Origin of the sequence: Nocardiopsis kunsanensis DSM 44524, assembly GCF_000340965.1 — a bacterium.
In the GTDB taxonomy this organism is placed as follows: domain Bacteria; phylum Actinomycetota; class Actinomycetes; order Streptosporangiales; family Streptosporangiaceae; genus Nocardiopsis; species Nocardiopsis kunsanensis.
In genome coordinates, this window is the sequence record NZ_ANAY01000037.1 from 1 (window position 1) to 57,518 (window position 57,518).

Annotated in this window: 53 protein-coding genes and 1 pseudogene (1 of these 54 running past the window's edge); 30 read left to right on the forward strand and 24 right to left on the reverse strand. The window is 69.3% G+C overall.

Annotated features, from left to right (window positions below):
• The coding region (locus tag D456_RS0119675) for a helix-turn-helix domain-containing protein (protein WP_017577899.1) at positions 1 to 305 on the reverse strand (305 nt) is incomplete at its 3' end.
• A 344-nt stretch (positions 306 to 649) separates the two neighbouring features.
• Between D456_RS0119675 and D456_RS26685 the strand changes: the two genes are divergently transcribed.
• From D456_RS26685 to D456_RS0119705, 8 genes are all read left to right on the forward strand, one after another.
• On the forward strand, positions 650 to 1,186 hold the full coding sequence (locus D456_RS26685) for a hypothetical protein (RefSeq protein ID WP_152442625.1): 537 nt from the start codon (positions 650 to 652) through the stop codon (positions 1,184 to 1,186).
• A gap of 386 nt (positions 1,187 to 1,572) precedes the next feature.
• Entirely contained in the window at positions 1,573 to 1,713 is a 141-nt protein-coding gene (locus tag D456_RS26935) for a hypothetical protein (RefSeq protein WP_160166740.1), read from the forward strand.
• A 425-nt stretch (positions 1,714 to 2,138) separates the two neighbouring features.
• The gene (locus tag D456_RS27620; protein WP_239643889.1) at positions 2,139 to 2,540 is read left to right on the forward strand and encodes a hypothetical protein; all 402 of its coding nucleotides are present in this window, start codon (positions 2,139 to 2,141) and stop codon (positions 2,538 to 2,540) included.
• Between the two features lie 262 nt (positions 2,541 to 2,802).
• Entirely contained in the window at positions 2,803 to 3,426 is a 624-nt protein-coding gene (locus D456_RS0119685; protein WP_083904637.1) for a hypothetical protein, read from the forward strand.
• A gap of 5 nt (positions 3,427 to 3,431) precedes the next feature.
• Complete coding sequence (locus tag D456_RS24570; protein ID WP_017577901.1) at positions 3,432 to 3,758, forward strand: hypothetical protein; 327 nt, start codon at positions 3,432 to 3,434, stop codon at positions 3,756 to 3,758.
• 31 nt (positions 3,759 to 3,789) lie between these two features.
• Complete coding sequence (locus D456_RS0119695; protein WP_017577902.1) at positions 3,790 to 4,458, forward strand: hypothetical protein; 669 nt, start codon at positions 3,790 to 3,792, stop codon at positions 4,456 to 4,458.
• A 74-nt stretch (positions 4,459 to 4,532) separates the two neighbouring features.
• The gene (locus D456_RS0119700) at positions 4,533 to 4,826 is read left to right on the forward strand and encodes a WXG100 family type VII secretion target (protein WP_017577903.1); all 294 of its coding nucleotides are present in this window, start codon (positions 4,533 to 4,535) and stop codon (positions 4,824 to 4,826) included.
• Between the two features lie 112 nt (positions 4,827 to 4,938).
• Positions 4,939 to 9,333 (forward strand): FtsK/SpoIIIE domain-containing protein, encoded by a 4,395-nt coding sequence (locus D456_RS0119705; RefSeq protein ID WP_017577904.1) that lies wholly within the window; start codon positions 4,939 to 4,941, stop codon positions 9,331 to 9,333.
• Between the two features lie 152 nt (positions 9,334 to 9,485).
• On the opposite strand, the gene D456_RS24575 is transcribed toward D456_RS0119705, so the two are convergent.
• From D456_RS24575 to D456_RS0119720, 3 genes are all read right to left on the reverse strand, one after another.
• The gene (locus D456_RS24575; RefSeq protein WP_017577905.1) at positions 9,486 to 9,998 is read right to left on the reverse strand and encodes an ATP-binding protein; all 513 of its coding nucleotides are present in this window, start codon (positions 9,996 to 9,998) and stop codon (positions 9,486 to 9,488) included.
• Entirely contained in the window at positions 9,995 to 10,672 is a 678-nt protein-coding gene (locus tag D456_RS25200) for a hypothetical protein (RefSeq protein WP_051049504.1), read from the reverse strand. Before D456_RS25200 ends, D456_RS24575 begins: the two co-directional genes overlap by 4 nt.
• Before the next feature lie 492 nt (positions 10,673 to 11,164).
• Positions 11,165 to 11,854: a hypothetical protein gene (locus D456_RS0119720; protein WP_017577906.1), complete on the reverse strand. Its 690-nt coding sequence runs from the start codon at positions 11,852 to 11,854 to the stop codon at positions 11,165 to 11,167.
• Positions 11,855 to 13,571: 1,717 nt separating this feature from the next.
• Here D456_RS0119720 and D456_RS0119725 point away from each other — a divergent pair.
• The 6 genes from D456_RS0119725 to D456_RS0119750 all read left to right on the forward strand — a co-directional run bounded on the left by D456_RS0119725 (position 13,572) and on the right by D456_RS0119750 (position 22,628).
• Entirely contained in the window at positions 13,572 to 15,500 is a 1,929-nt protein-coding gene (locus D456_RS0119725) for a methylmalonyl-CoA mutase subunit beta (protein WP_017577907.1), read from the forward strand.
• Positions 15,497 to 17,701, forward strand: a complete 2,205-nt coding sequence (scpA, locus tag D456_RS0119730; protein WP_017577908.1) for a methylmalonyl-CoA mutase — start codon at positions 15,497 to 15,499, stop codon at positions 17,699 to 17,701. The genes D456_RS0119725 and scpA overlap by 4 nt, the downstream gene beginning before the upstream one ends.
• Before the next feature lie 52 nt (positions 17,702 to 17,753).
• Complete coding sequence (gene meaB, locus D456_RS0119735) at positions 17,754 to 18,794, forward strand: methylmalonyl Co-A mutase-associated GTPase MeaB (protein WP_017577909.1); 1,041 nt, start codon at positions 17,754 to 17,756, stop codon at positions 18,792 to 18,794.
• A 362-nt stretch (positions 18,795 to 19,156) separates the two neighbouring features.
• Complete coding sequence (locus tag D456_RS0119740) at positions 19,157 to 19,528, forward strand: STAS domain-containing protein (RefSeq protein ID WP_017577910.1); 372 nt, start codon at positions 19,157 to 19,159, stop codon at positions 19,526 to 19,528.
• Positions 19,529 to 19,653: 125 nt separating this feature from the next.
• Positions 19,654 to 20,079: a methyltransferase domain-containing protein gene (locus tag D456_RS24585; RefSeq protein WP_017577911.1), complete on the forward strand. Its 426-nt coding sequence runs from the start codon at positions 19,654 to 19,656 to the stop codon at positions 20,077 to 20,079.
• A gap of 77 nt (positions 20,080 to 20,156) precedes the next feature.
• Positions 20,157 to 22,628, forward strand: coding sequence for a PEP/pyruvate-binding domain-containing protein (locus D456_RS0119750; protein ID WP_017577912.1), 2,472 nt, complete (start codon positions 20,157 to 20,159; stop codon positions 22,626 to 22,628).
• Positions 22,629 to 22,754: 126 nt separating this feature from the next.
• Here D456_RS0119750 and xylA read toward each other — a convergent pair whose 3' ends face one another.
• Entirely contained in the window at positions 22,755 to 23,912 is a 1,158-nt protein-coding gene (gene xylA, locus D456_RS0119755; RefSeq protein ID WP_017577913.1) for a xylose isomerase, read from the reverse strand.
• A gap of 59 nt (positions 23,913 to 23,971) precedes the next feature.
• A complete protein-coding gene (locus tag D456_RS0119760) occupies positions 23,972 to 25,285 on the reverse strand; it encodes an ROK family transcriptional regulator (RefSeq protein WP_051049505.1) in 1,314 nt (437 codons plus the stop codon).
• A gap of 6 nt (positions 25,286 to 25,291) precedes the next feature.
• Here D456_RS0119760 and D456_RS0119765 point away from each other — a divergent pair, with 6 nt between their 5' ends.
• Positions 25,292 to 25,879, forward strand: a complete 588-nt coding sequence (locus D456_RS0119765; RefSeq protein ID WP_017577915.1) for a GNAT family N-acetyltransferase — start codon at positions 25,292 to 25,294, stop codon at positions 25,877 to 25,879.
• 184 nt (positions 25,880 to 26,063) lie between these two features.
• A complete protein-coding gene (locus D456_RS0119770) occupies positions 26,064 to 26,534 on the forward strand; it encodes an NUDIX hydrolase (RefSeq protein ID WP_017577916.1) in 471 nt (156 codons plus the stop codon).
• Between the two features lie 132 nt (positions 26,535 to 26,666).
• On the opposite strand, the gene D456_RS0119775 is transcribed toward D456_RS0119770, so the two are convergent.
• From D456_RS0119775 to D456_RS0119790, 4 genes are all read right to left on the reverse strand, one after another.
• A complete protein-coding gene (locus D456_RS0119775; RefSeq protein ID WP_017577917.1) occupies positions 26,667 to 26,927 on the reverse strand; it encodes a DUF6504 family protein in 261 nt (86 codons plus the stop codon).
• A 126-nt stretch (positions 26,928 to 27,053) separates the two neighbouring features.
• On the reverse strand, positions 27,054 to 28,004 hold the full coding sequence (locus D456_RS24590; protein WP_017577918.1) for a M48 family metallopeptidase: 951 nt from the start codon (positions 28,002 to 28,004) through the stop codon (positions 27,054 to 27,056).
• A gap of 123 nt (positions 28,005 to 28,127) precedes the next feature.
• A complete protein-coding gene (locus tag D456_RS0119785; protein WP_017577919.1) occupies positions 28,128 to 28,823 on the reverse strand; it encodes a DivIVA domain-containing protein in 696 nt (231 codons plus the stop codon).
• A gap of 226 nt (positions 28,824 to 29,049) precedes the next feature.
• Complete coding sequence (locus tag D456_RS0119790; RefSeq protein ID WP_026116038.1) at positions 29,050 to 29,937, reverse strand: N-acetylmuramoyl-L-alanine amidase; 888 nt, start codon at positions 29,935 to 29,937, stop codon at positions 29,050 to 29,052.
• Between the two features lie 468 nt (positions 29,938 to 30,405).
• On the opposite strand from D456_RS0119790, the gene D456_RS0119795 reads away from it, so the two are divergent.
• Positions 30,406 to 31,467, forward strand: coding sequence for a hypothetical protein (locus D456_RS0119795; protein ID WP_017577921.1), 1,062 nt, complete (start codon positions 30,406 to 30,408; stop codon positions 31,465 to 31,467).
• A 300-nt stretch (positions 31,468 to 31,767) separates the two neighbouring features.
• Entirely contained in the window at positions 31,768 to 33,093 is a 1,326-nt protein-coding gene (locus D456_RS0119800; protein ID WP_051049506.1) for a hypothetical protein, read from the forward strand.
• Between the two features lie 9 nt (positions 33,094 to 33,102).
• Here D456_RS0119800 and D456_RS0119805 read toward each other — a convergent pair whose 3' ends face one another.
• From D456_RS0119805 to D456_RS0119815, 3 genes are all read right to left on the reverse strand, one after another.
• Positions 33,103 to 33,504, reverse strand: a complete 402-nt coding sequence (locus tag D456_RS0119805) for a DoxX family protein (protein ID WP_017577922.1) — start codon at positions 33,502 to 33,504, stop codon at positions 33,103 to 33,105.
• Positions 33,505 to 33,643: 139 nt separating this feature from the next.
• Positions 33,644 to 33,847 (reverse strand): developmental transcriptional regulator BldC, encoded by a 204-nt coding sequence (gene bldC / locus D456_RS0119810; protein WP_013155387.1) that lies wholly within the window; start codon positions 33,845 to 33,847, stop codon positions 33,644 to 33,646.
• Between the two features lie 697 nt (positions 33,848 to 34,544).
• A complete protein-coding gene (locus D456_RS0119815) occupies positions 34,545 to 35,378 on the reverse strand; it encodes a hypothetical protein (protein WP_026116040.1) in 834 nt (277 codons plus the stop codon).
• 253 nt (positions 35,379 to 35,631) lie between these two features.
• Between D456_RS0119815 and D456_RS0119820 the strand changes: the two genes are divergently transcribed.
• Entirely contained in the window at positions 35,632 to 35,859 is a 228-nt protein-coding gene (locus D456_RS0119820) for a DUF3073 domain-containing protein (RefSeq protein ID WP_017577924.1), read from the forward strand.
• 161 nt (positions 35,860 to 36,020) lie between these two features.
• Here D456_RS0119820 and purM read toward each other — a convergent pair whose 3' ends face one another.
• From purM to D456_RS0119835, 3 genes are all read right to left on the reverse strand, one after another.
• A complete protein-coding gene (gene purM, locus D456_RS0119825) occupies positions 36,021 to 37,082 on the reverse strand; it encodes a phosphoribosylformylglycinamidine cyclo-ligase (protein WP_017577925.1) in 1,062 nt (353 codons plus the stop codon).
• A 102-nt stretch (positions 37,083 to 37,184) separates the two neighbouring features.
• Positions 37,185 to 38,678: an amidophosphoribosyltransferase gene (purF, locus tag D456_RS0119830; RefSeq protein ID WP_026116041.1), complete on the reverse strand. Its 1,494-nt coding sequence runs from the start codon at positions 38,676 to 38,678 to the stop codon at positions 37,185 to 37,187.
• A gap of 99 nt (positions 38,679 to 38,777) precedes the next feature.
• Positions 38,778 to 39,215, reverse strand: coding sequence for a sterol carrier family protein (locus D456_RS0119835; RefSeq protein WP_026116042.1), 438 nt, complete (start codon positions 39,213 to 39,215; stop codon positions 38,778 to 38,780).
• 338 nt (positions 39,216 to 39,553) lie between these two features.
• Here D456_RS0119835 and D456_RS0119840 point away from each other — a divergent pair, with 338 nt between their 5' ends.
• Positions 39,554 to 40,171 carry a DUF47 domain-containing protein gene (locus D456_RS0119840; protein ID WP_017577928.1) on the forward strand — a complete coding sequence of 206 codons (618 nt, stop codon included), beginning with the start codon at positions 39,554 to 39,556 and terminating at the stop codon, positions 40,169 to 40,171.
• 60 nt (positions 40,172 to 40,231) lie between these two features.
• On the opposite strand, the gene pstB is transcribed toward D456_RS0119840, so the two are convergent.
• From pstB to D456_RS0119870, 6 genes are all read right to left on the reverse strand, one after another.
• Entirely contained in the window at positions 40,232 to 41,011 is a 780-nt protein-coding gene (gene pstB, locus D456_RS0119845; RefSeq protein ID WP_017577929.1) for a phosphate ABC transporter ATP-binding protein PstB, read from the reverse strand.
• Between the two features lie 37 nt (positions 41,012 to 41,048).
• Positions 41,049 to 42,122, reverse strand: coding sequence for a phosphate ABC transporter permease PstA (gene pstA, locus D456_RS0119850; protein ID WP_017577930.1), 1,074 nt, complete (start codon positions 42,120 to 42,122; stop codon positions 41,049 to 41,051).
• Positions 42,122 to 43,084, reverse strand: coding sequence for a phosphate ABC transporter permease subunit PstC (gene pstC, locus D456_RS0119855; protein WP_017577931.1), 963 nt, complete (start codon positions 43,082 to 43,084; stop codon positions 42,122 to 42,124). The genes pstA and pstC overlap by 1 nt, the downstream gene beginning before the upstream one ends.
• Positions 43,085 to 43,305: 221 nt before the next feature.
• On the reverse strand, positions 43,306 to 44,301 hold the full coding sequence (mshD, locus tag D456_RS0119860) for a mycothiol synthase (protein ID WP_272980467.1): 996 nt from the start codon (positions 44,299 to 44,301) through the stop codon (positions 43,306 to 43,308).
• Between the two features lie 27 nt (positions 44,302 to 44,328).
• Positions 44,329 to 45,390, reverse strand: a complete 1,062-nt coding sequence (locus tag D456_RS25205; protein WP_026116043.1) for a hypothetical protein — start codon at positions 45,388 to 45,390, stop codon at positions 44,329 to 44,331.
• 234 nt (positions 45,391 to 45,624) lie between these two features.
• Entirely contained in the window at positions 45,625 to 46,404 is a 780-nt protein-coding gene (locus D456_RS0119870) for a winged helix-turn-helix transcriptional regulator (protein WP_017577933.1), read from the reverse strand.
• 110 nt (positions 46,405 to 46,514) lie between these two features.
• On the opposite strand from D456_RS0119870, the gene D456_RS0119875 reads away from it, so the two are divergent.
• The 8 genes from D456_RS0119875 (at position 46,515) to D456_RS0119910 (ending at position 54,214) form a co-directional block, all read left to right on the forward strand.
• The gene (locus D456_RS0119875; RefSeq protein ID WP_017577934.1) at positions 46,515 to 46,772 is read left to right on the forward strand and encodes a MoaD/ThiS family protein; all 258 of its coding nucleotides are present in this window, start codon (positions 46,515 to 46,517) and stop codon (positions 46,770 to 46,772) included.
• A 43-nt stretch (positions 46,773 to 46,815) separates the two neighbouring features.
• Positions 46,816 to 47,082, forward strand: a complete 267-nt coding sequence (locus D456_RS0119880; RefSeq protein ID WP_017577935.1) for a glutaredoxin family protein — start codon at positions 46,816 to 46,818, stop codon at positions 47,080 to 47,082.
• 222 nt (positions 47,083 to 47,304) lie between these two features.
• Positions 47,305 to 48,003 (forward strand): redox-sensing transcriptional repressor Rex, encoded by a 699-nt coding sequence (locus D456_RS0119885; RefSeq protein ID WP_026116044.1) that lies wholly within the window; start codon positions 47,305 to 47,307, stop codon positions 48,001 to 48,003.
• 153 nt (positions 48,004 to 48,156) lie between these two features.
• On the forward strand, positions 48,157 to 49,698 hold the full coding sequence (locus D456_RS0119890; protein ID WP_017577937.1) for a glutamyl-tRNA reductase: 1,542 nt from the start codon (positions 48,157 to 48,159) through the stop codon (positions 49,696 to 49,698).
• A complete protein-coding gene (gene hemC, locus D456_RS0119895) occupies positions 49,695 to 50,651 on the forward strand; it encodes a hydroxymethylbilane synthase (RefSeq protein ID WP_017577938.1) in 957 nt (318 codons plus the stop codon). The genes D456_RS0119890 and hemC overlap by 4 nt, the downstream gene beginning before the upstream one ends.
• An 86-nt stretch (positions 50,652 to 50,737) precedes the next feature.
• Positions 50,738 to 52,423, forward strand: coding sequence for a bifunctional uroporphyrinogen-III C-methyltransferase/uroporphyrinogen-III synthase (locus D456_RS0119900; RefSeq protein WP_017577939.1), 1,686 nt, complete (start codon positions 50,738 to 50,740; stop codon positions 52,421 to 52,423).
• Positions 52,424 to 52,472: 49 nt separating this feature from the next.
• Positions 52,473 to 53,471, forward strand: coding sequence for a porphobilinogen synthase (gene hemB / locus D456_RS0119905; RefSeq protein WP_026116045.1), 999 nt, complete (start codon positions 52,473 to 52,475; stop codon positions 53,469 to 53,471).
• 92 nt (positions 53,472 to 53,563) lie between these two features.
• Positions 53,564 to 54,214 carry a bifunctional DNA primase/polymerase gene (locus D456_RS0119910; RefSeq protein WP_239643890.1) on the forward strand — a complete coding sequence of 217 codons (651 nt, stop codon included), beginning with the start codon at positions 53,564 to 53,566 and terminating at the stop codon, positions 54,212 to 54,214.
• A 41-nt stretch (positions 54,215 to 54,255) separates the two neighbouring features.
• On the opposite strand, the pseudogene D456_RS27825 reads toward D456_RS0119910, so the two are convergent.
• Both D456_RS27825 and rraA read right to left on the reverse strand, forming a co-directional pair.
• Positions 54,256 to 54,420 (reverse strand): annotated as a pseudogene (locus D456_RS27825) (response regulator transcription factor); the annotation flags it as partial.
• A gap of 152 nt (positions 54,421 to 54,572) precedes the next feature.
• Positions 54,573 to 55,055 (reverse strand): ribonuclease E activity regulator RraA, encoded by a 483-nt coding sequence (gene rraA, locus D456_RS0119915; RefSeq protein ID WP_026116046.1) that lies wholly within the window; start codon positions 55,053 to 55,055, stop codon positions 54,573 to 54,575.
• 264 nt (positions 55,056 to 55,319) lie between these two features.
• On the opposite strand from rraA, the gene D456_RS0119920 reads away from it, so the two are divergent.
• Positions 55,320 to 55,985: a phosphatase PAP2 family protein gene (locus D456_RS0119920; protein WP_017577943.1), complete on the forward strand. Its 666-nt coding sequence runs from the start codon at positions 55,320 to 55,322 to the stop codon at positions 55,983 to 55,985.
• 322 nt (positions 55,986 to 56,307) lie between these two features.
• Positions 56,308 to 57,518, forward strand: partial view of a glutamate-1-semialdehyde 2,1-aminomutase gene (gene hemL, locus D456_RS0119925; RefSeq protein WP_017577944.1) — the 5' portion only. It continues 88 nt past the right edge of the window; 1,211 of the gene's 1,299 nt are visible here — the first part of the coding sequence; its start codon is at positions 56,308 to 56,310; its stop codon lies beyond the right edge, outside the window.

The window sequence follows — 57,518 nt, forward strand, 5'->3', positions numbered from 1 at the left end:
GCATATCCCCACCCTGTGCGGCGTGCGCGGCGTAGGCCCTGTTCGAGGGTGGGTGCCTGCTTCGCGAGCAGGGCCGCGGTCTCGCGCACGTAGCGCCAGGCGGTCGTGGTGCCCACCTCGAAACCGGCTGCGACCTGGGTGAACGTCTCACCTTTGTGGAGGTGGACCAGTACGAGCAGGGCCTGTTGTGCGGGGGCCAAGCGGCGCCATCGGGAGCCGGTGTTCTTGCGGTGGGCACGGATGGTGCGGGCGGCCAGGTTCAGGGTCCAGCGTGACAGGGGCAGCGCGGCACGGTAGAACAGCATATGGAGCCTCTGGTGTGTCAGGTTTTCTTGGTCGTTAACCCGTCTACCAGGGGCTTCTTGCTGTCATGGGAGGTTTCGCCAGACCGGTACGCGGCTGTGACCTGCACACTCAGGATGAAAAAGGCTCAGTGAGTTGTGGGAGGAGGAAGATTTTCTGGAAGAGGCTGAAAAAGAGGTGAAGTCAATTTCCATTGACCCTCTTCTCTTTGTTCGTAATCTGCTTCTCGACATAAACAACCGATTCAGGGGTATGCGTGACAAGTGCGAACCGTAGTTTGCTGCGTCCAGCGTGGCAGAGGTGGCCTTTGCAAGGAATTTTGTTTCTCGGCGCCATTGCAGGATGGATGGCCTCACTCTATGCACTCGATGAAAGCAATGATTTTGCGCTTCTTATGGAAGCGGTGCCAGACAAGGCAGGGTATCGATTTGCCGTTGTGTCTATTTTTATTTCTTGGTCTATCTTTGCGATTTGGGTTGTTGGGAAAATCCAAGATCCGAAAAGAAAGTATCTTCCTCACTCTGGATTCATGGTTCCTGCTGCGATAGAGCTCATTAATAATTACGAAGATTACCGCCGTGATGTCATATTGGCGCGCTACGACAAGGCAGGGGAGCTAGGATTCCTAGGGGGGTGGGGGGCTAAGAAGTTTGAGGTTTCTCGCTTCTCCGTATTAAGCGTAAGGAAGCATGCAGAAAAAGATATCAAGGAAATTGAACGGCTAGAGTCCGTGAGGGGTGGAGATAAGCTGAGGGTGATCTACTACTCAATTGAAGGGAGGGTTGATAGGGTGGAGTTGCTGGCGCGTAAGGTAGACCGTTTCTTGCGTTCAAAAGGAGTCGACCCTGAGGAGGTGGCTCCGAGTCGCCCACTCCCCGACTGAGGGACGGTTCCGGAATCTGGGTCTCGGCCGGGTTGGCTGTGTCCAGGGCTGCTTGGCCCCAACCGAGGTGCAGGACGCTCTTCTCCTGTCTCAGGGGTGAGTCATGAACTCACCGGCTCGTGGTGCTCTCGGTTTCTAGAAAAGAGCAAAGCTCGTCAGGGTGAGCAGGAGCTCGCGTCGCTCCCCAGGATCCTGGGGCCGACACCGGGTGTGCTGACCGACCCGCGCCCAGGAGCTATCCGGAAAAGTCGTCCGAAGTCTCGTCGAAGCATTTCTCTGTTGCTTTGATTTCAGCGGAGTCCTGGAAAAAGCGCGGGTTCACAGAGTAGGTAGAATAATCTACGGCCCACAGGAGCTTGGAGGGAACGAAGGTGGCGCTGTTTGGAATGATCAAGATCGATGAAGAAGATATTGACTTTCATGGCGAGAATCATACAGGTTATCAGGGGTCCGCGTTCGCCGGTTGCTCTGTACATCACGAACGCGGCCTGATCACCGTTTCCTATTTTCTCCTAGGGGTACTGTAGTGTGGAGTTTTCTGTCTGGTCGGAGCCCAAGAATCTGAAATGATATTACAATTCCATTTTCCATGGTATCGATGCGGGCGGAATGTATGCCTGGGGGCGCGGGAGGGGTTGGTGTCGGAGGTGATTCTAGGAACAGCATGGGCCCCTCGAGTTCGACGAAAGCGGGATGATTATGGATTCATGTTGTCCGATGTTCTGGAGAAAGGAGTCGGGTGTTACCAGGAGGAGCAGAGGCTTGGCCTCGGTTTTTTCCGTGGATGGAAGTGCCTATCGCAAGGAGTTCGGGCGAGCCTCGGAATTAGGCCTTCAGCGGTGGAGTGGCCGAAGACCGGGTCCGTTGGGATGCTCTGGATGAGCGGTTCCGCGTGCGGGGTGAGGCGTACTGGGGGTATCTGACCTCAGTTACCGGCAACGGACGCACGCGTATGCGCCAGGTCTTGGATGGTCGGGAAGAAGGGCCGGTCTGGGAGTGGTCCCCGGTCGGGAAGCTCGTGCTCCAGGGGGTCCTGCATCATCCCTACGGGCGCGTGGGCCCTTGGCATGAGTGGGACGAGACCGACCGTCTGGTGAGCGAGACGATCTATGACGCTCTGGGGAACCGGATCATCGACCGGCGCCTGGACGAGGTGGGCAACATCGCTCATGAAGAGCGTTACGAGCCGGCGCGGTTGTGGCGTGACCCTGAGACCGGTCAGGAACGTCCTGCTCCCTGGTTGTGGCTCTGTCCCGACCGAGGGTGCAGTAGATGCCATCGGTGTGCCTCCACCACGGTCGATGAGTGCAGGCATTGCCATCCGCGAGTACTGGCGGTCACTGAGCGAGAATGACGGGTGGCGAGAGCAAAGCAGAGAGTGCGTCCTTGCGTGCTGACAGGCAGGACAGCGGCTGTTGTGGATGCCGGAACCACCCGGGCTGTGAGTAGGCACGTTCTTCACCGTCACCTGACTGTCCGAAGCCGGTCATCGTCACACGGGTGACCAGTTGCCCGCTCTGGGTGGCGATCTCATACTCTTGTGGGGGCACGTGTAGTGATTGGTCGATCGTGCCGCTTCGTGCCACCCCGTCCCCGTGACCCCCTTTGGAACCCCTATGAGTCAGCCGCCTCAGAACCCCCAGCAGAGGCAGAGTCCCGGGCAGAAGCAGAGCGCCCAGCAGAGGCAGCCGCAGCCCTCGGGCGAGCGCCACCTGGGCGTAGTGGTCACCAACCCGATCTACCGCCTGGGCGGCCAGATCGCCTCTGCCGCGATCTTCCTGGTGGGTACCTACATCGTGTTCACCGATGACGAAGCGCCGTGGTGGTCCATCTTCTTCATCATCTTTCTCTCCCTGGTGATCCTGGGCGTGATGCTCGTTTGTACTGCAGTGGAGGTCAAGCTCAAGGGCGGTGTGCTCGAGGTCAGTAACGGTCGGCGCACATTCAAGATCTCCACGCGCGCGATCGCCTACATCGGCAGCGCCGACTTCACCCGCCGCGACGTGTGGCGTCTCGGTCACAACCTGACCAACGGCAAGAAGGGCTCCGGGATCGAGATCGTCACGGGGGACCGCAAGTACATCACCGCCCGCTGTGACAGCCAGGACGAGCTCTTCCCGGCACTGGTGGAGGAGGGCATGGACCCCCGCGCTCTCCGGACGCCCTTCCCTCTGGACGCCGTCAAGTACAAGCACGCCGCCTCCGTTCAGCGTGAGCAGCGGCCCGGGAACGGGGACTGATCGCCATGCCGAAAATCTCCCTCGACGGCGAGACGCTGGTGGAGATCCGTGGCTCCCTCAGCTCCATCGAAGGCCGGTTCAGCGACAGCGCCTCCGAGCGCGCCGAGGACAACGCCGACGGGTTGGGGCCCGAGCGTCTGGTGGACAAGGCGCGCGACTACATCGAGGACAGCACCGCCGCATACGAGCGGATGGCCAAGAACATCCGGGACATCAAGGACGCGATCGACCCCGTCCTGGAGTCCTTCGAGGAGGCCGACCTGGGGCTGGCGTCGGAACTCGTGGGTGAGGAAGGCGGCGGCCCCCCGCCCGCCGGCGGTCCCCAGCCCTAGCCTTCCTGCGTACGAGGAGCAGCGACACTCCATGGCCTACCAGTTCGAGAGCAACGCGTCCGCCGACGCGATGATCGGCGTGGACATCCGGGTCCCCGACCAATGGATGCAGTACGACCTGAGCGACAACGGCCTGGCGGGCCTGCGGACCAAGATCATCCAGGAGGCGGGCGACACCCCCGAGGGGCGCGCCGTGATCGACGACTTCTTCGTGGACCTCGCCCGGGTCGCCCGCCAGATCACCGAATCGGGCCTGGTGAGCGCGGCCGGCAGCATCGAGAAGTACGACGACGGCATCTTCATGGCCAACGTCTGTGTGTTCAGCTTCCTGCCGCCGCGCGGCTACGAGATGGATCCCCTGCGCATGGTCGACCACATCCATCCCGCCAACGCGGTGGAGCGGGAAGGGGCCTGGTTGGAACGCGGCCAGGTCGAGCTCTTGGACTCCGGGGCCCGCAACCCGTGCGGCCGGGCCCAAGGGGTCACCGACCACATCCTCGAGGACGGCACCGCGGTCAGGTCGGTGGTCATGCACACCGCTTTCGACATCCCCGGGATCCGCGAGAAGGCCCTGGTCACCTGCAGTAGTCCGAACGTCGCGCAACAGGACGAAGTGCTCGACCTCTTCGACGCGATCACGGGCACCGCGTGGTTCTGGAAACGCGAACCGAACCCGGCCGGTGTGAGTCCCACAGCCTGAGCCCTGATCACACACGTTCCCAGGCCCCGAAACACGTACCGAACACCCCCGGTAATAGACGAGGAGAGCAACCCATGCCCAAGTACGAGGTCAACACCGACCGCACCGAGGAGACCTCCAGCTCCCTGGCCACCGACTTCGCCGAGTTCCAGGAGCGGATGACCGACATCAAGGGCAAGGTCGAGGGCCTCATCGCCGACGGCTACAGCACCCCGGCGGCAGAGGATAAGTTCCGTCCGTTCTTCGAGGACTTCGCCCAGGGTTTCGAGCAGGTCAACGAAGGCCTCGAGGGCATCAGCAAGTACGTCCAGCAGGTCGGTGAGACCTTCAGCTCCACCGACGAGGAGCTCGGCTCCGGCCTGAGGTGACTCGTGCGGGACCGTCCCCGCCCCCAGGTCCCGTGCCGGCCCCGGCACGGGACCTTTCCACTGCCCCAGTGCTCAGGAGATCCCTCCCCGGCACAGACGGAAGAACCCGACCGTGCGCTTACTCTTCACCATCTCACCGGCCGCGGCCCCCGGCCGGGAACTCCCCGTGGACCCCAAGGCCGTGCCACGGCTCGAAGTGATCGTGGACACCGACCCGGGCTCGACCGTCCGACAACTCAGCCATGTGCTCGACCCTCTGGTCCGGCTCGTCCCCCGGTCGCCGGGCGAAGAGGTCCCGTTGTACGCGGGGGAGAACCGGATCGACCCGCAGACCCCGGTCGCCGATGCCGGCCTGGTGGACGGAGCTGTCGTCGGGGTGGGCGGTCCCGTCAGTGAGAGCTCGGACCCGCCGGGAGTCGTGGAGATCCGTGTGGTCTCGGGTGACCGTGCCGGTGTCGTGCTGCGTCTCGACCCGGGTGACTACGTGCTCGGTGACGCCGAGGAGGCCGTTCTCCGCCTGGACACCGAGGGGGCCTGGACCGCGATCCGGGTCACCCCGCGCGGTTCCGTGCTGACCATGGACGAGGGCGGGCAGCAGCAGGTCACGCTGGAGGGCGAGCCGTTCATCCCGGGATCCGAATGGCCCACGGGACAGCAGCTCGACGTCGGTGACACCATCCTGGAGGCTTGGCCGTACGCGCGCCCGGACGCCCCGCTGGTCAGTTCCGAGGACGGCACGGGTCTGGACTACAACCGTCCGCCGCGCCTGCATCCGGCACCGAACAAGACCAAGTTCAAACTTCCGGCGCCCCCCGAGGAGCCCGACAAGCCGCTCGCCCAGATGGCCGTCATGATCCTCATGCCGCTCATGCTGGCGGTCGGTGGCGCACTGGTCATGGGGCGCCCGCACTACCTCCTCATCGGCCTGCTCTCCCCGGTCTCGGTGTTGTTCATGCAGCTTCTGCAGCGGCGCACGTCCCGTGCCCGTTACGAGAAGCAGCTGGCCGAGTTCGAGAGCAAGACCGAACGCATCAAGAAGGATGCCTCCGATGCCCTCCTGACCGAACAGCGCAAGCTCCGGGACAACTGTCCCGACCCAGCGTCGGTCCTGCTCATGGCCACAGGACCGCGCTCGCGCCTGTGGGAGCGCAGGCCCACCGACGGTGACTTCACCACCCTGCGCGTCGGCACGGGAACGGTCCCCTCCCAAGTGGTGCTCACCGACCCCACGAAGGAGGAGCACCGCAAGGACGTGACCTGGGATCTCTACGACGTGCCTGCCACGCTCTCGGTCCGAGAGCACGGGGTGGTCGGTGTGGCGGGCCTGGGAGAACGCGCCGAGGCCCTCGAACGGTGGCTGGTCGCGCAGTTGGCGGCCTTGCACAGCCCGGCCGAACTCGAACTGTGCCTGCTCTCGTTGCGCAACGACCACGAGCGATGGGACTGGACGCGCTATCTGCCGCACATGCGCGGGGGCGGCACGTCCCTCAACCGCATCGGGATCGACTCCCAGACCTGTGCCCGGCGCATCTCCGAGCTCCTCAGCCTCATGGAGGCCCGCCAGGGCGCTCCCCGCGGCGCGACCGACGGCATGACCCAGGTCGTCGTGGTCCTGGACGGTGCACGGCGGCTGCGTTCCCTCCCGGGTGTGGTCCAACTCCTGCGGGAGGGCCCCGCCGTCGGGATCAACGTCCTCTGCCTGGACAACGACGAACGCCTCCTCCCCGAGGAGTGCAAGGCCGTCATCAGCTTCACCGAGTACGAGATACGCCTGCGCCGTACCGAGTTCGACAACGTCGAGGACATCCGCCCCGACCTGCCGTCCCGCGAATGGGCGGCGCGTCTCGGGCGCGCGATGGGGCCGCTGCGCGACATCAGCGTCGCCGAGGACGGGGCCTCCCTCCCGCGCTCCTCGCGGTTGCTCGACGTGATCGGGCTGGAACCACCGACGGGCGAGGCCATCGAGGCGCACTGGACCAGCAACGGCCGCAGCACCATCGCGACCCTCGGTGCGGGGCTCGACGGACCCTTCTCCGTGGACATCCGCCGCGACGGTCCCCACGCCCTGATCGCGGGGACCACGGGTTCGGGGAAGTCCGAGCTCTTGCAGACCCTCGTGGCATCGCTGGCGACCGTCAACAGGCCCGAGTCGATGTCGTTCGTACTGGTCGACTACAAGGGCGGGAGCGCGTTCAAGGACTGTGTCGACCTCCCGCACACCGTCGGCATGGTCACCGACCTCGACACCCACCTGGTGAGCCGCGCCCTGGTCTCCCTCGGCGCGGAGCTGCACCGGCGGGAGCACATCCTCGCCGACGCCGGCGCCAAGGACATCGAGGACTACGTCGACCTGCTCGACCGGGATCCCTCCCTGCCGCAGATGCCGCGCCTGATGCTGGTGATCGACGAGTTCGCGTCCCTGGCACGGGAGCTGCCCGACTTCGTCAAGGGTCTGGTCAACATCGCCCAGCGCGGACGTTCCCTCGGCATCCACCTCGTGCTGGCGACCCAGCGCCCGGGCGGTGTGATCACCAACGACATCCGCGCCAACACGAACCTGCGTATCGCCCTGCGCATGACGGACGTCGGTGAGAGCCGTGACGTCATCGACGCCGTGGACTCCGCACACATCGGGATCGACACACCGGGCCGTGCCTATGCCAGGCTCGGGCACGCGTCCCTCCTGCCTTTCCAGACGGGCCGTGTGGGCGGTCGGCGTGTGGTGGTCTCCGCAGAGGCCGAGGCCCCCGAAGTGGTTCCTCTGCGGTGGGACGACCTCGCGGTCCTGCCGCCCGCTTTTTCCCGGGAGGAGAAGAACGGTCAGGGGGACGTCGAGGTCACCGACCTCACGGCACTGGTCAAGGCGGTCGGGGAGGCGGCCGAGGGGGCCGGCGTCCAGCGCCAGCCCAGCCCCTGGCTCCCGGCCCTGCCGGAACGGCTCACTCTGACGGCCCTGGCGCGTCGTGCCGGCGCGCAGGCCGCCGAGGAAGGCCGAATCCAGCCCGTCCCTGTCGGGCTCATGGACCTGCCCGCCCACCAGCGCCAGGATCCCTTCACGGTCGATCTGAGGACCCTCACCCACTTGCACATCATCGGTTCGGGGCGCAGCGGGCGTTCGCAGTTCCTGCGCACGATCGTGGCGGCACTGGGACTGGGGCACCACCCCACCGACGTGCACATGTACGGGATCGACTGCGGGAACGGCGCGTTGCTGCCGCTGGAGGGGTTCCCGCACTGTGGCGCGGTCGTCAACCGGACCCAGCAGGAGCGTGTGGTGCGCCTGCTCGGTCTGCTCGGTTCGGAACTCGAACGTCGGCAGAAGTTGTTGGCCGCGCAGGGCTGCGCCGATCTCGAGGAGATGCGGGACCGGACGACGGGCGAGGACCGGCCGGCCCACATCGTGGTCGTGCTCGACCGTTGGGACGTCTTCGAGCAGACCTTCGGTGACTACAACTACGGCGGCCTCATCGAACAGGCCGTGACCCTCATGCGTGACGGGGCGGCCGTCGGGATCCACTTCGTCATGACGGGCGACAAGAGCCTCACCCGGACCAAGTACGCATCGACCACCGAACACCGGCTGGTGCTGCGCTGCAACGACCCGGGCGACTACAACGCCGCGGGGCTGCAGGCCCGCAAGCTCCCCGAATCGGTTCCGGACGGGCGGGCCTTCAGGGGGAGCGACTCCACGGAGCTCCAGGGTGCCCTGCTCACCGAGGACCCCTCGGGCGGTGCCCAGGCGGCCGAGCTCACTTCGATCGCCCGGTTCCTTCAGCGCCGTACCCCGAAGGGGACGGCCCCGGGCCCGTTCCGGGTGGACGTGCTGCCCGAGCACCTCACTCTGCGCGAGACCGAACGTTACCTGGACGGTCCGCTGCGCCCGCTCTGGGCTCTGCTCGGGGTCGGTGGCAACGAACTGACCGCGATCGGCGCCGACCTCGCCTCGACACCGACCTTCCTCATCAGCGGCCCGCCGCGTTCGGGGCGGTCCAGCATGCTGTTGACGATGGCGCAGACCCTGGTGATGGGCGGGAGTGAACTGCTCGTGGTCGCCCCCAGGACCTCCCCGCTGTCCTCGTTGAAGGGCCACCGTTCGGTCGTGGCCTACTTGGACTCGCCGGAACCGAAACTCTCCCAGCTGCACAAGGCGCTCGGTGCGATGGAAGGGGACACGGCCGTCGTCGTCGTCGATGACGCCGAGCTGCTCCTCAACAGTGATCTGGGACGAGAGTTCACCCGTATCGCACGCGGCATGGTCGGTGAGGGGTGGGCCATCATCGCAGCCGGTGGGAACGAGGCCCTGCAGGGCGGTTTCAACGGGTGGCACGTCAACCTGAAGCGCAACCGGATGGGGGCGCTGCTCTCCCCTCAGGCCCAGGCCGACGGAGAGGTGCTGGGGATCCGGCTCCCCAAGGGCGTTCCAGCGCCGAGACTCGACGTCGGTACGGCGTACCTGCATCTGGGTGACGGGCGTATCCAACAGGTGCGGGTGCCGTTGCCGAGCTGAGGGTCCGGTCCACCCGGTCGGCCGGATCCGGCCGTGCCTGATCCCCTGACCCGACTGGTGATGCCGCGGTCGGCCCCGGTGGAGAGCGGGCCGGGGTCCGTTCGGCTCGAGGGCCGTCCGGCCCGCGGCCCGGTCTGCGGGTGTGCGTGTCCTCAGGCGCCGCGGTGGAGTGTGGTGAAGACGTAGGCGGCCAGGTGTTGCGGTGTCGGGGTCCCGGGCGGGATCGGGAACTCGGCCCACACGTGGGTGCCCAGGTCGGCCCAGGGCGCGGACGAAAGATATCCCCAGGCTGTGGACAATGTGTCGACCATGAGCAGGCCCCGCTGTCCCTCGGCCCACGCCCACTCGTCGTCGCTGCGCTCGGCCGGGATCCGGGGAAGCCCGCCCGAGCCGCCGGCGTCGGTGAAGCCGATGCGGATCCGGCTGTTCTCCCAGGCCAGGAAGCGCATCACCTCCCCATCCCGGTGCCCGGAGTCGGTGTACTCGACGCAGTTGGCGAACAGCTCGCTCGCGCACAGCAGGACCGTTCCGACGAGGTCGCAGTCGAAGCCGGCCAGGTCGCGGGAGAGGTCGGCGCGGGCCGTGCTCAGGTGCGTCAGGGTTCCGGGGTAGGTGCGCGGTTCCCACACGGTGGTTCCGGGACGGGCCGGGTGGAGGGCGCTCATGCGCTCACCCGGGTCAGGCGCTCCTGCTGGCGGGCGCGGATGCGTGACAGGTGGGGGAGTTCGTGCATGCGTGCGGGCAGGCGCGGCGACGGCGGGCGCGGTGCGGGCACGTGGAAAGCGGTGGCCGGGTGTGCGCGTGCTTCCGGGGCGGGTTCCGGGGACGGAGCCGCGACCGGGTCGGGGTCGGGCTCCGGGCCGGGGTCGAGGAACTCGTCGAGGGTGTAGGCGCGGGTGCCTGCTGGGGCGGGGCCGAACCGGAGCACGGGGTCGGGGTCGGACCAGAGGTCGGCGCCCCACTGACAAAGGCGTGCGGTGGCGCGGTTCTGGATCCGCTCGGCCTCGCCCTCGGGCTCGTGGGCGGTGAAGTAGGGGCGTACCAGGGCGATCTCGTCGGCGTCGATCTCGACCGTTGGCGGCTCCAGGGATGCCGGTGGCGTCGGGCTCGCAGGCGGCTTCGGGTGAGGGCGCTCGGCCGCGCTGGCCTGGGACTTCCGTGCCACCGGGTGTGAAGGCAGAGGTGCCGGGGCGGCGGGTGTGCGGGGAGCGTAGCGGCGCACGCGGGTCGAGCGGCGGCGCCGGAGCTGTCCGGCCGAGTGGCGGCCCTTGGGCGGGCAGAGCAGCGCCCGGAGGGCTTTCGAGACAGCCTTGAACACGGCAGCGATACACTGGGGCATGCTGGCAAGATCCTTTGCTTAGTAGGAGATGAGTTGCTGGCCACGGCCCCGGGCGGTTCTCAACCGTCGCGGGGTCACCGTGTCTGGTCTTCAGTTCTGGGGCTCACCTCGGACGTCGCCGATGGACGTTTCCGGCGATCGCTGCCGGTGGGCATCGGTGGCCGAGGCGATGCCGCCAGCGTAGAGCACCGGAAACCAGAATCGTCAATTCTTTCGAGAAAAAGAACCAGGTTTCTCGCTCTTCCAGGTCAGCGGCGGTGTGCCGAAGAGCCAAGTTCAATATGAAACAGTTCCGAACTGTTGTAGTTGGCCCGAATTTTCCTCTTTATGATCCTCTTTGGGGCTCGCTCGGTACAGAGGGCTTATGCTTATTATTTCCTTCGTGGGCGAGAGCGGCCGGAAAACAGGAACGGCCCCGCCGTGGCGGGGCCGTTCGTGCGCGGAAGGCCGTGTGGGAGATCCGCGTGCGGAAGTCCATGCTTGCACCGACAGTCACATCTCGGGCGAGGGGTTCATGGTGCCGTAGCCGTTCACACCGATGCTGTAGTCGATGGTGTCGTCGCCGTCGCGGGCCTCGCACTGCACGACGTCATCGGTGTCCAGCGGGGTGCGCAGGACCTCGTCCATGTCGCATCGCACCTCCTCGGTCTCGGCGGAGTACCGGATCGCGTTCTCGGCGGCCTCACGCACGATCGGGCCCTCGGGCAGTGCCGCCTCGTAGTTGACGATGAAGCCGCCGCCACCCTCCATCGTGACCTCGTAGTCGAAGTCCTCACCGAAGTAGGTGACGGTGCAGGTGGCCTCCTCGCCCTCTTCACCCTCGATGTCGGGGCACTCCCAGGCAGCGTCGGGGTCGACGATCACACCGACGTCGGCCACGTCGTTGAAAGCCTCCCAGGCGATCTTGTCGGAGAGGGAGGCCTCGCTGTCGGGCTCCTCGTCGGGCAGGTCGCCGTCGTCCAAGCGGGGGAGCTCGTCCGGGATCTCGCCGGTGTTCCACTCACCGTCGCCGGCCGAGCCCTCCTCGGTGTCCTCGGGCTCCTCGTCCTCGACGGCGGCCTCCTCGGCCGCGGTGTCCTCGGCGTCGACGGATTCGTCGGCGCCGCAGGCGGCCAGGGTCAGGGCGGAACCGGCCGCGGCCAGCCCGAGAGCGAGGCGGTGGCGGCGTGCGGAGCGGATCATGGTGGGACCCTTTCGGTGTCTTGTGGGGGACAGGATCGGCGCGGGATGCTGCCGATGCCGGCCGTGTCAGGGATACGGCCGGTCCGTGCAACCGGTCCGGGGGTGAACGGGCGCACGGACCAGGATAAGTTCCGCTCCGGATCGTGCTGGTCGCGGGGGGTGAGCTTTCGCTCGGGCCGTCGGCGGAGTGGATCGGTGCAGGTGGAGCAGGGGCCATGGACTGGTGGCAGGTGGGCAGGGTCTGGTGGGCCGGTGACTGGTGGGTGGTGTTCGTCGGAGCGTCGAGCGTAGCCCGGCCGGGGCTTCCCGCAACCCGCTTCGGCGCCCCGCCACGCCTCTTTCATTGCGGTGAATGTGGCGGGTGTGTGGTGGGTGTGTGGTGGGTTCTCGCGGCGCCTCGGGGTGTGCGGCCCACCCCTTCCCCGGGCCGGCCCGCTCTCGCCGCCGAACACCCGACGGCCGCAGGCCAACCATCCGCCCCAAAAGGGTGGGGGACCCAACCGCCAACCCCCTGGGGCGTGGCATTGCGATCACCGCTTGCGGCGTGCGGTGGCCGCTCGCTCCTGCGTAAGGCACCTGCCTCCTCCGGAGGCAACGGCCGGCCCCGCGCGCTCCCGGTAGCGCATTGCAGCCGGGGTGGCAGGCGTGTGCGTATCCCTGCCTCGGAGAATCTCCCACGCCGGTGGAGCTGGACCGGTGCCGTGCGGTCGTGGCGTGCTGCTCCCCCCGGGGACCACCCCCCCGGGGACCACCCGAGCCCGCAATTTCTGGCCACGGACCGGGGAACAGCAGTCCCGGACAGGCCTCGGAGACCGAAACCACCGTTGACAGTGCCCGTGTGGGCACCAGCACCCGCCTACGGTGCCCACAAGGGCACCAACAACCACCCGGACCGGCGCCGCCTGGGCCTTGAACCCGACACCGGCAACAAGAACCACAACCGAAGCCGGTTCCGGCAGCAATACCCACGCGCCGAAACCCGCCCAGCCACCCGCATACCGGCCGCCCCCGGACTCAATGCTCTGCTGGGGGGCAGGCGGGGCCTCGGGGGCCGCGCACACACCCCTCGGCCCCGGCTGCAATGCCTTGCCGGGAGCAGGCGGGGCCAGGCCCGAAGGGCCGTAGTTGCCCCCGCAGGGGGCCGTTGCCTTTCGCAGGAGTGAACCATCCCCCGCACGCCGCAAGCGTTGGTCACAATGAAGCCCCCAGGGGGAGGAAAATGCCCACCGTTCCTTTTGCTGCCAGCCACCCAGGCATCACAAGAAACCCCTGCCCCAACCAATCCGAGCCCCAGGCATCACAAGAAACCCCTGCCCCAGCCCCCACACAAGAAGTCTTCACCACCGACCCCGCCGGAACACACCTGGCGGGAAGCATCCCCGATGAGGGTGCCAACCAGTACCGACGGCCGTCAGGGCGAGGGGCAGGCGGCGACGGTGTGCGTGGGTCTTCATGCTCGTCTCGCCTCTCGAGCGTGTGGTCGGTCGGAAGGCGGGTCGGGCAAGGCGCGGGGACGGCCTCGTCGTGCCCCGCGACGTGGTGTGCCCCGAGAAGCTTGTTCTGTTGAGAGCCCGCGCGTGTGACACGGAACACGTGCCCGTGGGAACATTGTGGAAGACGGACCAGTGCGGGCCCGTGGCAGGTCGGTGGCCTGCGGCTGCGCGGCAGTGGTGCCCCGCGGTCCCGAAACCGAACACGATTCTCTACCATCCGGAGTATGGACCTCCCTGAGAACGGGGCCGCCGCAGCAGGCGCCCCCCACCTGGCCGAAGGGTTCCCCGACGCCACCACCGAACGGTGGCGGGAACTCGTGGCGGGTGTGCTGCGCAAGAGCGGTGTCGCCGAGGAGCGGCTCGCCGAAGCACCGGAATCGGTGCTGGCCGCCACCTCCTACGACGGGTTCGTGATCGATCCCCTGTACACCTCCCGGCCGCCCGCCGCCGACCCCGGTTTCCCGGGCATGCCCCCCTTCACCCGGGGATATCGCGCCGACGGCAACGTCACCACCGGATGGGACGTGCGGGCCAGGCACACCGACACCGACCCGGCCGTCCTGCGCCGCCGTGTGCACGACGACCTCATGAACGGCGTCGGGTCCCTGTGGATCACCGTGGGGACCGACGGAGCGCCCGCCGACCGCCTCGGCGAGGCCCTCACCGACGTCCACCTCGACCTCGCCCCGGTCCTGCTGGACGCGGGCACCTCCTACGCGGAGGCCGCCGACGCCCTGCTCACCGCCCACTCCGACGCCGAGGTCCCCGACGGGCGTGTCATCTCCCACCTGGGCATCGACCCGCTGGGCACCGCCGCACGAACCGGAGAGGCCGCTGAGGTCACCGATCCCGTGCGTTTCGCCGCCGACCGTGCTCGCGGGCGCCCGAACCTGGGCCTCCTCGTCGCCGACGGCACCCTCGTACACGGAGCCGGCGGCTCGGACGCGCAGGAACTCGGATGGGCCCTCGCGACCGGTGCCGCCTACCTGCGCGCCCTGCACAAGGCCGGCCTCGACCCCGACGACGCCGCGGGCCGCATCGAGTTCCGGTTGGCCGTGGGCGCCGACCAGTTCGCCGGTATCGCCAAACTCCGGGCCGCACGTGCCATGTGGAACCAGGTCCTGGCGACCGGCGGGGTGAGCCCCGAGCGGCGCACCATGCGGCTGCACGCCACCACGTCCGAAGCGATGATGACCCGCCGCGACCCGCACGTGAACATGTTGCGCACCACCGTGGCCTGCTTCGCCGCAGGGGTCGGGGGCGCCGACACCGTCACGGTGGAACCCTTCGACTCCGCCGTGGGCCTGCCCGACGACTTCGCGCGCCGCGTCGCCCGCAACACCCAGGCGGTCCTCCAGGAGGAATCGAACCTGGCGCGGGTCATCGACCCGGCCGGCGGATCCTTCTTCGTGGAGGCCTTCACCAAGGACCTCTACGAGGCCGGGTGGGCGTTCCTGCGGCACATCGAGGCCTCCGGGGGCGCGGCCCGGGCCCTCTCCGACGGGGTGCTGCGCGACGGCGTCGACGAGGTGTGGCGGCGCCGCCGCTCCGACATCGCCCACCGCAGGGCGCCGCTCACCGGCGTCAGCGAGTTCCCCGACGCCGCCGAGACCCCGCTGGAACGCCCCGCCGACCCCGCACGGTCGCCGGCGCCCGGCGGGTTCCCGCAGCGCCGCTACTCCCAGGACTTCGAGGCACTGCGCGACCGCGCCGACGCACAGGAACGCACCACTGGGCAACGCCCCACGGCGTTCCTGGCCACGCTCGGTCCCGTCGCCGCGCACACCGCCCGCGCCTCCTTCGCCACGAACCTGCTGGCCGCCGGGGGAGTGGCCGCCGTCGACCCCGGACCGCTGGAGAGCGCGGAGGCAGCTGCGCACGCCTTCGCCGACTCCGGGGCCCGCGTCGCGGTCCTGTGCGGCTCCGACGACTTCTACACCGAGCATGCCGAGGACACCGCCAGGGCCCTCAAGGGCGCCGGTGCCCGCCGGGTACTGCTCGCCGGCACACCCCGCGACGTGTACCGGCAGGCCGGGGTGGACGCCTTCGCACACCAGGGCTGCGACGCCGTTGAACTCCTGACCGACCTGGTGGACCTGGCCCACACCGACCCGCCGGCACAGGCCGCGCACGAACAGGGGGAGAAGGCATGATCCCGGATCTGTCCGAGGTGGCCGCGGAGCCGCCCGCGTTCTCCGGCCAGGGGGCAGCCGACTGGAGCGCCGCCGTCGAGGCCGGCACCGGCAAGGCACCCGAGGCCCTGGAGTGGGAGACCCCCGAGGGCATCGGCGTCAGGCCCCTCTACACCCCGGCCGACCGCGAGGGGCTGGACTTCGTCGACGGCCTGCCCGGCATCGCCCCGTACCTGCGGGGCCCGTACCCGACCATGTACGTCAACCAGCCGTGGACGGTCCGCCAGTACGCGGGCTTCTCCACGGCCCAGGAATCCAACGCCTTCTACCGGCGCAACCTCGCCGCCGGGCAGAAGGGCCTGTCGGTCGCCTTCGACCTGGCGACCCACCGCGGGTACGACTCCGACCACCCGCGTGTGTCCGGCGACGTGGGCATGGCCGGCGTGGCCATCGACTCCATCTACGACATGCGCCAGCTGTTCGACGGGATCCCGTTGGACCGCATGAGCGTGTCCATGACCATGAACGGCGCGGTGCTGCCGGTACTGGCGCTCTACATCGTCGCCGCCGAGGAGCAGGGTGTGCCCCCGGAGAAACTCTCGGGGACCATCCAGAACGACATCCTCAAGGAGTTCATGGTCCGCAACACCTACATCTATCCGCCGCAGCCGTCGATGCGGATCATCTCCGACATCTTCGCCTACACCTCGCAGCGGATGCCGAAGTTCAACTCCATCTCGATCTCCGGCTACCACATGCAGGAGGCCGGGGCCACCGCCGACCTGGAGCTGGCCTACACCCTCGCCGACGGGGTCGAGTACATCCGGGCCGGACAGAGCTCGGGCCTGGAGGTGGACGCGTTCGCGCCGCGTCTGTCGTTCTTCTGGGCGATCGGGATGAACTTCTTCATGGAGGTCGCCAAGCTGCGCGCCGCCCGACTGCTGTGGGCACGACTGGTGGGCGATCTGGGCGGGAGCAAACCCAAGTCGCTGAGCCTGCGCACCCACTCGCAGACCTCCGGATGGTCGTTGACCGCGCAGGACGTGTTCAACAACGTCACCCGTACGTGCGTGGAGGCGATGGCGGCAACACAGGGCCACACTCAGTCGCTGCACACCAACGCCCTTGACGAGGCGCTGGCCCTGCCCACGGACTTCTCCGCGCGCATCGCCCGCAACACCCAGCTCCTGCTGCAGCAGGAATCGGGCACCACCCGCACGGTCGACCCCTGGGGCGGCAGCTATTACGTCGAGCGCCTCACCCAGGAGCTGGCCGCCAAGGCGTGGGGGCACCTCCAGGAGGTGGAGAAGGCCGGAGGTATGGCAGCCGCGATCGACGCGGGGCTGCCGAAGATGCGTATCGAGGAGGCGGCCGCCCGTACGCAGGCGCGCATCGACTCCGGACGCCAGCCCGTCATCGGCGTCAACAAGTACCGCCCCGACACACCCGACGACATCGAGGTGCTGCGGGTCGACAACTCGCGGGTGCGCGCTGAGCAGCTCGAGAAGCTGGAGCGGCTGCGGGCCGAACGCGACGAGGACGCCGTGGCCACCGCCCTGAACGCCCTGTCGGAGGCGGCTTCGCGCGAGTCGAGGGCGGACGGGACCCTGGAGGCCAACCTGCTCGCCGCCGCCGTGGACGCCGCACGCGCCAAGGCGACGGTGGGGGAGATCTCCGAGGCCATGGAGAAGGTCTTCGGCCGCCACTCCGGGCAGATCCGTACCATCCAGGGTGTGTACAAGGACGAGGCCTCCCACAGTGAGGACGCCGCCGGCCTCATGGGCCGGGTGACGCAGCGGGTCGAGGACTTCACCGAGGCCGAGGGCCGCCGCCCCCGCGTCCTGGTCGCCAAGATGGGCCAGGACGGGCACGACCGCGGACAGAAGGTCATCGCGACCGCCTTCGCCGACCTCGGTTTCGACGTGGACGTGGGGCCGCTGTTCCAGACACCGCGGGAGGTCGCCACCCAGGCGGTGGAGTCCGACGTCCACGTGATCGGGGTGTCGTCCCTGGCGGCCGGGCACCTGACCCTGGTCCCGGCGCTGCGTGAGGAACTGGCGCAGCTGGACCGTCCCGACATCATGGTCGTGGTGGGAGGGGTGATCCCACCCGACGACGTCGAGGCCCTGCACGAGGCCGGTGCCGCTGCGGTGTTCCCGCCCGGGACCGTGATCGCCGAGGCAGCGGTCGACCTCCTCGACCAACTGGAGGAACAGGCCTGAACCGACACGGGCCTGTTCGAGGGGCCGCCGGCCCCGACGACGGAGAAGGGGAGTGAGCGTGGCCGCTTCCGTGCCGAACACACCGCGACGGCGCCGTGCCGTGGACGTACCCGTGTTGGCCGAGGGCGTACTGTCCGGGCATCGGCCGACCCTGGCCAGGGCGATCACCCTGGTCGAGTCGCGCCGCCCGGACCACGTGCGCGCAGCCCAGGACCTGCTCGTCCGGTTGCTCCCGTACACCGGGAAGGCACAGCGGGTGGGTATCACCGGGGTCCCCGGCGTCGGCAAGTCGACGTTCATCGACGCGTTCGGTTCCATGCTCACCGAGGACGGGCACCGGGTCGCGGTGCTGGCGGTGGACCCCTCCTCCAGCCGTACCGGGGGCAGCATCCTCGGGGACAAGACCCGGATGGAACGCCTGGCGGGCGACCCGAACGCGTTCATCCGGCCCTCCCCGACGGCCGGGACCCTCGGCGGGGTGGCGCGGGCGACCCGCGAGAGCATGCTGCTCATGGAGGCCGCCGGGTTCGACGTGGTCCTGGTGGAGACGGTCGGGGTCGGCCAGTCCGAGATCACGGTCGCCGACATGGTGGACTGTTTCGTCTTCCTGACCCTGGCGCGCACCGGCGACCAGCTCCAGGGCATCAAGAAGGGCGTCCTGGAACTGGTGGACGTGGTCGCGGTCAACAAGGCCGACGGCCCGCACGCCGCCGACGCCCGCAAGGCCGCCCGGGAGCTCTCCCGTGCGCTGCGGATGCTGCAACCGCTCCATCCGGACTGGCGTCCGCCGGTACTGACCTGCAGCGGACTGACCGGGGACGGACTCGACCGGGTGTGGTCGAGCGTGGGCGAGCACCGGGACGTGCTGTCGGCCTCGGGCGAGCTGGACCGGCGCCGCAGCAGCCAGCGTGTGAGCTGGATGTGGGACCAGGTCCGTGACCAGCTCATGGACGGGTTCCTGCGCGATCCGGAGGTCGATGCGCTCGTTCCGGGGGCCGAGGAGGAGGTGCGTTCGGGGGAGACGACCGCCACGCTCGCGGCCCGTCGCCTACTGCGGGCCTTCACCCAACGTGACGGTTCTCCGGAGGCCTGACCCGTCGGCGACGGGGTGGGTACGGGACGGCTGGAAGGGGCCTGAGATACTGTCCGGTATCCGCGAGAGCGGGCGTCATGTCGTGAAATAACCCACGGTGAGCATGCGATACCGGGCCCTTGTGGGCCGGGTTCGTGACCAGGAGGCGAAAATTTCTTCCTGGACACCATTCCCGAAGTGGTGGTTCGCCTATACCGTGAGTGTCCGACCTACCAGACCGAGCGGGCACGCCGAGCGTTTCCCCGCACCGGGGACGACGGGGCGGAACGCGGACCCGACCCCGGTGAGCGTGGTTGCCCGGTCTGCATAAGGTGAATCAAGGGACCCCTCAACACCGCCACGTGGGGCCGGGAGGAGTGAACGTGCACAGGCTCGGACTGAGCACGCGGGCGGAGAGCCGCAGCGTGATCGTCGCGATCGAGGGAGAGCTCGACATCGCGACCGCCGACGACCTCCGGGAACACGTCCAGCAGGCCATGGACGAGCACGGGCCATGGCTGATCCTGGACCTGTCCGCGCTGGAGTTCATGGACTCCAGCGGACTCAACGTCATCATCAGCACCTACCGTTCCGTGCGCGAGGCCGGCGGCGCCCTGTCGTTGGCCGCCCTCAACGAACGGGTCACCAAGGTCGTGCGCCTGGTCGGGCTCCACCGCCAGGTCCCCGTCCACCAGAACGTCACCGCCGCCGTCAGCGCCATGGACGCACTGGAGGCCAAGAGCCAGGCCGGGTGAGCCACCGTGCCGCACCAGCCTCCCGGATGCGCCCTCGACCTGTCCTGGGATCACAACAGCCATTACCACAGCCATCTGATCCGTCGGCTCCCCGAGCACGCGCCCTGACCCCCGCGCGCCTGGACGTGAAGCATCACGCGGTCCGCTTCGAGGAGGCCCGCCTCGATCCCCGCGGATACGACGCCGTCACCGCCGTCGCCGCGCTCCACCACATGCGGCTCGGGCCCGCTCTCGACCGTCTCGCCGGAGCCGTGGCACCCGGCGGGACCCTCCTCGTCCTGGGCCTGTACCGGGAGACCCACCCTGCCGACCTCGCCACGAGCGTGGCCGCCCTCGGCCCGCAGTGGTTCATCGGTGCCGGGCTGAGGCTCGGGCGCTCGACGGCACGTCTGCCCGATCTGTCCGCCGTGCCCGAGGCGCCCATGCGCATGCTCGACCCGGTGGAGACCTTGCCGCAGATCCGCGCCGAGGTTGCCCGGCGCCTGCCCGGGGCGCGGGTACGACGCCTGCTGTTCTGGCGGTTCAGCCTGGTATGGACCCGTACGGGGTGAAGCGGATGGGCGCGTGAGCTCGGACGCGCCCGGTGCGAGGCCTGGGAAACGCCTTCACCTGTGAGGATCATGGGGGCATGAGCGAACACGCCCACGGGCACGTCATCGACCTGGACGCGATCACCCCGGACATGCGTGACTCGGTCGGAGGCAAGGCCGCCGGGCTCGCCGAGGTCCTCCGGGCCGGTGAGAACGTGCCTCCGGGGTTCTGCGTGACCACCGGGGCCCACAGGTCACGCAAGATCCCCGAGGAAGCCGTGGCCGCCGCCTACGAACGCCTCGGCGGGGGCACGGTCGCGGTGCGCTCCAGCGCCACCGCCGAGGACCTGATCGAAGCCTCCTTCGCCGGACAACAGGACACCTACCTCGACGTGCAGGGCACAGACGCCCTCCTACGCGCGATCCAACGCTGCTGGGACTCCCTGTGGACCGAACGCGCCGTCGCCTATCGCCGGAACTTCGGGATCCCCGACGACTCCGTGAGCATGGCCGTGGTCGTACAGCGCATGCTCCAACCCCGCACCGCGGGGGTCCTGTTCACCGCCGACCCCGTCACGGGAACCCGTGACACCACCGTCGTCGACGCGGTGCGCGGCCCCGGGACCGGTGTCGTTGACGGGTCTGCGCACCCCGACCACTACGTACGCGGTACCGACGGGCACGTCACCGGTCCCGACGACGGCTGTCTCACCCCTGCCGAGGTCGAGTCCCTGCACGAGGCCGGACAGCGCCTCCAGGCCGCCCAGCACGGCCCGCGCGACATCGAGTGGGCCCTCGACACCGGCGGCACCCGCTGGATCCTGCAGTCGCGTGCAGTCACCACCCTCTTCCCCCTGCCGCCCCGGAGCGAGGAGACGCGGGTCTACCTCGAGGGCGGCCACATGCAGGGGATGCTGCGGCCCTTCACCCCCATGGGTATGTCCGTGCTCCGCTCGGCCGCCGACAACTGGGTCGCCTCAACCGGGCTCGGCACCTCCTCCGCGGGCGCGAAGGCGCTGGTGATCGACATCGGGGGCCGCTTCTACCTCGACGTGACCCGCCTCGTGCGCACACCGTGGGTCCGTGGAACCCTGCCCCGGGCCATGGAACTCTACGGGCCGAGGACCATGCGTGCCTTCGAACGGCTGTTGTCCGATCCGCGTTTCACGCCGCTGCCCGCGAGCTCCGCCCTCACCACCGCCACCAGGGCGGCCCTGCGGTGCCTGCCCTTGGCCGCAGGCGTGCTCCGCAGCGCGGTGTCCTCGTTCGTCGACCCCGAGGGCACCCGGAAACACCTCTTCCGGCTCGGTGCGGAGATGAGTGCCGAGACCGACCGGGGTCCCGAAGAACCGGACCGGGCCGCAGCCCTCCTCGACCGTTCCGAGAAGCTCCAACACCGGGCGTTGGATACCGTCACCGGGATGCTCGGTCCCGTCTACGCGGGCCTGGTCGCCGCGAGGCTGCCCCGCGCCGTGCTCGCCGGGATCGCCGAGGAGGGCGAGGTCGAAGCGGTCCTGCGGGGTATGCCGTACAACATCACCACCGAGATGGACCTCGACCTGTGGCGGGTCTCCCGGCGCGCCACCGACCACATCGACCTCTTCCTCGGCCACGACCCCGAAGAGCTCGCCGCCCGCCACCACCAGGGGGATCTGCCCGACATCGGTCTGGACGGTTTCCTCGAGCGGTACGGACGGCGGGCCGCCGCCGAGATCGACGTCGGGGTCCCCAGGTGGGAAGAGGATCCCACCCCGGTGTTCGCGCTCCTGGCCAACTACCTGAGGGTCACGCGCCCCGACGATTCACCCGGCCGGCGTTTCGAACGCGCGGCCCGGGACGCCGAACGCACCCGCGCCGATCTCGTCGCCCGCGCACGCCGCCGCTCCCCTTGGCGCGCGACCGTAGCCGACTTCCTCTTCGACCGGGCCCGGAAACTCTGCGGGCTACGCGAGTACCCCAAGTTCGTGTGGCTGCATGCGATCGCCGAGACCCGGCGGGAACTGCTGTGCGTCGGTATCGACCTCGCCGAACGCGGGCTCTTGGAACGCGCCGAGGACATCATGTTCCTCGACCTGGCCGAGGCCGACCGCGCCGTCGCAGGTGAGGACCCGCGCGCGACGGTGGCCCGCCGCCGTGCCGAGTACCGGCGCGAACTGCGGCGACGCCACGTGCCGCCCCTGCTGTTGTCCGACGGCACCGACCTGGAGGCCGCCCTTCCCGCACCCGACCCCGGGGACGGGACCTTGGTCGGGGTACCCGCTGCGCCGGGGACGGCCACCGGTCGGGTGCGGGTGATCCGCGATCCCCTGGGCGCCTCTCTCGAACCCGGTGACGTCCTCGTCGCTCCCACGACCGACCCGGGGTGGACGCCGTTGTTCATGACCGCTTCCGCGCTGGTGGTCGAGACCGGATCGACCGTGGCACACGGCCCCACCGTCGCCCGCGAGTACGGGATGCCCGCGGTCATCTCGTTGCGCGGGGCCACCGAGAGCCTGCGCGAGGGCCAGACCGTGACGGTGGACGGCTACGCCGGCACCGTCCGCGTGGAGGATGCCTCGGGAGCAGGGTGAGGGCCTCGTGTTCGGTCGGCGCACGCGCCCGGAGGACACGGACGACGGATCACCGCCCTCGATGCGGCGAAGAGCCCGGAAGGTCGGACCCGGGTGCGCGCCACCCGGGTCCGTGTCCGTACGGGGTCAGCGGACCCCGAAGAGGTGCTCCAGGGCGAGCTGGTCCAGGCGCTCGAAGTGGTAGCCGCGCTCACCGACCACGTCGAGATCGATCTCCTCCGCCATCAGCTCCGAGAGCGACTCTCCCGCGCCCAACGTGGGCTCGGACAGTTCGGGCACACGGGCGGCGGCCAGGGCCTCTACGACGTCGGGGTCGGCGCGGAACGCCGCGGCCTTGTCCCGCAGGATCAGGTAGTTGCGCATGCACGCGGCCGCCGACTCCCACACGCCGGACATGTCCTCGGTGCGCGGCGGCTTGAAGTCGAAATGGCGCGGACCGTCGTAGCCGGCGCGTTCCAGCAGGTCGACGAGGAAGAAGGCCTCCTTGACGTCGCCTGCGCCGAACCGCAGGTCCTGGTCGTACTTGACGCCGCGCTGGCCGTTGAGGTCGATGTGGAAGAGCTTGCCCGCCCACAGTGCCTGGGCGACCCCGTGCGTGAAGTTGAGCCCGGCCATCTGCTCGTGGCCGACCTCGGGGTTGACGCCGACCATCTCGGGGTGCTCGAGCCCGTTGATGAAGGACAGCGCGTGGCCCACGGTCGGCAGGAGCGTGTCCCCGCGCGGCTCGTTGGGCTTGGGTTCGATGGCGAAGCGCAGATCGTAACCTTGCTCGAGCACGTGGGAGCACAGGATGTCGAAGGCCTCGCGCAGCCGGTCCAGGGCGGCGGCGTCGTCCTTGCCGGCCTCGCTCTCGGCGCCGTCCTGCCCACCCCAGCACACGTAGGTCTTCGCGCCGAGGGACACGGCCAGTTCGATGTTGCGCATGACCTTGCGCAGGGCGTAGCGGCGCACGTCGCGGCTGTTGGAGGTGAACCCGCCGTCGCGGAAGACGGGGTGGCTGAAGAGGTTGGTGGTGACCATGGGCACGGCCAGGCCGGTCTCGTCCAGGGCGCCGCGGAAACGTTCGACGATGCCGTCGCGTACGGCGGTGCTGCTGCCGGGCGGAACGAGGTCGTCGTCGTGGAAGGTGATGCCGTGGGCGCCCAGTTCGGCCAGACGGCGAACCGCGTCGGCGCCGCCCAGGCGGGGGCGGACCGGGTCACCGAAGGTGTTGGTCCCCTGCCATCCCACGGTCCAGAGGCCGAAGGTGAACTTGTCTTCGGGCACGGGCAGGTGGACGCTCATGTCTCTCCTGGGGGTGGCGGCCGAGGGAAGCTGCGCCCTTAGTTTGTCCAGAGCCACAACTAAGTGTCAATGGATGTGGGCGGAATCCGCCCGCGCTTTGCCCCCGGCCCCGGTGACCCCACCCGCTCCTCGGCCGGCGCGGGCAACGGAAGGCGCCCCGTGTCGAGGGCATGCACCATCGCCGCCGCGCCCCCGCGGGCAGCAGCGCTGAACCCCAGCCCGGACAGTTCCACCCGGCACCCGCCCGTGTCCGGCGCGAACATGTGCTCGGCCAGGGCAGCGCGGACACTCGGCAGCAGCCACGGCCCCATCGGCACGAAGTACCCGCCGAGCACCACGACGCCGGGGTCGACCACATTGGCCAGCCCGGCCAGTCCCCGGCCCAACCACGTCCCGGCCCGCTCCATCGCCGCCACCGCGACCGCGTCGCCTTCCCGGGCCCGCCGCGTCGCGGCCCCGACCAGATCGGCGACCTCCGAACCCGTCCACGGGAGCCCACCGGCGGCCAGGTCCGGGACGGCCGCCGCCACGATCGCGCCGATCCCTGCCAGAGCCTCCAGGCATCCGCGCCGCCCGCACGCGCACTCCGGCCCGTCCGGGTCCAGGCACAGGTGTCCGATCTCCCCGGCCGAACCCGAGGCACCGCGCAGCAGGGTGCCTCCGGAGAGCACCCCCGCGCCCACACCGACCTCCCCGGTCACGTACACCAGGTCCGGGGTCCCCGCGCACGTGCCGTCGCGGAACTCGGCCATCACACCGAGGTTGCCGTCGTTGTCCACCTGCGTGGGAAGCGCCGGGTCGTCGAGGAGCGCGGCGAGACGGCCGCCCAGCGGCACGTCCCGCCACCCGAGGTTGGGGGCGAGGACGACGGTCCCCACGGGATCGACGAGCCCGGGCACGGCCACGCTCACACCCACGATCCGCCGTCCGGCCAGCGCGGAGGCGGCCGCGGTCTCCCGTACCGTCTCGGCCATCAGCCGGGCACTCGCCTCGGGCCCGGCGGCACGCGCGTCGAAGTGCACGTGCCGGGTGGCCAGTTCCCGGTCGAGCAGGTCCACGGCCACCACGGCCAGGTAGTCGACATTGACCTCCAGCCCGATCGCGGCCAGCGAGGTGTCGTCCAACGCCAGGAGCACCCCCGGGCGCCCGACCCGGCGCTGTGAGGTCTCCCCGGTCTCGCGCACCAGTCCGCGGGCCATGAGGTCGGCGACCAGGCTCGACACGGTCGTCTTGTTCAACCCCGTGTCCGAGGCGACCGCCGCCCGGGAGCAGGGCGCGAGCTCCCGGACCGTACGCAGCACGAGCTGGAGATTGGTCTCCCGCACGGTACTGACCGAAAAACCGTTGCCACGCCCCTCCGTTCCTGTTCTCATGCGAGCATGATCGCTCCTGATGCGCTGCGCGACCAACCGGCCCTCCTCGGGGACCGGGTCCGGTTGGAGCCCCTGGACGCCCGTACGGGGGAACACCTGGTCCGCGACTACGTCGACATGGACCCGCTGGTGCGCCGACTCACCGGCACCCACCGTCGTTTCGGCGAGGAGGAGCTGCGGCGTTGGACCGCGAGCCTTCCCGACCAGCACGACCGTGCCGACTGGATGATCTTCTCCCGGGAGGACGGCGAAGCGCTCGGCGAGTGCGCCCTGCTCGATCTGGACCACCACAACGCCAACGCCGGTTACCGCATCTCCCTCTTCCGCATGGAACAGACCGGCCACGGGTACGGGACCGCCGCCACCGACCTGGTCCTGCGGTACGCCTTCGAGCAGGTGGGCCTGCACCGGGTCGGCCTGGAGGTCTTCGAGTTCAACGAGGCCGCGCGCCGTTCCTACGCCCGGTCCGGGTTCCGTGAGGAGGGTGTGTGGCGCGAACACCTGTACTGGGACGGGCAGTGGCACGACGCGGTCCTCATGTCGGTCCTGGCGCGTGAATACGCCGAGTTCCACGCCGACGATCCGCACCGCTGAGGCCGGTGGGGACGCACCGAGCCCGCACCCGGCGCGTCACCACTGCGGACACCCCTGACCTGCCCCGAACCGCCCCTCCGAGTGAAGGCCGGTCCCTACACGTGACCACCGGCCCGCCCCTCCCTTCCCGTGGGCGGATCCGAGCGGCCCACAGGGCTCCACCGGGACGCAGTAGGCTCGGGGCATGCCGGTACCCGACTTCCTCCGTGAACTGCGTAGCCAGGTGGGCCACGACCTGCTCCCGCTCGTCGGGGTGACGGGTGTGGTGTTCGACGGTGCTGGGCGTGTGCTGCTGCACCGCCGTTCCGACGACGGCCGTTGGGCCACCCCGGGCGGCATTCTGGAGCCGGGTGAGCAGCCTGCCCCCGCGGTCGTGCGCGAGGTCCGGGAGGAGACGGGGGTGGAGGCCGTCGTCGAGCGCCTGGCCAGTGTCCTCGGGCACGAACCCCACACCTACCCCAACGGGGACCGGGTGCAGATGCTCGACCTCGCCTTCCGCTGCCGGGCGGTGGGCGGCACCCCCACGGTCGACGGCGACGAGAGTCTCGACGTCGGCTGGTTCGACCGCGACGCCCTTCCACCGATGTCGGTGCGCATCACCGACCGCATCGACCACGCCGCCGCGGACCGGTCCGAGCCCTTCTACGTGGCCTGACCTCCGCGCGCACCTGCGTCCGGCCGGCCGCCGACACCCGTACGGCACCCGGCCCACGCATGAACGGTTCCCCGACACACGAACGCCCGCCCGGCCTCCCACCGGGCGGGCGCGACGCCTGTGTTCAGCGGCTCAGTTCCACTGGCGGCGCATGGTCCAGCGGTCGGAGCCGGTGTCCTTGGCGATCTCGACGATGCTCGCCTCGCCGGCGTCGGACTCGGCCGAGACCCGCAGCAGGTGGCCGGGTGCGCTCACCCCGTCCCGGGGCTCGGGGCGCACCGGCCAGTCGCTGATGACGCGCCGGACCCGGAAGGTGTGGCCTCGCCAGGTGAATTGTGCGGGGTTTCCGCCGGTGGTGGAGCGGACGTCGATCTGTTCGTTCAGAAGACTCACGCGGGACAGCCTATCGAACGTGTTTTCGAGGGAGGGGTGTCTCTCGAATGGGGCGGACCGTGGGACGCCGAACACCTTAGGCCCCTGGCGGGACCGAGCGCACGCGCTCTTCGGCGTGTCGTCCCCCTACAGGAAGACCCGCCCCCGCCGTGACCGGTCCCGTAGCGCCGCCATGCGCCGGGTGTTGCTGGGACGGCGGCTCAACAGGTGGTACAGCAGCAGTGAGCCACCGCGGTCGGTACGGGCGCGGGCTGCCATCTCACCCATGTTCACGCGCCGGTACAGATGGCGTCCGCCGGCGAGCAGGCGGACGGAGTGCGCGGCCCCGGGCAGCTGGGCGTGGGCGTGGTTGTCTGCTGTGTACTCCCGCACACGGGAGAGCGCGGCCCCGGCACCGGGCAGGAGTTCGGCGCCGATCGTGGCGACCCGGTTCCAGTAGCCCGTGTGCCCGGCGGCCACGTGCCCGATCTGGTGGGCGACGTGGAAGGCCAGGGCTTCGGGGTCGTGGCCTTGCTCACCCGCCTGGAACACGTCGTGGGAGAGCACCAGATAGCGGCGCAGCCCGTGCGCGGACGCGTCGGTGTGCCGGGGGTACCGCCCGGTGCTGATGTAGGCCTCGGGTGGCTCGGCCAGTCCCATGGCCTCCGAGAGCGACACGACCAGACGGTGGGTCTCGGGGAACTGCGTGGGGGAGACCTTGACCGACTCGGCGCGGTGGCGTGCGTACCGCAGCCCACGGGTGATCCAGCACGCGGCCGGCAGGAGGGACACGGGCGCCAGGGTCCACAGCGGGGAACCGGTCGCCGCCCACAGCAGATACAGGGCGCCGGTGTTCAGGAACAGGGTGAGGCCGACGCACACCGCGAACAGAGGGGCCTCCCACGGGTGGGCGGGTGCGGGGAGCAGGTCCTCGTGGTCGTCGACGGACTCGACGGACTCGACGGACTCGACGGGCTGTGCGGACCGCGGGCGGGGGAGGGGCCCGCTCAGGCGGTCGCCGTCGTGGAGAGGGCGGCCCCGTGCTCCTTCGGCCGAGCCGGTGGCCGGGCGGCTCTCCGGTGGTGTCGTCGGTGACATACCGTCCCCTCGGTCCGCGGCGTGTGAACCACGAGGGGATGTTACCCCCTGTAGTTGGACATTACTTTCCGCTTCCCTCCTGTGGGGGTGGCGGAGGGCGGCGTGTCCGCGTGCGAGCCTTGTTCAGCGCTCGCCGTCATCCTCGTAGCGGCGCAGCTCCTCGGCCAGCTCGTCCAGGAACAGGTCCACCTGTTCGGGGTCGTAACCGGGCCGCGCCCGTGTCGTGGCGAACTGCACCCGCTCCACGTCACGGGCGGTCAACGTGGCCCGGTCGGGACGCCCTCCCGTCAGCATGGTGAGGGTGAACTCGGCGTGGTCGAGGAACTCGTCGACCTCCCCCTCGTTGTAACCGGTGGTCAACCGCGTTATGGCGAACTGTTTGTTGCGCACCGCCTCGGCGCTCATCCGTGGGGCGGCGGGGCCGGGCGGTGCCGTGGCGGGGCCGGCAGCCTCGGTCGCACGCTGAGCGGGGGCGGGCTCGGGGGTGGGGTCAGGGCGCGGCGGGAGCGGGGGAGGGTCCGCTGGGGCGGAGCGCCCCAGCCCGCGCCCGGCGAGCTCGGCGATGACGTGGTCGAGGAAGTCGTCGACCTCGTCCTCACGGTAACCGGGGCTGAAGCGGGTGGTGCGGAAGCGGGCTCCGCGCACATCGTCGGCGGTGATCAGCTCACCCTCTCGGGGGCCGCCGTCGAGAGCGATCAGGGTCGCCTCGACCCGGTCGAGGAGGGCGTCGACGTCGTCCTCGTTGTAGCCGGGACGCAGACGCACCGTGTGGAACTTCTTGTCGCGGATGTCCGCCGGTGTCAGAGACATGGTCACCATTTGTGCAGTCGACAGGGGCCGTCGGTCGGTCGTTGCGGGGCGTGGTCCTGCCCGTCACGGGAACGACGGCATCCAGGAACTCCGTGATCCGGGCCGGAGGCTATCGCCCAGGCCGGTGCCGAACACGCGGGGGATACGGCAGTTCATGACGGCATTATGCCGGGAGGTGAGGGTCCTTGGCCATACCGGCCGGTATCCGTGACCGGTTGTGGTCGTTCAGTGCGTCTCAGCTGCGCAAGAGGTAGGTGGCGAGCCCGCGGGCGATGGCGTCGGCGGCCGTCTCGCGCCACTCGGCGTCGGACAGCATCTCGGCGTCCTCCTCGTTGCGCATGTTCCCGGTCTCCAGGAACACCTTCGGCACCGTCGACAGGTTGAGACCGCCCAGGTCGGTGCGTTCGTCGAAGCCCTCGTCGGCCAGGTAGTCCGATACGGGCATCCCGGTGCCCCTCTCGTACTCGCGGTGCAGGTCCTCGGCCAGAACCTGTGCTGGTTCGGCGATCCGGTCGGTGTGGCCGTCGATCGACCCGGGGTGGATCACATGGAACCCGCGCCCGCTCTCGGGCCCGCCGTCGGCGTGCAGGGACACTGCTGCGTCGGCGTCGGCCTCGTTGCCGATCTCGGCGCGCTCGTTGATGCAGGGGCCCACACCCTCGTTGTCCTCACGGGTCAGGATCACGGTCGCCCCGTCTGCCTCCAGGCGTTCCTGTACCAGCAGGGACAGTTCCCAGTTGAACTCGTGTTCGGGCAGGCCGTCGGCGGTCTCCGTGCCGACTGTGTCGCAGGCCTTCTCCTGGCCGTCGGGGCCTGCGGGGACGCTCTCGTTGATGCTGTCGGGGTCCTGGGCGTTGCCGCCGTTGTGGCCGGGGTCGATGACCACCACGTCGCTGTGCAGGGGGCCGTCACCGACCGGTTCCTCCTGTCCGTCGGGGGCCTCGTCAGGGGCGGAGGCCTGCGCGTCATCAGGGCCGGGCAGAGGGGGCGCGGCGGTGGGGTCGCCGTCCGGTTCCTCCCCGGGGGACGTCGCACACGAGGCGCAGAGCAGAGCGGCCAGGGCGGTCAGGGACAGGGCGCGGACGGTGCGGCCGCCGGGCCTCTGCTCGGTCGAAGCGGGCATGTCCACAAAATAGCGGCCCTCGGCCTGTGCGCGGCACCTGCCTCGGCGTGCCCGTACATCACCGAATGTTCGGTTCTCCGGATTCATGGACGCATGGTAAGCACGTCGGTTTACAAGAATTATGAGAATAAGGGGATCTTTGCGTTCATTTCTGGCCTGAGCTGCATTAATGTGGATCGTGACATTTCCGTGACGCGGATTCCTGTGTTTTTTCGCTATTTCTGTGGATAAGCTCCGCAACGGAGGCATCGAGGTGCGAAACCCCCAGTGAGGGCGTCCTGACCAGGGGCACCCGCTGATCACCCGTTGCCAGGCATCACACGGACAACGGCCCCCAGGCCGTGTCGTAGGCATCCGACATTGGCTCGTGTCCGCGTTTTCGCGTCCCGCTTCCGCCCGTCACGGCGGTGGATCACGTGGCCACCCGACCCGGATTCGAGGGTCGGGACGATCCGAACGAGGATTATCTTGACGCATTCCCCCAGCATCAGCGCGCGCCGCATGCTCCAAGCCGGCGCCACCTTCGCGGCCTTCGGTGGTCTGACCCTGGCCGCCGCCATGCCTGCCCAGGCCGAGACGATCACCGTCGGGACGGCGCACAGCGCCGTTCTCGAGGAGCGTGTCTCCGTCGTCCCCTCCGTCCCGCAGAGCGAGGAGGGCAGCGACACCCAGCATTACCAGGGCCAGCCCGAGCCGTACCTCGACGTCGATCTGACGGGCACCAGCACCGTGGACGCCGAAGGCCTCCACTCCTCCATCGATGTCGGCAGCGTCCACGCGCAGCTGACAGAGGAGGACCTCGGCCAGATCCTCGCTCAGGAGGACACCGAGGACCTCCAGAGTTTCGGCACGATCGACGAGCTCCAGAGCGAATCCGCCGGAACCCTGGACACCCAGGACGAGGACTACGTCATCGACGTCGAGTTCACCGACGCGAGCATCCAGGTCACCCAGGACTGGGACGGCGAGTACACCGTCGAGTTCGCCGAGGGCCAGGTGCAGGTGAACCACACCTTCCTGCCGATGGACGTCTCGTTGACCTCGGTCGAGGGCCAGGAGCAGGTGCCCTCCCTCGAGGACGAGGACTTCCTCTTCGACGCCTCCTTCGGCGGCCTGGTCGCCTCCTTCGACGCCGGCGTGGCCGGGTTCGACTTCGCCTTCGCCGAGGTCCTCACCGGCACCGCCGAGATCGAGGCCGGGGACGAGGACCCGGGCGGGGGCGACCCGGGTGACGGGGACGACGAGGACCCGGGCAACGGGGACGACGAGGACGGCAAGGAAGACGAGGACGGCAAGGAAGACGGGAACGAGGACGACCAGGACGGCAGCAAGGATCCCGGTGAGGAGGACGGCCGGGACGACCGCAAGGAGGAGGGCCAGGACGAGGACTCCCTGCCCGTCACCGGTGGTGCCCTGGCCGGTCTGATCGCCGCCGGCACCGCCGTGGCCGCCGGCGGTGGCGCCGCCGTCTACTTCACGCGCCGCAAGAAGAGCGACGTGACCGAGGAAGAAGCCGCCGACGAGAGCTGACATCCGCCGTCACCAGGACTTACGCGTCCGCGGTGACCGCTCGTCCACGGCCCCGGGACGCCCGTCCCGGGGCCGTTCGTCTGCGCCGGAACTCGAACAAGGTTCCCGATTCGGGCTCCACGGGCTAGGCTCGCTCTGTGGGTACGCGTGCACTCACCGTCCGAATTCCCTCTCGGAGCGGGAGGGGCCCCGCTCAACCGCTCCGCACATCGCCCGGCCACACCTCCGACGCCTTGTGCCCCTCTCCTGCCGGCGCCGGGACAGGCCGAGCATCCCCCAGAACAATTCAGGAGTGCTGTGGTGACTTCCACCAAGCCGACCGTGCGTCGCCTCCTCGGCGGCGGTGTCCTGTGCGCAGTGTTCGGTGCCCTCACCGTGGTGACCGCCGCGCCCGTGAGCGCATCGCCGTTGGTCTGGGGGAACTCACAGGCCTGGGTCTCCGACGGGGACGCCGTCAGCGGATACTCGACGGCGATCAGCCATGGTGAAGCCCATGAGGAGGAGTCCGAGGCCGGGGAGGTCTCCGGTCCCCTGGCCGAGTACGCCGAGATCAATGGCAGCAGCTATGCCCTCGTCGACGACGATGGCGCCCACGCGGTCTCCGTCGTGGACTCGGCGGCGTTCCGGCTGGAGGTCGACGACCTGGTCGACCTCGGCATGATCGACGTCCCCGGGCCCGAGGAGGGCGGCGAAGGCGACCGGAGCGGTACCGAGGACGACGAACCCTCGCCCCTGGAGGAGCAGACCGCGCCGGAAGAGAACGACGAACCGGCCGGGGAAACCGAGCCACAGGCCGAGGCGGACGGTCCCGGGGCGTCCCCCAGCCCCGAGCCCCCGCCGCGTCCGCAGGACGATGAGGAGGAAACGGACGAGGGCGACGGCGATCCGCAGGGTCAGAAGCCCTCCGAGCCGGAAGGGAGCCCTGAACCGGAGGAGGCCCCCGAACCGGAGGAGACCCCCGAGGTGCGGGCCACCGAGTCCCCGGTCCGCGGGGACACGCGTCTGATGCCCCTGGAACCGGTCGCAGACCCTGGTGCCGGCGGTACCGACAGCGTCGAGTTCACTGTCGCGGACGTCCGGGCCACCGTCCGGGCCGAGTACGGCGGACGTGTCCGGACGGGTTTCGAGTACGGGGAGATCACCGCGTTCGGTGAACCGGTCGACGAACTGGGGCGGGGGAGCGAGGGCACGACCGTCACGGACGTGCTCGAGGTTCCCGGCACCGAGGGCGGACCCGGCGAGAAGATCCCGGTGAGTGTGCACTTCGCGGCCAACGAGTCGAAGTTCGAGGATGAGGACCCCGAGTGGGAGGGCACGGGGGCGCGCTCGTGGCTCACCGCCTGGGTGCAGGTCGGTGCTCCCGAAGAGGACCACGGGTTCGTGGTGGAACTGGCCGACTCCTGGGCGCTGGGTTCCACCCATGTCTCCGAGAGCGGGCCCTCCCCAGCCGAGGACGAGGACGGCGAGGCCGCTGTCGAGGGGAACCCGGTCAGCCGCCTGCCCACGACAGGCGGGTCCCTGGCCGCGTTGGTGACGGCGGCATGTGTCGCTGTCGGTGGCGGATGTGCGGCGACCTACCTCGCACGCGGGCGCACCACCGCGATGGACGACCGTATCGAGGACTGACCGGAGCGCTCAGAGCACGGTTCCGCGGCCGATCAGCCGCGCGGTCTCGGGGCGGCGGATCCATGCCACCGCGGCCATCGCTGCGGTCAGTGCCAGTGGCAGGACCCAGCCCTGGTCCATGAGCACGAACACGTGGGTGAGGACGGCACCGGCCACGACGGCGGCCAATCCCAGCGCGGCGAGCCCGGCGGTACGCGGAACGAGCAGGAGTACGCCTCCCGCGACCTCCGCGGCACCGACGGCGTAACGCAGCCACTGGCCGACCCCGATCTCGGAGAAGGTGGCCACGTGGTCGGGCCAGGCCAGGAGTTTGCCGACGCCGACCAGGAGGAAGACGGCGGCTCCGACCGTCTGCAACATCCACGACGTCACGATGAGTGACAGGGGGCGGGTCGGTCGGTCCTCTGTCATGCGGAGTCTCCACTGTCAACGGGGTCGTACTGGTGAGCCGGACACGGAAGAGGACGGGCCCGGCAGGCCCGCCCTCGGTTCTTGTGTCAGCCGGAGACCGCCCGGCCGTTCCCCCCGGAACCGGCTCAGACCGGGGAGATCACTCCGTACGCTGGCTGGGGATTCCGGCCAGCAGGGCGCGGACCTCGGTCTCGCGATAGCGGCGGTGTCCGCCCAAGGTGCGGATCGAGGTCAGCTTGCCCGCCTTCGCCCAACGTGTGACCGTCTTCGGGTCCACGCGGAACATGGTGGCAACCTCGGCGGGGGTCAACAGGGGCTCCGCCTCGGGCGTGCGAGTTGACATGTGTACGGCCTCTCCTCCTGGATCTGTGTGCCGATCCTTGAGCCTTAATCCTGGCGCTTGGCCCGGATGTCCAATATTCCCGATCGAAGGGACATTGGCATCACCCGAGGTGATTGTGCGACCACACCAAGCAACTTTGCACGTGGGAGGCCAAAGAAAGCCGCCCGTGGTCGCGTCACGCTAAGTGATTCTAGCGACACGTTTAGTGGCATGTGGTCTATTCGGTCAAAACTTCGTTCTCCGGCCTCGTTTTTCTCGATCCGGAGTGGCCGAAGTGCTAGGGGGGAGCTGACCGAAACCCGGCCGCCGGGCTCGGCCCCCGAAGGTCGTCGCGCTGGTCGGTCCGATGGTTCGGTCGGGTCGCCGGGGGCGTGCGAAGGAAGGCCGTCCCTTCGAGCCGAGCGGTCGGGCCATGCGGGATCGCCCGCGTGGCAGGGCTTCTCTGGTTACGGAGCGTGCAGACCGTGATCGCCTCACTACAGTCTACGTCGATCCCTAACGGGCGTTATGCCCAATTTCTGAGAGCTTGGCGTGGGGCTGCGGAGGTGTTCTTCCGGGCGGCTTCCTCACGTGGGAAAAGGCTCTCTGAAGAGGTTGAGAAACCTGGTGTACCAGGTTGGTGTACGGCGTGTCGGGTCCGTTGCTTCACGACGAACGGTCGAGAAGTGTCGACGAAAACCTGAAGGCCCCGTAACACTCAGTTGGCGTGTTGCAGGGCACGCACATACTTCCACCGTTCCAGCAATCGCTCGCGCAGCTTCCGCACCTGGCCCGTGGCACCCTCGGCCAGGGCCGCCACCGCACCCGAGACCTCCGCGACCGACCGGTCCGCATGCAGGTGGTCATCGCTCAGCAGGTACGGCAGGCCCCCGTAGTCGAGCTCGACGAGCGCCTCGGGGTGTGCGGTCGAGGTCAACCAGTCCTTCACCCGCTCGACCCCGCCGGAGGCCGTGTTCTCCCCGACGTGTTCGCGCAGTACCGCCGAGGTGTGCTCCAGCCGGCGCAGCGCCGACGAGTACCAGGTCAGATACAGCAACGTGCGTGTGTCCTGGTTCGACAGCACCAGGCACCGCTCGTCGTCCTCGAACGGCACGAACCACGGGACCGGGATCGTCCAGTTGCTCGACAGGATCCCGGGCCGCACCACCGCACCCGAGTCGAGCCAGGAACGGTAGGCCTCCTCCACCCGTTCGGCCTCCGGGGCCGGGACGAAGGATTCGCTCACCGCGAAGGGCACCGTGTTGCTGAAGTCGTCGTAGGCACGCCACGATCGCAACCGGGTCTGCCACGGGCACACGTACAAACGGCCCTCGATCATCCGCAGGTAGGCGTGCTCACTCTCCTCCTCCGGGGCCACCCGCGGGGGCGAGACCAGGAGTCGGCCCAGGCTCTCGTGCTGCTCGGCATCCAGGGTGCGGATACGCCGGGGACGGTCCGGTGAGAGTGCGTACTCCTCCCATCTCCGGCGTTCCTGCGGGGCGAAGGCGTCCAGCGGTTGGTAGAGACGGAGATAGGCACTGTAGGGCAACACGGTCGCATCGTGGCACAGATCGTCCTGTCGGACACGCACCATCGGAAACGCCTGGTGGACGGGGAGTCCGGCCGCTGTCGGCCTCCGTCGGACACGGGTGGCGTAGGCATGGCGGGGCCCGACCAGGTACGGTTGTAGGTGTACGTAAGCTGGCGTGAGTCGTCAGTCGCGTTTGACGGCCGTCAGCCGACAGTTCGGGTTAGTTGAGAGAACTGGGGTTCATCCGAACCCCATCGTTGAGGGGGTCGAGCCAATGGGGCGCGGCCGAGCCAAGGCCAAGCAGCAGAAGGTCGCCCGGAAGCTCAAGTACAGCACCGGTGGAACTGACCTCGATCGGCTGCGGTCGGAGCTGGGTGTCGCTGAGGGGCAGGGGTCTCAGAGCGGTCCGTCGGGCCCGGAAGACTCCTACGGAGAACCTCATGACGACCTGATCGACCGTTACGCCGATTTCGCCGAGAAGCACTCGGACTCCGACAGATAGGTCGACCGAGGTCTTCGACCGCTCGGACAGCAACAACTGAGTCTGTGGGCAGACCCCGATGTTCCAGGGGCACCGCATACAGGTGGATATAGCCGGTGCGAACCACTCCTGTGGTTCGCACCGGCTATGTCTGCGCCCTTTGCGGGCGAGCACCGATGCGCTCACGCCGACCGGTACTCGCCGGTGACGACGGCGTTGCCCGATCCGGCAGTGACCTCGCCCAGACGCCAGGACGGGACACCGCGCTCGGACAACAGGGCCAGGGCCCGTTCGGCGTCCTGTTCCGCGACGATCGCGACCATGCCCACGCCCATGTTGAACGTGGCCTCCATGTCCGCGCGGCCCACCCCGCCCTTCTCGGCGAGGTGGTCGAAGAGCCGGCCCGGGGCCCACGTCCCGCGGTCCACGTGTGCGTCGGTGTGGTCGGGCAGGGACCGTGACAGATTCGCGGCGAGCCCGCCCCCGGTGATGTGCGAGTAGGCGTGCACCTCGACCTCGGCGGTCAGGGCGACGCAGTCCTGTGCGTAGACCCGGGTCGGGGTCAGCAGAGCCTCGCCCAGGGGACCGTCCAGCTCCGGGACCTCGCCGAACAGGTCCAGGTCGGCCTCGTCCACGATGCGCCGGATCAGTGAGTACCCGTTGGAGTGCGGTCCGGAGGAAGCCATCGCGATCAGGGCATCGCCCTCGCGGACCCGGTTCGGGCCCAGGATCGCGTCACCCTCGACCACACCGGTGCCTGCCCCGGCCAGGTCGTACTCGTGCGGTTCCATCGCGCCCGGGTGCTCGGCGGTCTCCCCGCCGATGAGAGCGCACCCGGCCCGCTGGCAGCCCTCGGCGATCCCACCGACGAGCTCGGCGATGCGCTCGGGCACCACCGCGCCGGTCGCGATGTAATCGGTCATGAAGAGCGGCTCGGCCCCGCTGACCACCAGGTCGTCGACGACCATCGCCACCAGGTCGATGCCGATGGTGTCGTGCCGGTCCAGCTGTTGGGCGAGCATCACCTTGGTCCCGACCCCGTCGGTGGAGGTCGCCAGGACCGGGTCGCGGTACTGGGCGGTGTTCAGTCGGAACAGTCCGGCGAAACCGCTGGCGTCATCGACCTGCTCCGGGCGGCGGGTCCGCGCGACGTGGCGCTTCATCAGGTCGACGGCGCGCTCACCGGCGGCGATGTCGACGCCCGCGGCCGCGTACGCGCCCGCCCCTGTGTTCTCGGCTGCCACGCGAGTTACTCCTCGTGATGTGTTCGGTGGTACGGGGTGCCGTGTTCCGGCGTCGGGCACGGCGGCACCAGGGTGATGTGCGGAAGAAAGCACAAGGGCAAGTCAGCGGCCGCCCACGGCAACGGTGGAGCCCTCAGGGGTGCCACAGACCTTCTCCAGCATGTGCTTGCCCTGGGACCCGGTGTCGATCTCCAACGGGTACACACCGTCGAAACAGGCCCGGCAGAGCTGGCCGGAGGGGACCTCCGTGGCAGCGGTGAGTTCGTCCAGGCTCACGTAGGAGAGGGTGTCGGCGCCGATGGACTCGGCGATCTCGTCCGTCGACAGGTTCGCCGCGATGAGCTCGTCCCGGCTCGCGAAGTCCACCCCGTAGTAGCAGGGCCACAGCACCGGAGGACTGGAGATGCGCACGTGCACCTCGGTGGCGCCGGCCTCCCGCAGCATTCGTACCAGGGCACGCTGGGTGTTGCCGCGCACGATCGAGTCGTCCACGACCACCAGGCGGCGCCCGCCGATGACATCGCGCAGAGGGTTGAGCTTGAGCCGGATACCGAGCTGGCGCAAGGTCTGGCTGGGCTGGATGAAGGTGCGCCCCACGTAGGAGTTCTTCACCAGGCCCTGGGCGAAAGGGATCCCGCTGGCCTCGGCGTATCCGACCGCGGGCGGGGTGCCCGACTCCGGGACCGGGATGACCAGGTCGGCGTCGACCGGGTGCTCAACGGCCAGACGGCGGCCGACCTCCACCCGGGTGGTGTTGACGTTGCGCCCGGCGATCGTGGTGTCGGGGCGCGCCAGGTACACGTACTCGAACAGGCAGCCCTTGCGGCGTGCGGGGGCGAAACTGCGCGAACGCAGCCCCCGCTCGTCGATGGTGAGGAACTCACCCGGCTCGATCTCGCGGACGAACTCGGCCCCCACGATGTCCAGGGCGGCGGTCTCACTGGCCACGACCCAGCCGCCGGCACCGGAGGTCTCTCCGAGGCGGCCGAGCACGAACGGGCGGATGCCCTGCGGGTCGCGTGCCGCGTAGAGGGTGTTCTCGTCCATGAACACCAGGGAGAAGGCCCCGTGCACCTGTGGGAGGAGCTCCATCGCTGCGTCCTCGATGGAGACCTCGGGGTCGCTGTGGGCGTGGTCGGCCAGGAGCTGCGTGAGGATCTCGGTGTCCGTGGTGGCGCGCTGGGGGCCCCGCATCCGCGCGGCGAGCTCGGCGGTGTTGATCAGGTTGCCGTTGTGCCCGAGCGCCAGTCCGCCCTCGCGGGCGAAGGTCGGCTGGGCGTTCTCCCACACGGGCGAACCTGTCGTGGAGTAGCGGCAGTGGCCGATCGCCATGTGCCCGCGCAGGTTCTCGAGGGTGGCCTCGTCGAAGACCTGGGAGACGAGCCCCATGTCCTTGTAGACGACGATGCGTTCCCCGTCGCTCAGTGCGATGCCCGCGGATTCCTGCCCGCGGTGTTGGAGCGCGTAGAGACCGAAGTAGGTGAGCTTACTGACTTCTTCGCCGGGTGCCCAGACCCCGAAGACACCGCAGGCATCCTGCGGGCCGCGTGCGTGCGGATCGAGGTCCGTGGAGAGCCGGCCGTCGGAGTACGGCACGTGCACAGCTTAGTGCCTGCCGGTCGCCCGCACACCATTCGGGGGGCGTTCACTTTCCTCGGAGCGCGTGAGTGCGGGCCCGACGGTACCCTTCACCCTTCAGGGCCACAGCGGCAGATGTGCGGACAGGTCGGCACGTGCGCCACTGGCACTGACCCGGTGGTTCCCGAGCTCTTCCTCCCACGTGACGGCGCCGGTGGCCAGGCGCAGCCACGTGAGCGGCCCGGTCTCCACCACACCCGGCGGAGTGCCCCGCGTGTGCCGGGGACCCTCCACCGCCTGTACGGCCCCGTACGGAGGCACACGCACCTCCAGGCTGTTGCCCGGGGCCCGTTCCGCCAGGACCGCCAGCGAACCGCGTACGGCCGCTCTGACGGCCGGACGCAGCGGCTCGGGGGCGCGCAGCACCGCGCGGGCGCACGCCTCCACCGCCTCCTCCTCGCTGCCCTCGAACGGCTCCTCGCCCAGGGCGGAACGTTGGTCGTCGAGTGCGGTACGCAGACGCTTCAGGGCGCTCGCGGTCAATGCGGTCGGCATGGGGCCAGCGTACGGCCCCGGAAGCCGGGCCGGCCGGGGGAGGAACGCTTCATGCCCCCCCCGGGACGATCGGATCACGGAACGACAGCAATACTTGTCAGCGGACGGAAATGCCCTGAAGGTGGACACCGAGAGGCACCTGTGGAGTCGTTCACCGCTTCCCCGGCCGGGTGATTCCTGTCTCAGGGACGCAGGGGTCCGAGAGCGCCGAACACGGCAGCGTCCCTGGCCTCCCGGCCCCCAGCCGGGTGCCGCGCCGCGCCCTACCGCGCTGAAGCAACTGGTCAGCGCCCTTAATATCCACCAAGGAAGACCACCGCACCATCGGGAGAGACGACGTGCGCCTGCGTTTGCGCCCGCGTGATGACAGCTACTACGAGATGTTCACCGATTCGGCGAACAACCTGGTCATCGCGGCCCGCCTGTTGGTGGAGCTGATGAGTGACGGGGCTGACCGGGAAGCCATCACCGAGAAGATGCGCGCCTGCGAGCATGCCGGGGACGACGCCACCCACGCGATCATGCGGCGGCTCAACAAGAGCTCGGCCACCCCCATACACCGTGAGGACATCTATCGCCTCGCCTCCAACCTCGACGACGTCATGGATTCCATGGAGGCGGCCGTCGACCTCATCGGCCTCTACGAGCTCGACCGTCTGCCCAAGGGCATCATCGACCAGATCGAGGTGCTGGAACGTGCCGCCGAGCTGACCGCCGAGGCCATGCCGCGCTTGCGCGACCTCGAGGACCTCACCCGGTACTGGATCGAGATCAACCAGCTCGAGAACCAGGCCGACCGCATCTACCGCAAGCTCCTCGCCCGCCTCTTCAGCGGCGAGTACGAGGCTCTGACGGTGCTCAAGCTCAAGGACGTCATCGAGGAACTCGAGACGGCCGCTGACGCGTTCGAGCACGTCGCGAACACGGTCGAGACGATCGTGGTCAAGAGCGGCTGAGGAACGACGGAGGGCCGGGGTGCACCGCAAAGCACCCCGGCCCTCCCGAACGGGTGGTGGTCAGCCGAAGCGGCCGGTGATGTAGTTCTCCGTCTCCTTCTGCTCGGGACGGGTGAACATCTGGTTGGTCTCCCCCATCTCGATGAGCTTTCCGGGCTTGCCGGGGGCGGAGAGGTTGAAGAACGCGGTCCGGTCGGACACACGCGCGGCCTGCTGCATGTTGTGGGTGACGATCACGATCGTGTAGTCCTCCTTCATGTTGTGAATGAGGTCCTCGATCGCGAGTGTGGAGATCGGGTCCAGCGCCGAGCAGGGCTCGTCCATGAGGAGGACGGACGGCTTGACGGCGGTGGCGCGGGCGATGCACAGGCGCTGCTGCTGACCGCCGGAGAGGCCGGCACCGGGCTTGTTGAGGCGCTCCTTGACCTCTTCCCACAGGTTCGCGCCGCGCAGCGACTCCTCGACCAGGTCGTCGGCCTGGGACTTGGACATGCGGGAGTTGTTGAGCCTGGCCCCGGCGATGACGTTGTCGTAGATGGACATGGTGGGGAAGGGGTTGGCCTTCTGGAAGACCATCCCGATCTCGCTGCGCACCATGACCGGGTCGACGTCGGGACCGTAGATGTCCAGGTCGTCGAGGAGGACCTTGCCCTGGGCACTCGCACCGGGGGTGACTTCGTGCATGCGGTTCAGCGCGCGCAGGAAGGTGGACTTGCCGCAGCCGGAGGACCCGATGAACGCTGTCACCGACCGCGGCTCGATGGTCATGGAGACGTCCTCCACGGCCTTGAAGTCGCCGTAGAAGACGTTGAGTCCGGAGACGTCGATTCGTTTCGCCACTGGATGTTCCTCTTGAGTCAGAGCGTGGGGCGGGTGGTCAGCGGGTCTTCGGAGCGAAGAGGCGGCCGATCATGCGGGCCAGGAAGAACAGCAGCATGACCACCAGGATCAGCGTCAGCGCCGCGGCCCAAGCCCTCTCGTAGTTCACGGCCCCACCCATGCGGACCTGCGAGTAGATGAACACCGGGAGGTTCATCATCTGCCCCTCGAACAGGTTCCAGTTGATGGACACGGCCGACGATCCCGCGGTGAGCACCAGCGGTGCCGTCTCTCCGATAACACGAGCGATGGCGAGCACGATTCCGGTCGTCAGACCGCTCGCGGAGGTCGGCAGTACGACCTTGGTGATGGTGCGCCACTTGGGCACACCGAGAGCGTAGGAGGCCTCCCGCAGTTCCATCGGGACCAGGCGCAGCATCTCCTCGCTGGAGCGCACCACGACCGGGATCATCAGGACCGCGAGGGCGAGCGCGCCGGAAGCGCCGTTGAGGTGTCCGGGGCCCAGCAGCATCATCCACAGGGCGACCACGAACAGACCGGCGACGATCGAAGGGATACCCGTCATCACGTCGACGAAGAAGGTGATCGCCTTCTTGAGGCGTCCCTGGGCGTACTCGACGAGGAAGACCGCGGTGAGCACACCGACGGGCACCGAGATGACGGTTGCCATGCCGGTGATCGCCAGGGTGCCGACGATGGCGTGGTAGACACCGCCCGCGTCCATGCTCGGCAGGACGCCGTTCATGGAGACGGACAGGAAGTAGATGTCGAAGCGGGCCATGCCGTTCTGCGCGACCGTCCACAGGACCGACACCAGCGGGGCCATCGCCAGCAGGAAACACCCGTAGACGATCGCGGTGACGAAGCGGTCCTTGGCCTTGCGCGCGCCCTCGACGCGCACGGAGGCGGTCACGGAGATGACCAGGTAGGCGACCGCGGTGAGCAGTGCCCACAGCATGACGCCGAAGGAGGAGAAGGCCAGCAGCACGCCGGCCACCACGGCGGCCGAGGCGGTCAGGAGGACGGGTGAGAAGTAGAGGGGCAGCGATCCGCGGCTCAGCTCGGCGCGGGTCGCCGGCTCGGGAGGCTGCTGCGTGGTCGTCGTGCTCATCAGGCCTCCTTGTTTCCACGCGCGACGACGTAGCGGGCCGCCATGTTGACGATCAGCGTGATCGCGAACAGCACCAGGCCGGCGGCGATGAGCGCGGAGACGCCGTAGCCGGTGGCCTCGGGGTACTGGAGCGCGATGTGGCCGGCGATGGTCTGGTTACCGCTCTGCAGGACGTTCCAGGAGATCGACAGGGACGGGGACAGGATCATTGCCACGGCCATCGTCTCGCCGAGCGCTCGGCCCATGCCCAGCATGGCGCCGCCGACGATGCCGGACTTACCGAAGGGGAGCACGGCCAGCCGGATCATCTCCCAGCGGGTGGCGCCCATGGCCAGGGCGGCCTCGCGGTGGCCCTGCGGCACTTGCTGGAAGACGTCCCGGGACATCGCGGTGATGATCGGGAGAATCATGACGGCCAGAGCCACGCTCGCGGTGAGGAGGGTCCGGCCGGACGGGGAGGGCGGCCCGGCGAACAGGGGGATCCAGCCGAGGTAGCGGCTGATGCTCTCGAAGACGGGGACCAGCTGCGGGGCCAGGAAACCGATGCCCCACAGGCCGTAGACGACGCTGGGGATGGCGGCCAGCAGGTCCACCATGTAACCCAGCAGGGAGGCCAGCCGGCGCGGCGCGTAGTAGACGATGAAGAGCGCGATGCCGATCGCCACAGGGGTGGCCATGACGAGGGCGATCGTGGCGGCCAGGACCGTACCGAAGGCCAGGGCCGCGATACCGAAGGCCGGATCCTCACGGACGTTGGCTTCCCACTCCTGGGTGGTCAGGAAGTTCTGTGTGTTGGCGGCCAGCGAGGGCCATGCCTGGACGATCAGGAAGGCTGCGACACCGGCCAGGATCAGCAGGATGAGGAGGCCCGAGCTTCGTGCGAGCCCGGCGAAGACTACGTCGCCGATCCGGCGCTTGCCCGTGGGCGGGGGTGCCGCCTGAGGCGCGTCCGTGGTCGTCATGGAGTGGCTCCGTTGGGAATGGGTTGCGGGGTCGGATCACCCAGGCGCGCGAAAGGGACGTGCCGCGCCGAATGCGAAGGTAGGCGGCGGAGGTGACCAGTTCTCCCAGAAGAGGTGAACTACAGGTGAACTGGATGCCGCATCACCGTGGCCGCAGGGGATGTGGGCGGTGAATGTGATCACCCCCACCCGCCCCCGGGCCTGGTGGGAACGGGAGCGGATCACGTGCCCGGCGCGTACATCACGTCGGTCTCCCACACGGAGAAGCCCAACGTCTCGTACAAGCGCACCGCCGCAGTGTTCTCGCCGTCGACGTACAGGTGCACCCATGGCAGCCCGGATGCGCGCAGGTGGTGCAGGCCGGCGAGGGTGAGAGTGCGCCCCAGTCCTGTGCCCTGCCAGTCCGGGTCCACGCCCACGACGTAGACCTCACCGACCGGCTCGCCGTCGGTGAGCCCGGCTCCGTCGGAGTGGACCTTGGTCCAGTGGAAGGCCGCGACATCACCCTGACCGGTCACGGCAAGGAAGAACCCGGCCGGGTCGAACCAGTCCTCCTCCTGGCGTTGGCGCAGGTCCTCCTGGGTGAGCCTGCCCTGCTCGGGGTGGTCGGCGAAGGCGCGTGCGTTCGTGCGGAGCCAGGCCTGCTCGTCGCGTCCCACCTCGAACGGGCGCACGGTGACCCGGTCGGCGATCTCCGGGCGCACCGTCGTCTCGGGCAACTCGGGAGCGGTCCGGGGGCCGCCGCGCTCGTCGGCGGACAGGTCACGCAGCGGCATGCGCAGTTTGTGGAGCTCACGGACGGTGCCCCATCCGGCGGATGCGGCGAGGGCGACGGCGCCGGGCAGGCGACCGTGTGCCCACACACGGACGCCGTTGGTGCCCGCGTCCTCGTGCAGGGAACGCAGGAGGGCCGCCCCGTGGCCCTTGCGGCGGTGTTCGGGTGCGACGACGAGTTCGCCGGAGTCGGGCTCGCCCCCGGCACGTTCGACGACGCCGACCCCCACGACCGCATCCCCATCGGTCAGTACGTGGAAGCGCGCGCTTCCTGCGGGTGCGCCGTGGCGCACCCGCAGGAGCGGCTGTTCCGACAGCGCGGCGACGCCGTCGGTCTCCAGGGCCTCTTCGGCGAGATCGAGGACGCGGTCGGCGAGTTCCGGGGTCAGGGCGTCGGTGACGTTCACGGTGCTCATGGCCCGAAGCCTACGACGCCGGACCAGTGAAAAGCGTGTCAGGCCGGGGCCGCGTCAGCCTTTGCGGCGCTTGCCCTGGTAGCCGCCCTCGAGGGCCGTGCGTACACGCCGGGACGGCATGATCGGGGTGGCCAGCAGGAGTGCGACCAGAAGGGCGCCCAGGAGCGCAGCCGGGGCCACACCGGCGCTCATCTGCTCCTGGTCGGAGGCGATCTCGGTGCCGTCCAGGTCGTCGTCCTTCTCGCCCTGGCCGGGGCTGACCATGGGGAGCTCGGCGAGGTCCTCTCCGTCGGGAGGGACGTCGGGCAGGTCGGCGTCGTCACGGGGGAGCGTGGGGACGTCCTCGTCGCTGGTGGGAGGGTCGCCGACGCCCCCGTTGCGCGGTGGTGCGGGGGCGGGACCGTCGGTCCGCGAGCCGTCGCCGGGGCCGGGGTCCGTGGTCTCGGGCGGGGGATCGCCGCCGTCGTCGTCCGTCGGAGTCCCGGAAGGCCCGTCCGTCGCGGTGGGGCCGGTGGTCGGCCGTTCGGTCTCGGAGGGGGTCCCCGTGGGTTCGTCGGTGGGCTCGGGGTCCTCGGTGGGCTCGTCCGTGGGGTCCTCGGTCGGGTCGGGCTCGTCCGTGGGGTCCTCGGTCGGGTCGGGCTCGTCCGTGGGCTCGAGCACCTGTACGGACCAGGTCACGTCGGTCGACCGGGACGCCCCGTCGGGGCAGTTGCCCTCCTCGTCGGCGAGCGCGTGTGCCAGTGTCGCGGTGACGGAGGTGCTCTCCCCGGGTGCACCGCTGAGGGATCCGGCCTCCACCGTCTCGCCGGGTTCCACCTGCCGCTGTCCGTGGTCCTCCACGGCGAAGGCGTCCGAGGAGGCGGACAGGCCGAACAGGCAGAGCGTGTCACCCGAGCGGTTGGCCACGGTCACCGGGTTGGGGCCCGCGTTCTCGCCCGGCTCGATGACGCTCGTCTGCGTCCCCAGGGTCACGACGGTCACCGAGGTCGCGTAGGCACCCGGGGCCGCCATCACGGCGATGAGCGTGGAGCCGACGAACGCGGCGCCGAACGCGTGCAAGCGGTTCGGCCGGCGGCGGACGACGAGGGGAGGGGGCGTCGTCGAAGCGGTGGGCATGGTGGGTCCTCAACCTCCGTTGGCACGCCGGGACGGTCGGCCGCACCCGACCGCGAGGTTCCCGCCGCGCCTGAAGTTTCCCCGGCTTTCGGGTGCGTCCCAGATCTTAGGACCTGGTGGCGATGAGTACGAGGGGGTGTTCGAGCACGAACTGTGGAGCACCAGCGTACGCAGGGTGTCCGGAAATGCCGAAAGGACACGGCCGACGTCCGGGTGCGCGGGGCCGGGCCCCGGTCAACCGTGGCCGGGGTCGGCGGGCCGGGCCGCGGTGACCGGGTCCGCCACGTTCTCCTGCGGTGCGGGTTGTTGTGTCTGGGGCTTGGTGTTCGGTTCCGGGACGAAGCGGTAACCGACGTTGCGGACGGTCCCGATCAGTACCTCGTGTTCGGAACCGAGCTTGGCCCGCAGGCGCCGCACATGGACGTCGATCGTGCGGGTACCGCCGAAGTAGTCGTAGCCCCACACCTCCTGGAGCAACTGCTCGCGGGTGAAGACCCGGCCCGGGTGTTGGGCCAGGAACTTCAGCAGCTCGAACTCCTTGAAGGTCAGATCGAGGATGCGCCCCCGGAGGCGGGCGATGTAGGTGGCCTCGTCGATGACCAACTCGCCCCTGCGGATCTCGTCGGGGTCGTCGGCCGTGGACCCGGCGGAGCCGACAGCCAGCCGCAGCCGGGCCTCGATCTCGGCGGGGCCGGCGGTGGAGAGCACGAAGTCGTCGGCCTGCCAGTCGGGGGTCAGCGCGGCGAGACCGCCTTCGGTGAGGATCACCAGCAGTGGGCAGTCCAGACCGGTCGTGTCCAGGAGCCGACAGAAGTTGCGGGCGGTGGTCAGGTCCGTTCGTGCGTCGACGAGAATGGCGTCGACAGGGGCACCGGTCGAACCGGTGGCTCCCGAGGCCAGTAGGGCGCCGGCCTCGGCGGGTGCCACCCGCACCGAGTGCAGGAGGAGTCCGAGGGCGGGTAGAACGTGGTCGGACGGTTCGTTCGAGTTCGTCAGTAGCAGCAGATGGCTCATGCGTCTCTTCTCGTGAAGCCCGCTCCGAGCGGACGAACGAAGGCGCCGTTGCCCTCGGTGAAGAATTCTTCTATATGTCGCCTCCGAGTAACACCAAGGATAACCAACACATGGCGAAGTGCACTGTCAGGTACTGGGCCGCGGCCAAGGACGCGGCGGGAACGAGTGAGGAGGCGGTCGAGGCGAGCACTCTTCAGGAAGCTCTCGACGCGGTGCGCCGGCTCCGGGAGGAGGACCGTTTCCAGCGGGTTCTCGGGATCTCCTCGTTCCTGGTGGACGAGAAGCCGGTCGGAGCCCGTGCTCACGGTGATGTGTCCCTCACGGAGGGCAGTGTGATCGAGGTCCTGCCGCCCTTCGCCGGTGGGTAGGAGCGTCGTGATGGTCCCGGAAGCAGGAGGAGGGCAAGGAGACATGGACGATACGGGGAACTGGGCGGATTCCGCCCGTGTGGTGGTACTCGGCAAGCCGGACTGCCATCTCTGTGCGCACGCATGGGAGGTCGTCGAGCGCGTCACCGACGAGCTCGGAGCCACTCGTGCCGAGGTGTCGCTGCACGATGTCTCCGAGTCCGAACGTGAGGACTACTGGGACAAGATTCCGGTCACCTTCGTCGACGGTGAACGGCACGATTTCTGGCGTGTGGACGAAGGAAGGCTCCGTTCTGTCCTCAATTCGTGAGGAATGCGAACTTCTGTGGCTGCGTTTTTCCGCGATTCCCCGTGGTGTGGCTCGATGGGAAGTCGTGGAGCGAAGATCACACGGCCTCCCACTTTGTGCGTAGTTTCACAAGCACGTAACCTGGGTGCGCAGACCTGTCGGGGACCCCACCACGTCGGCTTCCGAGCGGAGCCGCACGGCCCGCACCCCCGCCCGCACCGACCGCCGCAGGAGTGCCAGACCGTGATCAGTCGCCCGCCTCGGCCCCGGGACAGGGGAATACCCGAGGCAACCGTCGCCCGGCTCCCGGTCTACCTGCGAGCGCTCCAGGCCTTGCAGGAGCGGAGGACGCTCACGATCTCCTCCGAGGCGCTGGCGGCCGCGGCCGGGGTCAACTCCGCCAAACTCCGCAAGGACCTCTCGCATCTCGGTTCCTACGGAACGCGCGGGGTCGGTTACGAGGTGGAGTACCTCGTGTACCAGATCTCCCGTGAGCTTGGTCTCACGCAGGACTGGTCCGTGGCGATCGTGGGAATCGGAAACCTCGGTCGAGCGCTGGCCAACTACGGGGGTTTCGGTACCCGGGGCTTTCGTATCGCGGCCCTCCTCGACGCCGACCCCACGATGGTGGGACAGAGCGTTGCGGGTCTGAAGGTGGGGCATATTGACAGGTTGGAGGAGGCCGTACGCGACAACGGTGTGTCCATCGGTGTGATCGCCACACCGGCCGGCTCGGCACAGCACGTCGCCAACCGGTTCGTCGAGGTGGGGGTGGCCAGCATCCTCAACTTCGCGCCGGTCGTGCTCAATGTGCCGGAAGGTGTGGATGTGCGTAAGGTCGACTTGTCCATCGAACTCCAGATCCTGGCCTTCCACGCCCAGCGGCGGGCCGACGGGGACGGCCGCGAGCCGGCGGACCGGACGGGACTGGAACTGACCTGAGGATTCGGAACACGAGGAACTGGGGCGGCCGAACCGTGGGCGACCCCGGAAGCGACAGCGCGCAGAGTTCGAGGGGCTGTGCGCGGCTTCCTGTGATCGTGGCCGAGTATGGGGAAGCACTGTGAGACATGGTGCCGACATGGGAGTACGCGGATGAGTGTCCTGGCCGTGGGTTTGAGCCACCGGAGTTCGCCGGTCGAACTGCTCGAACGTGTCGCGTTGAACGGCGAGACGCGGACCGACGCAGTCACCGAGATGCTCGGATCCGACCTCATCGGCGAAGTCATGGTCGTGTCGACCTGTAACCGTACCGAGATCTACGCCGATGTCGAGACCTACCACGGCGGGGTCGCCACCGTCACCGAGCTCCTGTCCTGGCACACCGGTGTCCCGCTCAGCGAGCTCTCCGAGCACCTGTACGTGCACTACGAGGACCGGGCCGTCGAGCACCTGTTCTCCGTCGCCTGCGGTCTCGACTCCATGGTCGTCGGAGAGGGCCAGATCCTCGGCCAGGTGCGCGACTCCCTCAAGGAGGGCCAGGAGAACGGTTCCGTGGGACGCGTACTCAACGACCTCGGCCAGCGCGCTCTGCGCGTGGGCAAGCGTGCCCACACCGAGACCCACCTGGACCACGCCGGGGCCGACATGGTCAGCTTCGGTCTCACCGTCGCCCTGCGTGACCTGGCTGCCTTCCCCGGCGCGAGCATCCCCGGAGGCGCGCCCGACAGCAGCGCCACCCCGCCCGCCGGTTGCCCGATGTCCGGAGCCGGCGAGGCCGAGACCTCCGCTGCCGCCGACACCGCACCCCCAGCGAGCACCACCGGTGCCCTCAGCGCCACCGGTACCTCTCTGAGCACACCCGGCCCCCTGACCGGTATCCGCGTACTCGTCCTCGGTGCCGGATCCATGAGCGCTCTGGCGGCCAACACCGTCGCCCGACAGGGTGCGGCGAGCGTCACCGTCGCCAACCGCACCTTCGACCGGGCCGCTCGCCTGGCGGAGTGCCTCACCGAGGCCTACGAGAGCATGCACGCCGAGGCGGTCCCCTTCACCGACGCGGCCGACGTCCTCGCCGACGTCGACCTCGTCGTCTCCTGCACCGGTGCCCAGGGCCTGGTGCTGACCGCCGACCGGATCGCCGCCGCCACCGAGGGACGCACCCGGCCTCTCGTCCTGCTCGACCTGGCCCTGCCCCGCGACATCGACCCCGGCGCCCGGGGCATCGACGGGGTCGGCGTCGTCGACATCGGAGACCTGCGCCAGGCCTCCGCCCAGGGCACCGGCGATCAGACCCGTTCCGACTCCCTCACCCTGGCCCGCGGCATCGTCGACGAAGAGGTCATGGAGTTCCGCTCCGTGCGCCGCGCCAACGAGGTCGCGCCCACCGTCGTCGCTCTGCGCAGTCAGGGACACAGCGTGGTGCAGAACGAGCTCTCCCGTCTGATGGGACGCTTGCCCGACGACCTCGACGACCGGGCCCGGGAGGAGATCGGCCGTGCGATGCGCCGCGTGGCCGACAAGCTTCTGCACAGCCCCACTGTCCGCGTCAAGGAGCTCGCGGCCGACCCCGACGGGGAGGCCTACGAGAACGCTCTGCGGCGCCTGTTCGACCTCGACGACCCGCAACCGGCCCCGGCCGCCGGGCGAGCCGATCGCCTCGGCTCGCCGGTGTCGGCCGCACAGGAGAAGGCATGACCGGCACACCCGCCAAACTCGGTACTCGGCGCAGCACCATGGCCACGAGCCAGTCCCGGATGGTGGCTGATGCCATCACCGAACGCACGGGCCGGGAGGTCGAGCTCGCGCTCATCACGAGCTTCGGTGACGTCACCAAGGCGCACCTGACCCAGCTCGGCGGCACCGGTGTGTTCGTCAACGCGCTGCGCGACGAGCTGGAGTCCGGAGGCATCGACTTCGCCGTCCACTCCCTCAAGGACCTGCCCACCACCCAGGTGGAGGGCCTGGTGCTGGCAGCCATCCCCGAACGCGACGACCACAGGGACGCCCTGTGCGCACGCGACGGGCTCAAGTTCGACGAGCTGCCCGCGGGATCCAAGATCGGTACCGGCTCGCCGCGCCGCGTCGCCCAGCTCCGCCTGGCCCGCCCGGACCTGGTCTTCGTGCCGATCCGGGGCAACGCCGAGACCCGGCTGGGCAAGGTCGACTCCGGTGAGCTGGACGCCGTGGTGCTCGCACACGCCGGTCTCGGCCGTGTCGGACGCCAGGAGGCCGTCACCGACGTGTTCGAACCCGAGATCATGCTTCCGGCCCCGGGCCAGGGTGCCCTGGCGGTGGAGTGCCGCGACGAACGCCTCGCGGACGACCTCGGGTTCCTGAGCGCGGTCGACCACCCCGGAACCCGGCTCGCGACCGTGGCCGAGCGGACCGTCCTGGCCGAACTGGAGGCCGGGTGCGCAGCCCCCGTCGGCGCCTACGCCGAATACGGGAACGGGCAGTTGAGCCTGCGCGCCAACGTCGTCGCCACGGACGGCGGTGAGGCCGTCCGTCGCCAGGGCACCGTCGAGATCCCCTCACCCGAGGACACCGCTGCCGCCGCCGACCTCGGGCGCGACCTGGCTCGGCGGATGATCGCCGAGGGAGCCGACCGAATCGTGGCCGACGCCTTCGCCGAGAGGGACGAGGCCTGAGCATGAGCCGGCGGCCCCGCCCCGCCGTAGGTCCCCTCCCCGCGGTGAGCCCGGGCAGGGGGCGATCCAGACAGAGGAGCCAGTACGTGAACGCGAACGCCAACCCCCAACCGGAGGAGCAGCGTGGCACCGCCCGGCCCGGGCAGGTCGCCCTCGTCGGTGCGGGCCCCGGTGATGCAGACCTGCTGACGTTGCGCGGCGCCGAACTGCTGCGTCGTGCCGACGTGGTCATCACGCTGCGTGAGCCCGGCAACGAGGAGCTCGCGGGCTTCCGTGCCGAGCTCCTCGAGCACTGCTCGCCCGATGTGTCCGTGGTCGAGGCCGACACCTGCGGAGACGACCTCAACGGGGTCGCGCTCTCCCACGCCCGCGAGGGCAAGCGGGTCGTGCGCCTGTACTCGGGGGACCCCTTCGTGGTGTGCCGGGGCGCTGAACTCGTGGCGGCCTGCCGCGAGACCGGGATCGAGGTGGAGGTGGCCCCCGGGCTGTCCCCCGTCACCGCCGGTCCCACCTTCGCCGGCGTCCCGCTCCTGTCCGGTGACGAGACCGAGGTCCGGGTGATCAACGCCCGCGGGTCCGGGACGGTCGACTGGGCCGACGCCGCCGCGAGTGAGACCACCCTGGTCGTCCTGGGGGCCGACGCACCCGTGGGCCAGGACCCCGAACACCAGGGCCCCGGCTTCGACGTGGTGTGCAAGTCCCTCGTGGCCGGCGGACGTCCCGGAAACACCCCGGTCTCCGTGGTCCGCGCCGGCGGCACCACCCGCCAGACCACCGTCACGTCCACGCTGTCGCGGCTCGTGGCCGAGCTCAAGCAGAAGGACGCCAAGAACCACCATCTCGTGGAGCCCGCGCTGATGATCGTGGGTCGTCCGGTCTCCCGCCAGGACGAACTGAACTGGTACGAGACCCTCCCGCTGTTCGGCTGGCGTGTACTGGTGCCCCGCACCAAGGAGCAGGCCGCCTCTCTGTCGGAGCAGCTGCGCGAGCACGGCGCGGTACCCGAGGAGGTGCCCACCATCTCCGTGGAACCTCCGCGCACCCCGCAGCAGATGGAGCGGGCCGTACGCGGTCTGGTCACCGGGCGCTACCAGTGGGTGGCCTTCACCTCCACCAACGCAGTCAAGGCCATCCGCGAGCGCCTGGAGTCCTACGGACTCGACGCGCGTGCGTTCGCCGGGGTCAAGGTCGCGGTCGTGGGCGATGCCACCGCGGATGCCGTGCGCAAGTTCGGTATCGAGCCCGACCTCGCCCCGCCCGCAGGGCCCCTGCAGTCCGGTGCCGGGCTCGCGGAGGTGTGGCCGCCCTACGACGCGGAGATCGACCCCATCGAGCGGGTGCTGCTGCCGCGCGCCGACATCGCCACCGAGGCGCTGTCCTCGGGGCTGACCAACAAGGGTTGGGAAGTCGACGACGTCACCGCCTACCGCACCGTGCGTGCCGCGCCACCGCCGCAGCCTGTCCGAGAGGCGATCAAGGGCGGTGGTTTCGACGCGGTGCTGTTCACGTCCTCCTCGACGGTGCGCAACCTCGTCGGGATCGCCGGCAAGCCGCACAACACGACGGCGATCGCGGTGATCGGGCAGGAGACCGAGAAGACGGCCCTGGAGTTCGGGCTCCGTGTCGACGTCGTCGCACCGAAACCTTCGGTCACGGCGTTGGCGGAGGCGCTCGCGGAGTACGGGATCACCAGACGCCGCGAGGCCGTCGAGGCGGGCAAGCCCGTGCTCAAGCCGAGCCAGAAGCGTCGTGGCCGGCGCCGCAAGCTCTGATTCCGCCGACACGACCACCGAACCGAGACCACCGAACCGGGGGTTCCACGTGACCGCTTCCAGTTCCGACGCCGCCTTCCCCGCTGCGAGGCCCCGCCGTCTGCGCCGTGGCCGGGCGCTGCGCCGCCTGGTCGCCGAGACCGCGGTGCGCCCGGAGAACCTGATCCTGCCGATGTTCGTCAAGGAGGGGCTGACCGAGCCGGTCCCGATCTCCTCCATGCCGGGGCAGGTGCAGCACACGAAGGAGAGCCTGCGCAAGGCTGCCGCGGAGGCCGCCGAGGCAGGGGTCGGTGGCCTCATGCTGTTCGGTATCCCCGAGCACAAGGACACCACCGGCACGCAGGCCGACGACCCGAACGGTGTCGTGCAGGATGCCCTGCGCGACCTTTCCGCCGAGGTCGGCGACGACATCGTGCTCATGGCCGACCTGTGCCTGTGCGAGTACACCGACCACGGGCACTGCGGTCCTCTGCAGGTGGACGGGCACGTCGACAACGACCTCACTCTGGAGCGGTACGCCTCCATCGCCGCCGCACAGGCCGATGCGGGTGCGGCCGTGGTCGCCCCCAGCGGCATGATGGACGGTCAGGTCGCGGCGATCCGGGCCGGCCTCGACCGGGCCGGTCACACCCAGGTCCCCGTCCTGGCCTACGCGGCCAAGTACTCCTCGGTCTTCTACGGCCCGTTCCGCGAGGCCGCCGAGGGCGCCCCGCAGTCCGGTGACCGTTCCGGCTACCAGCAGGACCCCGCGAACGCGCGTGAGGCTCTGCGGGAGGTCGCCCTCGACGTGGCCGAGGGCGCTGACATGGTCATGGTCAAACCCGGACTGGCCTATCTGGACGTGGTGGCCAAGGTCGCCGATACCTCGCCGGTACCCGTGTCGGCCTACCAGGTCAGTGGTGAGTACGCCATGATCGAGGCAGCCGCCGAGCGCGGATGGCTGGAACGCGACCAGGCCATCGTGGAGGTACTCACCTCCTACCGGCGGGCGGGGGCCGAACAGATCCTCACCTACTGGGCGACCGAAGCGGCTCGGCTGTTGCGCTGACACGAGAGGCCTGCACGCTCCGGTCGCGGCCGCCGGGGCCGTGCACCCCTCCGAAGGCCGCGAACGGATTCGAGGCGACCGCGGGAGGCCCCATGGCGGATGTGTTGTACCGACGGAAACGCAGGCACGCGACGGACAGCATGCTGACGTCCGCCCTGGGGTACGCCGAACTGGGCTGGCCCGTGGTCCGCGGGACCTCCCCCGGCCGGGACCGGGCGTGTACCTGCGACCGGATGGGCTGCCCGGACCCGGCCTCCCACCCGGTCAGTGCTGCTTGGGGCGTGGAAGCCAGCACCGACGCCGACACCCTGCGCCGGTGGTGGACCGCTGATCCGCACGCCAACGTGGTCCTGCCCACCGGCCGCGTCTTCGACGTACTCGACGTGCCCCACGAGGCCGGTGTCATGGCGCTGGCCCGCATGGGGCGCTCGGGTGTGCCCGCCGGGCCCGTGGCCGCGCTCCAGGGCCGTTACCTGTTCTTCGTCGCCACACGATCGCCCGTGGACGAGGAGGAGTGGTGGTCCTGCCATCTCGACTGCGTGCCCGAATCGGTCGAGGAGATGCCGGGACTGCGGTGGCACTGCCGGGACAGTTTCGTGCTCGGCGCGCCCTCGGCCCTGGCCTCCGGCGGACGGGTGACCTGGATCCGCACCCCGCGTGAGAGCGGCGGATCGGTGGTCCTTCCCGATCCGATCGCGGTTCTGGACATCCTCGACGACACCAACGAGGAGTTCTCGCGCTGACGTGTGGGCCCTGAGCCGGTACCGCGGAGGCCGGCTCGCCCCCGTTCGCACACCCACGGCGCGAGTTGCGTGCGGTCGCGCAGGCCGAGCTTGCGCAGAGCACCTGTCACGTGGTTCTTCGCCGTGCCCTCGGTGATGAACAGGGCACGGGCGATCTCCCGGTTCGTGGCACCGTCGCTGACCATGCGGGCGACCTCCTGCTCCTGCGGTGCTTCGGTCCGGCCCTTCCTCCGGTACGGGAACCGGTCGTGGGGCGCCCAGCGGTGAGGACGCCGGTGACGGGCGTCCCCCGGAGAGCGGGGTGCGCCCGTCACCGGCGTGTTCCGGATACGTCGGGCCGAACTTCCCCCTCGTTCCGTCAGAGCTTCTTCGCGTTCACCACGATGCCGTCGTGGTCGCTGTAGAGCCACTCGCCCGGAACGAAGGCGACGTCGCCGAACACCACCGGTTCGTCCAGGCGCCCTGCGGCGTCCTTCGCGGACTTGCGGGGGTTGGATCCCAGGGCCTTGACGCCCAGCTCGAGCCCGGCCAGGGCGACGGTGTCGCGTACGGCGCCGTTGATCACCACACCCGCCCAGCCGTTGGTGACGGCCGACTCGGCGATCATGTCGCCCATCAGGGCCGTGCGCATCGATGCGTTGCCGTCCACGACCAGGACCGCACCCTCACCGGGACTGTTGAGGAGCTGCTTGACGAGCCCGTTGTCCTCGTGGCAACGCACCGTGCGGACGGGACCGGAGAAGACCTTGTGTCCGCCGTACTGGTGGAACTGGGTGGCGCAGCTGCGCAGGGTGTCCCCGTGGTCGTCGATCAGGTCTGCCGTGGTGAAGTTCCCGGTCATGGGGTGCTCCGGATCTGTGGGGAGGGGTTCGGACACCCACCAAGTTACTCATTGGTACCGGCCCGGGGCGGCTGTGGCCCCTGTCTCTTCCGCTGTGACCGAACGCAGGTGGTTCCGGGAACAGCTAGTTTGGTCATACAGCGAGGCCCTCCCGTCACCGGCCCGTGGGTGTCCCGTCACCTTCCGGCGGTGCATTCGCCCGGCCCCTCCCCCGATGGGCACGGCCCCCGCACGACCTTCCCCGCACGACCCCGATGGAGCAAGATGATCTCCGAGATCTTCGCCGTCAGCGCTGCCTGGTCCCGGTCGCTGATCGAGTTCGGTGACGGCCTCGCCCCCTGGACGAAGGCCGTCGTGGAACTCGGAACGGACCTGCTGCTCATCGCGTTCGCGGTGCTCTTCCTGGCCGCCTGGTGGCGCGCGCGCTCCCTCGGCTCACGCACCGTGGGCCTGGCGCTCTTCGCCCCGGTCGCCACCGTCATCGCCTACATGGTCAGCCGCACGATCAAGTCCTTCTTCGAACAGATGCGGCCCTGTCAGGCCATGACCGACCTGAGTGCCATCGCCACCTGCGATCCCCTCGGTGACTGGTCCTTCCCCAGCAATCACGCCGCCATCGCCGGAGCCGCCGCGGCCGCCGTCGTCATCACCTGGCACCGCATGGCCCTGCCCGCTGCCGCCCTCGCCGTGCTGGAGGCCTTCTCCCGTGTCCTCGTGGGCGCCCACTACCCCCATGACGTCACCGTCGGACTGATCACCGGCGCCGTCGTGGCCACCCTCGTCTCCTTGGCCCTGGCCCGTCCGCTCACCGGCCTCGTCGACCGTCTTTCCGAGGTCGGCCTCCTGCGCCCGCTCCTGCGCACCGGAACCCCCGGGCGCCCCACCGCGGACGTCCCCGCACGGCAGCCGGAGACCGACACCCGCGTCTGACCCCTTCCTCGCACAGGAATCAGGTGGGCTCAGCCACAAAAAGGGCCGGACCCCAGCGCAGGGGCACGGTGCAGGCTCTCCCGGGCCACAGGAAACCCAGATGCTCCACCATGTGAAGGGCTCGGACCCTCACGTGGCTGAGCATCCGGGTTTTTGTGACCGGGGAGACCCGGCGCCGTTGTCCGTGCTCTGGGGTAGGGCCCTTCACGTGGCCGAGCCCGTCCGGTTGCGGGGGTGCACCGGCCGATCGGGGGTCAAGCGTTCCCGAGGAGGTGGGGCGGGGCGAGGACAGCCCCTCAGCCACACCTGACACACTGGTGAGGTGGGTACTCAACAGACTTCAGAACAGCTTTTCCAGCGGGCCAACGCCGTCGTTCCCGGCGGCGTCAACTCGCCCGTCCGTGCCTTCGGCGCCGTCGGCGGAACACCGCCGTTCTTCGTCAAGGGGGAGGGCCCCTACCTTTTCGACACCGAGGGCCGCCGCTACGTCGACCTCGTCTGCTCCTGGGGACCGCTGATCCTCGGACACGCGGCCCCCAGCGTCGTCGAGGCCCTCCACGGGGCCGTCGACGCGGGAACCTCCTACGGCGCCCCGACCCCTGGCGAGGTCGAGTTGGCCGAACTCATCGCCGAGCGCACCCCGGCCGAGAAGGTCCGCCTCGTCAACTCCGGCACCGAGGCCACCATGTCCGCGATCCGGCTCGCGCGCGGGTTCACCGGCCGGGGCAAGGTCGTCAAGTTCGCGGGCAACTACCACGGCCACGTGGACGCTCTCCTCGCCTCGGCAGGTTCCGGTCTGGCCACGTTCGCTCTGCCCGACTCCCCGGGTGTGACCGGCGCGAGTGCGGCCGACACCCTCGTGCTCCCCTACAACGACCTCGAGGCCGTCGAGCAGGCCTTCGCCGAGCACGGCGACGACATCGCCTGTGTCATCGCCGAGGCCTGCCCCGCGAACATGGGCGTGGTCCCGCCCAGGGCCGGCTTCAACGCCCGCCTCAAGGAGATCGCGCACCAACACGGTGCACTGCTGGTCCTCGACGAGGTCCTCACCGGCTTCCGGGTCAGCGCTTCCGGTTGGTACGGCCTCGAGAACGTGGCCCCCGACCTCATGACCTTCGGCAAGGTCATGGGCGGTGGTCTGCCGGCCGCGGCCTTCGGCGGACGAGCCGACGTCATGGACCACCTCGCCCCGGGCGGCTCCGTCTACCAGGCCGGAACCCTGTCCGGGAACCCGCTGGCCACCGCCGCCGGCCTGGCCACGCTCCGCGGCGCGACCCCGGAGGTGTACGAGCACATCGACCGCGTCTCCGCCCAGGTGGGATCGGAGGTGTCCAAGGCCCTGAGCGCCGAGGGTGTGGCCCACCGTGTCCAGACCGGCGGCAGCCTCTTCACGGTCTTCTTCACCGGCCACGAGGTCGTCGACTTCGACACCGCGCGCACCACCGACACCGCTGCCTTCGCGGCCTTCTTCGGCGCCATGCTCGAGCAGGGTGTGTACCTGCCCGCTGCGGCATTCGAGGCGTGGTTCTTCTC

Coding starts and splice junctions, on each gene's coding strand:
- pstC (WP_017577931.1), bottom strand. CDS start 43,084: ATGACGACCACGGACGCGCCTCAGGCGGCACCCCCGCCCACGGGCAAG.
- D456_RS0119820 (WP_017577924.1), top strand. CDS start 35,632: ATGGGGCGCGGCCGAGCCAAGGCCAAGCAGCAGAAGGTCGCCCGGAAG.
- D456_RS0119920 (WP_017577943.1), top strand. CDS start 55,320: ATGATCTCCGAGATCTTCGCCGTCAGCGCTGCCTGGTCCCGGTCGCTG.
- D456_RS0119910 (WP_239643890.1), top strand. CDS start 53,564: ATGGCGGATGTGTTGTACCGACGGAAACGCAGGCACGCGACGGACAGC.
- D456_RS0119875 (WP_017577934.1), top strand. CDS start 46,515: ATGGCGAAGTGCACTGTCAGGTACTGGGCCGCGGCCAAGGACGCGGCG.
- xylA (WP_017577913.1), bottom strand. CDS start 23,912: ATGAGCGTCCACCTGCCCGTGCCCGAAGACAAGTTCACCTTCGGCCTC.
- D456_RS25205 (WP_026116043.1), bottom strand. CDS start 45,390: ATGCCCACCGCTTCGACGACGCCCCCTCCCCTCGTCGTCCGCCGCCGG.
- D456_RS0119770 (WP_017577916.1), top strand. CDS start 26,064: ATGCCGGTACCCGACTTCCTCCGTGAACTGCGTAGCCAGGTGGGCCAC.
- D456_RS0119880 (WP_017577935.1), top strand. CDS start 46,816: ATGGACGATACGGGGAACTGGGCGGATTCCGCCCGTGTGGTGGTACTC.
- D456_RS0119870 (WP_017577933.1), bottom strand. CDS start 46,404: ATGAGCCATCTGCTGCTACTGACGAACTCGAACGAACCGTCCGACCAC.
- bldC (WP_013155387.1), bottom strand. CDS start 33,847: ATGTCAACTCGCACGCCCGAGGCGGAGCCCCTGTTGACCCCCGCCGAG.
- D456_RS25200 (WP_051049504.1), bottom strand. CDS start 10,672: ATGCCCCAGTGTATCGCTGCCGTGTTCAAGGCTGTCTCGAAAGCCCTC.
- D456_RS0119725 (WP_017577907.1), top strand. CDS start 13,572: ATGGACCTCCCTGAGAACGGGGCCGCCGCAGCAGGCGCCCCCCACCTG.
- D456_RS0119785 (WP_017577919.1), bottom strand. CDS start 28,823: ATGGTGACCATGTCTCTGACACCGGCGGACATCCGCGACAAGAAGTTC.
- hemC (WP_017577938.1), top strand. CDS start 49,695: ATGACCGGCACACCCGCCAAACTCGGTACTCGGCGCAGCACCATGGCC.
- D456_RS0119835 (WP_026116042.1), bottom strand. CDS start 39,215: ATGCCGACCGCATTGACCGCGAGCGCCCTGAAGCGTCTGCGTACCGCA.
- D456_RS0119760 (WP_051049505.1), bottom strand. CDS start 25,285: ATGAGAACAGGAACGGAGGGGCGTGGCAACGGTTTTTCGGTCAGTACC.
- D456_RS24570 (WP_017577901.1), top strand. CDS start 3,432: ATGCCGAAAATCTCCCTCGACGGCGAGACGCTGGTGGAGATCCGTGGC.
- D456_RS0119700 (WP_017577903.1), top strand. CDS start 4,533: ATGCCCAAGTACGAGGTCAACACCGACCGCACCGAGGAGACCTCCAGC.
- pstA (WP_017577930.1), bottom strand. CDS start 42,122: ATGAGCACGACGACCACGCAGCAGCCTCCCGAGCCGGCGACCCGCGCC.
- D456_RS24590 (WP_017577918.1), bottom strand. CDS start 28,004: ATGTCACCGACGACACCACCGGAGAGCCGCCCGGCCACCGGCTCGGCC.
- D456_RS0119695 (WP_017577902.1), top strand. CDS start 3,790: ATGGCCTACCAGTTCGAGAGCAACGCGTCCGCCGACGCGATGATCGGC.
- D456_RS0119750 (WP_017577912.1), top strand. CDS start 20,157: ATGAGCGAACACGCCCACGGGCACGTCATCGACCTGGACGCGATCACC.
- D456_RS0119805 (WP_017577922.1), bottom strand. CDS start 33,504: ATGACAGAGGACCGACCGACCCGCCCCCTGTCACTCATCGTGACGTCG.
- D456_RS0119765 (WP_017577915.1), top strand. CDS start 25,292: ATGATCGCTCCTGATGCGCTGCGCGACCAACCGGCCCTCCTCGGGGAC.
- rraA (WP_026116046.1), bottom strand. CDS start 55,055: ATGACCGGGAACTTCACCACGGCAGACCTGATCGACGACCACGGGGAC.
- D456_RS24575 (WP_017577905.1), bottom strand. CDS start 9,998: ATGAGCGCCCTCCACCCGGCCCGTCCCGGAACCACCGTGTGGGAACCG.
- scpA (WP_017577908.1), top strand. CDS start 15,497: ATGATCCCGGATCTGTCCGAGGTGGCCGCGGAGCCGCCCGCGTTCTCC.
- D456_RS0119890 (WP_017577937.1), top strand. CDS start 48,157: ATGAGTGTCCTGGCCGTGGGTTTGAGCCACCGGAGTTCGCCGGTCGAA.
- D456_RS0119790 (WP_026116038.1), bottom strand. CDS start 29,937: ATGCCCGCTTCGACCGAGCAGAGGCCCGGCGGCCGCACCGTCCGCGCC.
- D456_RS0119685 (WP_083904637.1), top strand. CDS start 2,803: ATGAGTCAGCCGCCTCAGAACCCCCAGCAGAGGCAGAGTCCCGGGCAG.
- D456_RS27620 (WP_239643889.1), top strand. CDS start 2,139: ATGCGCCAGGTCTTGGATGGTCGGGAAGAAGGGCCGGTCTGGGAGTGG.
- D456_RS26935 (WP_160166740.1), top strand. CDS start 1,573: ATGATCAAGATCGATGAAGAAGATATTGACTTTCATGGCGAGAATCAT.
- D456_RS0119720 (WP_017577906.1), bottom strand. CDS start 11,854: ATGATCCGCTCCGCACGCCGCCACCGCCTCGCTCTCGGGCTGGCCGCG.
- D456_RS26685 (WP_152442625.1), top strand. CDS start 650: ATGGCCTCACTCTATGCACTCGATGAAAGCAATGATTTTGCGCTTCTT.